The sequence below is a fragment of the Spirochaeta dissipatitropha genome (assembly GCF_054657935.1).
Genome location: NZ_BAAHXT010000008.1, coordinates 115344 through 173014, shown reverse-complemented (window position 1 = coordinate 173014; position 57671 = coordinate 115344). Strand labels below are relative to the sequence as shown.

49 protein-coding genes (2 of these 49 cut by a window edge) are annotated in these 57671 nt (G+C 51.4%); 11 read left to right on the top strand and 38 right to left on the bottom strand.

What is annotated here, in order from left to right; genetic code table 11:
• Window positions 1–90, bottom strand: partial view of a hypothetical protein gene (locus ACYQ2L_RS11420; protein WP_460055641.1) — the 5' portion only. 2559 nt of this gene lie to the left of the window's left edge; the window shows 90 of its 2649 coding nt (coding positions 1–90); its start codon is at window positions 88–90; its stop codon lies off the left edge, out of view.
• Window positions 91–196: 106 nt separating this feature from the next.
• Between ACYQ2L_RS11420 and ACYQ2L_RS11415 the strand changes: the two genes are divergently transcribed.
• Both ACYQ2L_RS11415 and ACYQ2L_RS11410 read left to right on the top strand, forming a co-directional pair.
• Window positions 197–1339 carry a nucleotide-binding protein gene (locus ACYQ2L_RS11415; RefSeq protein ID WP_460055638.1) on the top strand — a complete coding sequence of 381 codons (1143 nt, stop codon included), beginning with the start codon at window positions 197–199 and terminating at the stop codon, window positions 1337–1339.
• A 13-nt stretch (window positions 1340–1352) separates the two neighbouring features.
• Window positions 1353–1928 carry a hypothetical protein gene (locus tag ACYQ2L_RS11410; protein WP_460055636.1) on the top strand — a complete coding sequence of 192 codons (576 nt, stop codon included), beginning with the start codon at window positions 1353–1355 and terminating at the stop codon, window positions 1926–1928.
• A 235-nt stretch (window positions 1929–2163) separates the two neighbouring features.
• Here ACYQ2L_RS11410 and ACYQ2L_RS11405 read toward each other — a convergent pair whose 3' ends face one another.
• From ACYQ2L_RS11405 to ACYQ2L_RS11340, 14 genes are all read right to left on the bottom strand, one after another.
• Window positions 2164–3153 (bottom strand): SDR family oxidoreductase, encoded by a 990-nt coding sequence (locus ACYQ2L_RS11405; protein WP_460055634.1) that lies wholly within the window; start codon window positions 3151–3153, stop codon window positions 2164–2166.
• 78 nt (window positions 3154–3231) lie between these two features.
• Window positions 3232–4602 (bottom strand): radical SAM protein, encoded by a 1371-nt coding sequence (locus ACYQ2L_RS11400; protein WP_460055631.1) that lies wholly within the window; start codon window positions 4600–4602, stop codon window positions 3232–3234.
• Window positions 4592–5695 (bottom strand): NAD-dependent epimerase/dehydratase family protein, encoded by a 1104-nt coding sequence (locus ACYQ2L_RS11395; RefSeq protein WP_460055628.1) that lies wholly within the window; start codon window positions 5693–5695, stop codon window positions 4592–4594. Before ACYQ2L_RS11395 ends, ACYQ2L_RS11400 begins: the two co-directional genes overlap by 11 nt.
• A complete protein-coding gene (locus tag ACYQ2L_RS11390; protein WP_460055625.1) occupies window positions 5692–6987 on the bottom strand; it encodes a beta-ketoacyl-[acyl-carrier-protein] synthase family protein in 1296 nt (431 codons plus the stop codon). The genes ACYQ2L_RS11395 and ACYQ2L_RS11390 overlap by 4 nt, the downstream gene beginning before the upstream one ends.
• Before the next feature lie 39 nt (window positions 6988–7026).
• Window positions 7027–8043 (bottom strand): AIR synthase related protein, encoded by a 1017-nt coding sequence (locus ACYQ2L_RS11385; RefSeq protein WP_460055622.1) that lies wholly within the window; start codon window positions 8041–8043, stop codon window positions 7027–7029.
• A complete protein-coding gene (locus tag ACYQ2L_RS11380) occupies window positions 8040–9095 on the bottom strand; it encodes a diacylglycerol/lipid kinase family protein (RefSeq protein ID WP_460055619.1) in 1056 nt (351 codons plus the stop codon). The genes ACYQ2L_RS11385 and ACYQ2L_RS11380 overlap by 4 nt, the downstream gene beginning before the upstream one ends.
• 18 nt (window positions 9096–9113) lie before the next feature.
• Window positions 9114–10298, bottom strand: coding sequence for an aminotransferase class I/II-fold pyridoxal phosphate-dependent enzyme (locus tag ACYQ2L_RS11375; protein ID WP_460055616.1), 1185 nt, complete (start codon window positions 10296–10298; stop codon window positions 9114–9116).
• Window positions 10298–10546: an acyl carrier protein gene (locus tag ACYQ2L_RS11370; RefSeq protein WP_460055612.1), complete on the bottom strand. Its 249-nt coding sequence runs from the start codon at window positions 10544–10546 to the stop codon at window positions 10298–10300. Before ACYQ2L_RS11370 ends, ACYQ2L_RS11375 begins: the two co-directional genes overlap by 1 nt.
• On the bottom strand, window positions 10543–11751 hold the full coding sequence (locus tag ACYQ2L_RS11365; protein WP_460055609.1) for an NADH:flavin oxidoreductase: 1209 nt from the start codon (window positions 11749–11751) through the stop codon (window positions 10543–10545). The genes ACYQ2L_RS11370 and ACYQ2L_RS11365 overlap by 4 nt, the downstream gene beginning before the upstream one ends.
• Before the next feature lies 1 nt (window position 11752).
• Window positions 11753–12751 carry a UbiA family prenyltransferase gene (locus ACYQ2L_RS11360; RefSeq protein ID WP_460055606.1) on the bottom strand — a complete coding sequence of 333 codons (999 nt, stop codon included), beginning with the start codon at window positions 12749–12751 and terminating at the stop codon, window positions 11753–11755.
• 92 nt (window positions 12752–12843) lie between these two features.
• On the bottom strand, window positions 12844–14049 hold the full coding sequence (locus ACYQ2L_RS11355; protein ID WP_460055603.1) for a hypothetical protein: 1206 nt from the start codon (window positions 14047–14049) through the stop codon (window positions 12844–12846).
• Window positions 14050–14163: 114 nt separating this feature from the next.
• Window positions 14164–15270 carry a succinylglutamate desuccinylase/aspartoacylase family protein gene (locus ACYQ2L_RS11350; RefSeq protein WP_460055600.1) on the bottom strand — a complete coding sequence of 369 codons (1107 nt, stop codon included), beginning with the start codon at window positions 15268–15270 and terminating at the stop codon, window positions 14164–14166.
• Window positions 15270–16163, bottom strand: coding sequence for a 30S ribosomal protein S6--L-glutamate ligase (gene rimK / locus ACYQ2L_RS11345; protein WP_460055597.1), 894 nt, complete (start codon window positions 16161–16163; stop codon window positions 15270–15272). Before rimK ends, ACYQ2L_RS11350 begins: the two co-directional genes overlap by 1 nt.
• A 7-nt stretch (window positions 16164–16170) precedes the next feature.
• Window positions 16171–16629 carry an ATP-dependent zinc protease family protein gene (locus ACYQ2L_RS11340; protein WP_460055594.1) on the bottom strand — a complete coding sequence of 153 codons (459 nt, stop codon included), beginning with the start codon at window positions 16627–16629 and terminating at the stop codon, window positions 16171–16173.
• 166 nt (window positions 16630–16795) lie between these two features.
• Between ACYQ2L_RS11340 and ACYQ2L_RS11335 the strand changes: the two genes are divergently transcribed.
• From ACYQ2L_RS11335 to ACYQ2L_RS11325, 3 genes are read left to right on the top strand one after another with little or no spacing between them, the layout of a single operon-like run.
• Window positions 16796–17257, top strand: a complete 462-nt coding sequence (locus tag ACYQ2L_RS11335; RefSeq protein WP_460055591.1) for a MarR family winged helix-turn-helix transcriptional regulator — start codon at window positions 16796–16798, stop codon at window positions 17255–17257.
• The gene (locus tag ACYQ2L_RS11330; RefSeq protein WP_460055588.1) at window positions 17254–17646 is read left to right on the top strand and encodes an FMN-binding protein; all 393 of its coding nucleotides are present in this window, start codon (window positions 17254–17256) and stop codon (window positions 17644–17646) included. The genes ACYQ2L_RS11335 and ACYQ2L_RS11330 overlap by 4 nt, the downstream gene beginning before the upstream one ends.
• Window positions 17618–18181, top strand: a complete 564-nt coding sequence (locus tag ACYQ2L_RS11325) for a flavodoxin domain-containing protein (RefSeq protein WP_460055585.1) — start codon at window positions 17618–17620, stop codon at window positions 18179–18181. Before ACYQ2L_RS11330 ends, ACYQ2L_RS11325 begins: the two co-directional genes overlap by 29 nt.
• A 183-nt stretch (window positions 18182–18364) precedes the next feature.
• Here ACYQ2L_RS11325 and ACYQ2L_RS11320 read toward each other — a convergent pair whose 3' ends face one another.
• The gene (locus ACYQ2L_RS11320; RefSeq protein ID WP_460055582.1) at window positions 18365–19963 is read right to left on the bottom strand and encodes an ATP-binding cassette domain-containing protein; all 1599 of its coding nucleotides are present in this window, start codon (window positions 19961–19963) and stop codon (window positions 18365–18367) included.
• A 270-nt stretch (window positions 19964–20233) separates the two neighbouring features.
• Between ACYQ2L_RS11320 and fic the strand changes: the two genes are divergently transcribed.
• Together fic and ACYQ2L_RS11310 are read left to right on the top strand one after the other, a co-directional pair.
• The gene (gene fic, locus ACYQ2L_RS11315; RefSeq protein WP_460055579.1) at window positions 20234–20839 is read left to right on the top strand and encodes a protein adenylyltransferase Fic; all 606 of its coding nucleotides are present in this window, start codon (window positions 20234–20236) and stop codon (window positions 20837–20839) included.
• 248 nt (window positions 20840–21087) lie between these two features.
• Window positions 21088–22461, top strand: a complete 1374-nt coding sequence (locus ACYQ2L_RS11310; protein WP_460055576.1) for an MATE family efflux transporter — start codon at window positions 21088–21090, stop codon at window positions 22459–22461.
• Window positions 22462–22467: 6 nt separating this feature from the next.
• Here the strand turns inward: ACYQ2L_RS11310 and ACYQ2L_RS11305 are convergent, their stop codons facing one another.
• A complete protein-coding gene (locus ACYQ2L_RS11305; RefSeq protein WP_460055573.1) occupies window positions 22468–22593 on the bottom strand; it encodes a PIN domain-containing protein in 126 nt (41 codons plus the stop codon).
• Between the two features lie 100 nt (window positions 22594–22693).
• Between ACYQ2L_RS11305 and ACYQ2L_RS11300 the strand changes: the two genes are divergently transcribed.
• On the top strand, window positions 22694–24223 hold the full coding sequence (locus ACYQ2L_RS11300) for a S10 family peptidase (RefSeq protein ID WP_460055569.1): 1530 nt from the start codon (window positions 22694–22696) through the stop codon (window positions 24221–24223).
• Window positions 24224–24642: 419 nt separating this feature from the next.
• On the opposite strand, the gene vapC is transcribed toward ACYQ2L_RS11300, so the two are convergent.
• Window positions 24643–25044 carry a type II toxin-antitoxin system tRNA(fMet)-specific endonuclease VapC gene (vapC, locus tag ACYQ2L_RS11295; RefSeq protein WP_460055566.1) on the bottom strand — a complete coding sequence of 134 codons (402 nt, stop codon included), beginning with the start codon at window positions 25042–25044 and terminating at the stop codon, window positions 24643–24645.
• Entirely contained in the window at window positions 25044–25271 is a 228-nt protein-coding gene (locus ACYQ2L_RS11290; RefSeq protein WP_460055563.1) for an antitoxin, read from the bottom strand. Before ACYQ2L_RS11290 ends, vapC begins: the two co-directional genes overlap by 1 nt.
• Window positions 25272–25479: 208 nt before the next feature.
• Here ACYQ2L_RS11290 and ACYQ2L_RS11285 point away from each other — a divergent pair, with 208 nt between their 5' ends.
• Both ACYQ2L_RS11285 and ACYQ2L_RS11280 read left to right on the top strand, forming a co-directional pair.
• Window positions 25480–26556: an ankyrin repeat domain-containing protein gene (locus tag ACYQ2L_RS11285; protein WP_460055560.1), complete on the top strand. Its 1077-nt coding sequence runs from the start codon at window positions 25480–25482 to the stop codon at window positions 26554–26556.
• 61 nt (window positions 26557–26617) lie between these two features.
• Complete coding sequence (locus tag ACYQ2L_RS11280; RefSeq protein WP_460055557.1) at window positions 26618–27805, top strand: ATP-binding protein; 1188 nt, start codon at window positions 26618–26620, stop codon at window positions 27803–27805.
• A 30-nt stretch (window positions 27806–27835) separates the two neighbouring features.
• On the opposite strand, the gene ACYQ2L_RS11275 is transcribed toward ACYQ2L_RS11280, so the two are convergent.
• The 4 genes from ACYQ2L_RS11275 to ACYQ2L_RS11260 all read right to left on the bottom strand — a co-directional run bounded on the left by ACYQ2L_RS11275 (window position 27836) and on the right by ACYQ2L_RS11260 (window position 34142).
• Window positions 27836–29992 carry a heavy metal translocating P-type ATPase gene (locus tag ACYQ2L_RS11275; protein WP_460055554.1) on the bottom strand — a complete coding sequence of 719 codons (2157 nt, stop codon included), beginning with the start codon at window positions 29990–29992 and terminating at the stop codon, window positions 27836–27838.
• 3 nt (window positions 29993–29995) lie between these two features.
• Window positions 29996–30373: an ArsR/SmtB family transcription factor gene (locus tag ACYQ2L_RS11270; protein WP_460055551.1), complete on the bottom strand. Its 378-nt coding sequence runs from the start codon at window positions 30371–30373 to the stop codon at window positions 29996–29998.
• Window positions 30374–30607: 234 nt separating this feature from the next.
• Complete coding sequence (locus ACYQ2L_RS11265) at window positions 30608–33292, bottom strand: PhzF family phenazine biosynthesis isomerase (RefSeq protein ID WP_460055548.1); 2685 nt, start codon at window positions 33290–33292, stop codon at window positions 30608–30610.
• Window positions 33273–34142, bottom strand: coding sequence for an SDR family NAD(P)-dependent oxidoreductase (locus ACYQ2L_RS11260; protein WP_460055544.1), 870 nt, complete (start codon window positions 34140–34142; stop codon window positions 33273–33275). The genes ACYQ2L_RS11265 and ACYQ2L_RS11260 overlap by 20 nt, the downstream gene beginning before the upstream one ends.
• 61 nt (window positions 34143–34203) lie before the next feature.
• Here ACYQ2L_RS11260 and ACYQ2L_RS11255 point away from each other — a divergent pair, with 61 nt between their 5' ends.
• Window positions 34204–35985: an HD-GYP domain-containing protein gene (locus ACYQ2L_RS11255; RefSeq protein ID WP_460055541.1), complete on the top strand. Its 1782-nt coding sequence runs from the start codon at window positions 34204–34206 to the stop codon at window positions 35983–35985.
• 20 nt (window positions 35986–36005) lie between these two features.
• Here the strand turns inward: ACYQ2L_RS11255 and ACYQ2L_RS11250 are convergent, their stop codons facing one another.
• From ACYQ2L_RS11250 to ACYQ2L_RS11180, 15 genes are all read right to left on the bottom strand, one after another.
• Window positions 36006–36884, bottom strand: coding sequence for a carbohydrate ABC transporter permease (locus ACYQ2L_RS11250; RefSeq protein WP_460055537.1), 879 nt, complete (start codon window positions 36882–36884; stop codon window positions 36006–36008).
• Window positions 36877–37767, bottom strand: a complete 891-nt coding sequence (locus ACYQ2L_RS11245) for a carbohydrate ABC transporter permease (protein WP_460055534.1) — start codon at window positions 37765–37767, stop codon at window positions 36877–36879. The genes ACYQ2L_RS11250 and ACYQ2L_RS11245 overlap by 8 nt, the downstream gene beginning before the upstream one ends.
• Complete coding sequence (locus ACYQ2L_RS11240; protein WP_460055531.1) at window positions 37757–39037, bottom strand: ABC transporter substrate-binding protein; 1281 nt, start codon at window positions 39035–39037, stop codon at window positions 37757–37759. The genes ACYQ2L_RS11245 and ACYQ2L_RS11240 overlap by 11 nt, the downstream gene beginning before the upstream one ends.
• Window positions 39038–39417: 380 nt before the next feature.
• Window positions 39418–42105: an HAD-IC family P-type ATPase gene (locus tag ACYQ2L_RS11235; protein ID WP_460055526.1), complete on the bottom strand. Its 2688-nt coding sequence runs from the start codon at window positions 42103–42105 to the stop codon at window positions 39418–39420.
• A 59-nt stretch (window positions 42106–42164) separates the two neighbouring features.
• Window positions 42165–42656 carry a glutathione peroxidase gene (locus ACYQ2L_RS11230; protein WP_460055523.1) on the bottom strand — a complete coding sequence of 164 codons (492 nt, stop codon included), beginning with the start codon at window positions 42654–42656 and terminating at the stop codon, window positions 42165–42167.
• Window positions 42657–42732: 76 nt separating this feature from the next.
• Window positions 42733–44490 carry an ABC transporter ATP-binding protein gene (locus tag ACYQ2L_RS11225; protein ID WP_460055520.1) on the bottom strand — a complete coding sequence of 586 codons (1758 nt, stop codon included), beginning with the start codon at window positions 44488–44490 and terminating at the stop codon, window positions 42733–42735.
• A gap of 34 nt (window positions 44491–44524) precedes the next feature.
• Window positions 44525–46969 carry a response regulator gene (locus tag ACYQ2L_RS11220; RefSeq protein ID WP_460055517.1) on the bottom strand — a complete coding sequence of 815 codons (2445 nt, stop codon included), beginning with the start codon at window positions 46967–46969 and terminating at the stop codon, window positions 44525–44527.
• A 66-nt stretch (window positions 46970–47035) separates the two neighbouring features.
• Window positions 47036–49606 (bottom strand): ATP-dependent helicase HrpB, encoded by a 2571-nt coding sequence (hrpB, locus tag ACYQ2L_RS11215; protein WP_460055514.1) that lies wholly within the window; start codon window positions 49604–49606, stop codon window positions 47036–47038.
• Window positions 49607–49614: 8 nt separating this feature from the next.
• Entirely contained in the window at window positions 49615–52476 is a 2862-nt protein-coding gene (locus ACYQ2L_RS11210; RefSeq protein WP_460055511.1) for a glycosyltransferase family 2 protein, read from the bottom strand.
• Window positions 52473–54269, bottom strand: coding sequence for a GGDEF domain-containing response regulator (locus tag ACYQ2L_RS11205; RefSeq protein WP_460055508.1), 1797 nt, complete (start codon window positions 54267–54269; stop codon window positions 52473–52475). The genes ACYQ2L_RS11210 and ACYQ2L_RS11205 overlap by 4 nt, the downstream gene beginning before the upstream one ends.
• A complete protein-coding gene (locus tag ACYQ2L_RS11200) occupies window positions 54266–55564 on the bottom strand; it encodes a SpoIIE family protein phosphatase (protein WP_460055505.1) in 1299 nt (432 codons plus the stop codon). Before ACYQ2L_RS11200 ends, ACYQ2L_RS11205 begins: the two co-directional genes overlap by 4 nt.
• On the bottom strand, window positions 55545–55898 hold the full coding sequence (locus tag ACYQ2L_RS11195) for an STAS domain-containing protein (RefSeq protein WP_460055502.1): 354 nt from the start codon (window positions 55896–55898) through the stop codon (window positions 55545–55547). Before ACYQ2L_RS11195 ends, ACYQ2L_RS11200 begins: the two co-directional genes overlap by 20 nt.
• Complete coding sequence (locus ACYQ2L_RS11190; protein WP_460055498.1) at window positions 55888–56655, bottom strand: glycoside hydrolase family 16 protein; 768 nt, start codon at window positions 56653–56655, stop codon at window positions 55888–55890. Before ACYQ2L_RS11190 ends, ACYQ2L_RS11195 begins: the two co-directional genes overlap by 11 nt.
• The gene (locus tag ACYQ2L_RS11185; protein WP_460055495.1) at window positions 56652–57407 is read right to left on the bottom strand and encodes a hypothetical protein; all 756 of its coding nucleotides are present in this window, start codon (window positions 57405–57407) and stop codon (window positions 56652–56654) included. Before ACYQ2L_RS11185 ends, ACYQ2L_RS11190 begins: the two co-directional genes overlap by 4 nt.
• A 14-nt stretch (window positions 57408–57421) precedes the next feature.
• Window positions 57422–57671 carry the final stretch of an ion transporter gene (locus ACYQ2L_RS11180; protein WP_460055492.1) on the bottom strand. It continues 569 nt past the right edge of the window, so 250 of the gene's 819 nt are visible here — the last part of the coding sequence; the start codon falls outside the window, past its right edge — the gene reads right to left on this strand; its stop codon occupies window positions 57422–57424.

The following is a 57671-nucleotide window of genomic DNA, read 5'->3' as shown; positions in this document are numbered from 1 at the left end:
ATCGGCTTTTCCCATGTAGATGACATAGCATTCACGATCAATCACATAGACGCGATTTCTGTTCATGGTCTGTTCGTTCATTTTCCCCACAACATCTCTAACTATAGTTCAACAAATGTCCACTGTCAGCATTATTATTAAAGAATACTGGTATTCGCCTCAAATTTCGGGTAGTATTGAGCATATAGGTGGGGATATGGTAATAACACAACGCAGAAGAAGCAAAATAATTCCAATTGCAGGCGGTAAGGGCGGAGTCGGCAAGACCGAGCTGTGCGCCAATCTGGGAGTCCGCCTCGCTCAACTGGGTCATGATACGATCATCATCGATCTGGATCTAGGCGGCTCAAATCTGCACTCAGCTCTTGGGATCAAGAATCGTCATTCTGGAGTTGGTAACTTTCTGTCCGACCGACGGCTGAATTTTGAAGATCTGATCTGCCCTACTCCTTATACAAACCTGAGTTTTATTCCCGGCGATGTCCTGGTGGCCAACACTCCGAATATCGGTTTTGCGCAGAAAAAAAGTCTGATCAGCAACATCGAAAAACTGGAAGCTGATTACATTCTTCTGGACCTCGGGTCGGGGGCTAATAACAATGTGGTCGATTTTTTCCTGATCTCGAATTCGGGTATAATTGTTACTTCACCGCACGTAGGTGCGGTACTGAACGCCTACAGCTTTCTTAAAAACACAGTATTCCGCTTTTTGATGCGCGCTTTTTCCGGGGAGTCAGAAGTAGAGCGCTTTCTACGCAAATCCATAAAGGAACGCCGCCCCGGCAACCCGGTGTCCGTGGCTTCGGTTATAGAGGACATGAAGAAGTTCGACAAGGAACAAGCCAAAAAAGCCGGCCACTATATCCGGCTGATGCAGCCCTCACTGGTACTGAATCTGGTGCGCAGCAGTGATGACCTGAATATTGCCGAAAGCCTCAGGGACCTGACCGAAAAGAATCTGAGCGTAGACCTGACGGCTCTGGGTTTTATGATTCATGATGACCATCTAGCGGGATCACACCGCGCACATGCCCCGATCACCACCGCTCTTCCTGACAGCCTGCTGGCTTTCGAGGTTGACCGAATTGCCCAGAAGATTGTGCAGTCTCCGGAATTCCCTACCCTTCCCCTGGAAAAAGAGCTGTACAAGGATTCCTTTGAGCTGATGCATCTTGAATCAGCAACCGATCTGGCCCAGCTTCAGGAATCACAAAGCCAGGGAGGTCAAAGCCCTCAAGCCAACGCAGAGGAGTTTATAGAAATCCTTACAGCCCAGAAAAAGCAGATCCGTGAGCTCCAGAACACCGTACGCCGTTTATCGGTGCATCAGCGATACTAAAGGACATTACCATATGTTCCACAGCAATAGCGTTCCCAGACCTCCTCATGTCACCAAACAGGTGCATCAGCAAAAGGCATACTATACCATTGACTGGTCGATTCTCGAGCCGGTATCCAGACATACGATCAACTCCCGGGTGCCTTCACTGCCTGGCATCTGGGAGCTGTATTATCTTGAGAACTCACGCATACCGCGTTTGCTGAAAATGGGCAGGGCTTGGTACGGCGGACTTCGAAATGTGCTGCGCCTGGAGGCAGACGGCAGCGAACTGCAGAACAGGGACATGCAGGAAATACTGGAAAGCGGTGACAGCTACTATCGCTACACGGTGTGTGAAATCGCCGCTGATCTTGAAGAAGTCTACGAAGTACTGGCCAGTCTGCGCGGAATTCCCTGCAACTATATACCTGCAAAACGCTACCGTGAAGTGCGGATCCAGGAGCCGGATGAAATGAGAATCAACCGCAACCGTACACCTTCCCAGGCAAAGAAGCCTCCAATTCCATTCGGCACCCAGGTACCCAACATGTTCGATGCAATGCGTGCAATGCAGGAGATAGAGGACGATAAGCAGAACCCTCAATGATTTTCTCGATACTCATGTCGTGATCTGGCTGTATCAACGTGACCGCAGCCGCTTTTCCGAGCTTGCACTGGAGATTTTTGACTTGTGATCCCTTTGACCGTCTCATTACTGCTAATGCTGAACTTCACTCTGCAATTCTACTTACAAAAAATGAATTAATACAAAAGCACTACCGCCATTCCCGTTGGTAACTGATTCAGTATGCCGCAGGGAATTGCGGTGCTGCCATCCTGGCTTATGTTCCGAGGCTTTGCATATCAGCGATAATCCGGTCCATGGTGGCGTCGAGAACTGGATCGCTTTTCTGCTGTTCGGGATTCTGTTCATACCAGTCAATTATTTCACGGACGCCCTGGTGGAAGGGGATTACGGCCTGGAAGCCGGGGACGAGGCGTTTGAGTTTGCTGTTGTCGAATACCATGGAGTGGGTTTTGTCACCAAGTAGTCCATCACCCCATTCGCGATCATAGCGGGCGATGACTTCCGAGGGGGCACAAACAAGTCGGGCTTCAGTGCCAAGGGCACGGGCCATGAGCTGGGCGATGGCATTCCAGGTGAGGGCTTCGTCGGAGGTAATGTGAACGGCTTCGCCAAGGGCTTTTTCATTGCCGAGCAGACCGATAAGGCCTTTTGCAAAGTCGCGGTGGTGAGTAAGGGTCCAGAGGCTGCTGCCGTCCCCGTGCATGACTATGGGCTTGCCGGCTTTCATGCGTTGTATGTTGGTGTAGCCGCCGTGCAGCGGTATGAGGGTTTTATCGTAGGTGTGCGAGGGGCGAACGATGGTCATAGGAAACCCGCTATTTATGTACTCGGTCTGCAGTAACTGTTCACAGACGGCCTTGTTCCGGGAGTATTCCCAGAAGGGGTTGTGCAGCGGGGTTGATTCCGTTACCGGCCAGGAGAGCGGCGGAGTGTGGTAGGCGGATGCGCTGCTTATAAAAATATACTGACCGCAGATATCGCGAAAGCAATCTATGTCGTTCTGGATGTGAGCGGGTACAAAGGCCATGAACTGCACAACGGCGTCGAAGTAGCGACCCTTGAGCAGGGTTTTCAGTTCCTGCGGATTGAAGAGATCACCTCTGATTTGCTCGACTTCCGGTGGAAGCGGGCGGAGTTGAGTCTTGCCGCGGTTGAGCACGCTCAATTCCATGCCTTGTTCGACTGCCAGTGCGCTGCAGGCGGAGCTGATAATTCCGGATCCGCCGAGAAATAGTATTTTCATGTCTGTCCCCTTTTTATGGTGTTCTGTTCAGTATAGCATCCAAATCGGGATTCTGCGGCTGCAGTGTCTCCTCTGCCTTTATTTCAGATCGTAGAGCTTCCGGTATATGGGAGTCATACCGCCTGGGTCCCATACTCCGGATATTTTGCTGCTGGACTCGGGAGTCAGGGGCAGACGCCCCCGGTTTTCCTCAAGATATAGTTCCCGGATGCCGGGGCTGCACTGCTCGCAGAGCCAGGCCGTTCCGGGCTGACTGAAATCGCTGCGCATGCGGGCATAGATCCGTGCAAAATCCTCCTCGAGAACATTCCCGTAGCTTATGTTCAGGAATTCGCAGGGCTGCACATCACCCTTGGCATTGATATAAAACCGATCAGTTCCGCCGGCTGTACAGCCGAAGACTTCAGAACTTTCCTCGATCAGCTGGGCAGAGATCGGGGGGTAATCACGGTAATCGGGGTGCTGGTTATAACGCGTCACCAGTTCTTTGGCATGCGTGAGATCGTCCTGGCTGAAGCGCTGCGGACCGTCCACCAGCCAGGCGCCGGCAGGCTTGGGGTGAATCAGCTGTAGTATGCTGATTCCCCAGTCGCGGGCCAGGTTCATGACTTTTTCGAAGGTTCCATTGTAGAAGTCGTCTCTGGATAGACATGAGTTGGCGGCGGCAATCAGCCCGGCCTCCCGGCAGAGTCTGATTCCTTCCCGGGTTAGATCCCAGCCTCGGTCCGATCCCATACAGCGTGCGAAACCTTCCCGGTCGGCGGCCCGCAGGGAGAACATGAGGGCGGTCACGGGATAGCTCTTCAGATCGGTCAGCCGACCGACTGTCAAGCCCTCGCCGGTTGTGTTAATCCAGATCTCCGAACGGTCGTCGATAGCTGCACAGAGCCTGGTGAGCCGGTCGAATTTCAGAAAGGGATCCCCTCCCTCTATGTTGAAAAACGCCACCCCGCTGTTCTGCAGATGCCTTGCAATCTCGACCAGCCGCTCTATGTCCATGTCCTGTCCCTTGTCCAGGCGCTGGTAACAATGCGGACAGGCAAACTTACAGGCTGATGTAATGGAAAGCAGCACTGTGGTGCAGGGAAACATATCATCGAACTCAAGGAATTTCTCTGCGGCATGGAAGAAGGCCCGGCTTGGGTATGAGGGCAGGTAGAGCTCGAGACGAGCCCCGGATCCAGAGCTTGCGCTGCCGGCAACACCAGTGCTGCCGCCGCCCATTACAGCAAACTTGTTGTGATCGATTATGCGCAAGAACAGCAGCATGCGCCGGGAAAACGCCGTAAAGCGCCTCGGGCTGAGCCTGCCGCGCAGCATCAGAGGGAGAAAATGAAAAAAAACACCAAGGATCACCCGTATTTTCAGGAGCCGCCGCCGGATGCCGTATAGGCTTCGAAAGCCCTGAATCTTATGGATATCCTGACTTTTATTATTGTCACGAATCATTGTGACTCTCCTTGCCCCGGACAGTATTTCGTACTCCGGCTTGCGGCAGCAGACCCTGCTGTATATACCAGTCGACAGTCCTCTGCACTGCCTGGTCAAGCGGGGTGCCATTCGAGAATCCGAGCAGCTCACGGGCCTTGTCAACACAGAATTCATTGTTGTCGTACATCATATTTACCCGTGCACGGGTCAGCAGTGGAGCGCTTTCTTTCCTTAATACAACATACAGCAGCTCGAGCAGAAAACCCACGGGATACACAAGAAACTTCGGCAGTCGATGAACTGATCCGAGTCCAGCTGTCTCCAGGAATAGATCATACAAATCAGCCATGAGCGGGGTTTCGCTGTTCCCGATAATGATTCTATGCTGTCCGCTTAGCTTATTCTGCTGCTGTTTCTCCCAGGCAAGATAATACGCCCGGGCAAGATCCCCTGCATAGATAACCGGAAAATGATTTCGCCGGCTGCCTGGTACCAAGCGGTTTCCATCTGCCACGGCTTTCATATAGTCATAGAAACCAGAATGAAACTCGCGCTCACCAAAAATCCATACCGGCTCGATTACCACAAGATTCAGTCCATGCTCCCCGGCAAAATTCATGCAGCGGCGGGTGCACTCGGCTTTGGATACCCGGTAATGATTCATTGCTGAAGGCAGAAATCGCTCACAGAAGTAGGAGGTCTTCGGTTTATAGGGTGAGTTTTCACTCTTTGCCTGGCTGAAGTTCTCTTCCCCATAGGAGGACACCGATCCGGTAATAATGACATTTGTGATTCCAAGTTCAAGAGCGGCACGAAGCACATTCAGACTTCCTTCTACATTGATTCGATTCAGGCGGGAGGCAGGTGCCCAGTCGGAGGCAAGCGCAGCGCAGTGAACTACCGAGTCGGCTCCCTGCATGGCCTGCACAAGACCTGGAAAATCCAGAATGTCGGCGCAGCGAATCTGAAGTCCCTGCGCACCACCTTCCGCGAGAAATGCAGCAGACCCCGGATGCCGCTCAAGGGCAATAACATCGATTCCCTGTGTAAGAAAGTGCCCGGCAGCGTGACTTCCTGCCAGGCCGGCTGCTCCGCTAATGCAGACTGTCATCTGTCCTCCAGAGACGAGAATCCGAGACCGGCATTATGCCCACCAAAGCCGTAGCTGAAGGAGAAAGCAGAGCGGATATTCAGTTCTCTGGATTCGGGACTGAGATTCAGATCGGGTAGTGCTTCGCTTATATGATTCCCGTGCACGATGCCTTCATGAATGGAGATTGCTGTCACAGCGGCCTCAAATGCTCCACTGGCTGCAATGGTATGACCGAGCAGTCCCTTGGTCGAGTTTATCAGCGGCTGCTTGTCAGCGGACCCGAACACATCCCGAATGATTTCTGCCTCAAGGCTGTCATTCAGCTCGGTTCCGGTTCCATGGGCATTGATATAATCAGGGGGAGCGTTCCGGGCCTGCAGCAATCGGCGATAGAGTTCGCGGATGCGGTCACCGTTCCGGCCAATCTTGACGATGTTCCAGGCATCTGAATTGGACTGATAATCAGTGATCTCACAGTATATGTCTGCTCCGCGTCGGCGGGCATGCTCGAGCTCTTCAAGCAGCAGCATGCAGGCCCCACCACCGGTAAAGAGAAATCCGCTGCGGTCTGTACAGAAGGGCCGCGGGTTTCCATCCTTCGCTCGGGTCAGGGTGCCGAGCACATCGAACGATCGCATGATTCCACCATCTTCATCCGGGAAATACTCTGCCCCGCCAGCCAGAAAAGTATCTGCATAGCCGTCTCGAATCTTACGGAAGGCCTCACCGATTGCACAGGTACCGGATGCACAGGCGGTATTCAGGCTGGAGCACTCTCCACCGAGCTCAAGCAGAATCGATATCCAGGCTGCAGGTGAGTTTGCCATGACGTTCATGGCTGTCATAAGCGGAAAGCGGGACGCTTTTGAGACCGGTACATCTGATAGGGTCGAATCGATTAGTTCAGGATGATGCGCCCGATAGGCAGTGAATGCAGCCTCGAGATTACTGACTCCGCAGCCCAGCAGCACCCCGCAATCGCCCAGGGTCTTTGCATGCAGATACTGCTCTCCCGCTTCCAGTTCAAGACCGGCATCAAGAACGGCAAGTACGGCAGCCTCGACAGCCAGCCGCGAATAGCCATCCATTATTTTTCCGATTGCAGGAGGGAAGCCGCAGGAATCAAAGCCTGATTCAGGCAGAGGCACCTTGAATCTCGATTGAAAATGATACCTATCTTCATAGTCAGCTGGTATAGGCTTCGGTCTTAACCCCATTGCCAGAATATTGTCCTGGAAATCTTTGCGTCCGCTTCCAAGCGAACTGACCGGACCAATGCCGCTTATTACCACTCTTCTCCTGCTGCCCATTTAGTTCTCCTCGGTTGCTACACCCGGACTGAAAATACTTTATCCATTCAGCCAGTCAGCCAGACGCCGCAGATACACAGCACGGTCGGCATAGTCACGGCCGCGGATTTCAAAAGTACTCATGTCATAGCTGTGTCCCTTGTAATCAAGTTGTTTTGTACCGGGATCTGCCAGCACACCAATCCGGATGAATGGACAATCATGGTGTTCAGCATCGCGGCGGAAGTTTCGATCCTGTTCTGGAGGTACTGCAAAAACCAGCTCGAATTCCCCTGCTTCACCGAAAAACAGCAGTAGCTCAGGTATTTTCTTGATCCGTGCTGCCCAGCGTCCCGGCCGGATTATGGGTATATCTTTCAGCATGAAGCCGGTTCCGGATTGTCTGGCCAGCATATCTACTGCATTATAGCCGCCATCACTGCTGTCAATGGCGGCAGAGGCATAGCGGGCGATGAGTTTGGCGGTTTCGGTGCGCAGCGGAATGTGCAGGTGCCACAGCCCCGCCGCCCGGATGCTTAACGAGGTTCCGCCGAAATGCTGAATATAAGCCTCGAGATTGCCCGCTCCGAAGGGAGAGCTTGTGTAGAGAATATCTCCTGGCTTTCCGCCGTTTCTCAGAACATGCCGCTCCTCTGCTACACCAATAACAGACACACAACAGCGCCATTCATCGGCAATGCCGAAATCGCCGCCGAGGAAATCGGCACCGCATTCACGCAGTACATCCGCAGTACCGCGTACAAAATCAAGACAGTAGTCCCGGCTCCATTTGCTGGATATGGTAAGCGCATGGCTGAGAAATCTGACATGCCCACCCGAAGCGTGAATATCGGAGATTGCACCGGCAGCAGTGTTCCAGCCGAGATTGTATGCAGAATCCTCACGGAAGCAGTCTTCACCCGAGAATTCGTCGATATTGCTGAGCATTCGGCATGGCTTCTCTATCATGAAGGATTCGGCATCAGCAGTGAACACTGCAGCTCTGTCCTTGCGCCTGCGCGATGCCTCGCTGAGTATGCTATGCATGTCCCGAATCAAATTCTCTTCTCTGCTCATTTCCTGTTTCCTGACTCTCTTTGCTGCGGCTCGGTGCTCCTGCTTATAAGTTTCAGCGGCTCTTCCACCGTGCTGATTTTACAAGGCAGAAATCCGCGACAGTCACCATCAAACTCAATTGTCTGCCCGATCGATTCTTCACTGACCGAGACAGAAATTTCCCTGCAAAGCTCCAGTATAAACGATTCCGTGGAATTTTTCCTGCAGCCGGAATAGATCCAGCAGAGCCCTCGAAGTAGATTCCAGTCCCGGCCCCGAGTAATTCTCATGAGGTAGAGCCCCGGTTCTGAAACCTTTATTCCGGCCCCGGGGTAGCCATCATATACCTTGATTCCCGAAGCGATATAGCGGCTGCGACCGGCCGAAATACTGTAGACTTCATGACAGATCTGCTTACTCAAGCGGCCGGCATGATCAATTATATCCAGTTCACAGGAACCCGGCATATAGCGCCTGAGGACACGAATTAGCGAAGCAAAAGTGCCTGCCTTATCCCCGATCCGCCCGCGAATACCAGAGTTTGCGGCTTCCGCCAGTGCTGGGCCGATTCCAACATTGACGCAACAGCCAAAACAGGAACTCCGGTCAAAACTCCTGTCCGCGGCGAATGTTCCAGTAACCGGGCGGCTGTTGTAAATCACCAGTCCCGGCAGCATTGAAAGCAGTGGAGATATCTCAGGAGAGCCTTTTGAGCTTTCTTCCGCCACAGCGGTGTCAACAATAAGCTGCACCGCAGCCCGGATATCCAGCGGTATGCCGTAACTCCGGCAGAAATCAGGGCTGGTACCAGTGTAGATCACGCCCATTACAGCAGCAGAAATGCTCCGGCCTTCCTCATTGTAAAAGCTGCTTAGCACCCGGTTTATGGTCCCGTCACCCCCCACCGCTACAATAATATCATAGCCCTGCCGCTGCGCCTGTTCTGCAAGAACGCTGACATCATCCAGGCTTTTACTGATCGCGTAATCATATAAGAGTCCGGCCTCCCGGGCATAGCGGTGGATCCGTGAAAAGAGACGGGCACTGCTCCCGTGCCGGGATCCAGGATTCATCAGCAGAAAGCAGGACATTCAGAGTTCCGGAATCTGCAATGACGAGAGCACAGCAGCAGCTTGCTGAACCGAGGCATCAGACAGGTTTGCGCCGGCAATCAGACGTACCCGGCCTTTTCCTCTCGGGACAGAAGGATAGATAAATGGAGTTGCCAGTATTCCCTTATCGAAAAGCTGCCGGGTCAGCAGCAATGTTTCTGCATCCCCCCCTGCATCAATCGATGTTATTGGTGCATCACCGTATGCCAGAGGCAAATCTGCTGACTGCAGAGCCTCAATCAGGCAGGATCTATGCTGCCACATGCGCGCTGAAAGTGCAGAAAAATCGGTCTCTATAATATCGAGTACAGCATGCAGTCCACCGATGATTGCCGGCGGCAGGGCTGTAGAATAAATGAGCTGACTGCAGTTGTAACGAAGATAATCGATTAGAGACTTCTTTCCGGCAATCATACCCCCGGAGCAGGCCAGTGCCTTACCCAGAGATGCGGTATAAACTCCCTCATATTCACTGATTCCTGAGTGCTCGAGAATCCCCCTGCCGCTGCTGCCTAAGACGCCAATACCATGTGAATCATCAATAACCGGAACCGCTGAGTATTTCCTGCAGAGTTCTACTATATCCTGGAAGGGAGCGATTGAGCCTTCAGTGGAGAACACCGATTCACTGACCACAAAGACCTGTCGGTGAGCGCGTGCCATTTCAAGATTTCTCTCGAGTGAATCGCGATTATTATGCAGGAAAGGCCTTACCTTTGCTCCGGGCATCCGAAGACCTTCAATAAGCGATGAATGGGCATACTGATCCACCAGAATGGCGTCTTCCTCCCCTGCTATTGCCCTGAACAGGCCATTGTTGGCCTGATAACATGAGGGCAGCAGAATAGCATCCTCAAGTCCGACAAATGCGGCGAGTCTCTTCTCGAGTCTGCGAAATTCAGTGAAGCAGCCGGTTGCAATTGGAGTCCCGCAAAGTGAGGCGCCATATAGATCTATACTATGCTTCATAGCCGAGAGCACCCGGGAGTCTGCAGCCAACCCGAGATAGTTGTTGGCTGCCAGATTGATGAAATCCCGCCCCCCGATTCTGACAGGATCTGTGAGTCCGCCCTCCAGCTGCTGATAAAAGGGATTGAAGCCATCGGTATGTACACCTAATGAATAATCCTGCTCATGCCGGGCATAAAAATCCTGGATTGACACTATTGATCTCCAAGCTCGGGAAAATGCTCCTTCAGCATGGCGACTACGTCCCTGGCGGTCGTTACGCCTTTGAGCAGGGCAGTGTCCAGATTGAAATCATATTCATCCTCAATCGAGTTCAGAATCATGATCGTACTGAAAGAATCAATTCCAAGATCCTCGTTAAAACGCGAATCCAGAGTGACCGGGACGTCCTTGTTGTGACTGTTCTCAGCCACAATTTCCAGAACTTTTTCTTCGAGATTCATACCTGCCTCCGACTGCACCGGCTTACCTCATGTGTATCACATAGAATAGCGCAAAAATTGCAGTTCGTACATTTCGAACGATAATTTGCGGATCTTTCTTTCAGTTTTACTGCAAAATCCGGCTCGCAGATAAAGGGTCGACAGACACCGATCGAATCGCAGGACTCCTCGACCAGGGCTTTTTCCATTTCACGCCCATGTCTGAAGCCGCCTACAGAAATTATTGTCTTTCCGGTGAGCTTTCGGGCCTGCCGTGCATAATCCAGATTCCAGGCTGGTCTGAAGGGCAGAATTTTCTTGCGCAGAACTGGTGCCGCGATAAGCTTCCAGAGCCGGCGCTTGAGCGCACCTTGCAATCGATAACGGGGATTATGATCCAGGATCAGATCGAGCGGAGCATCCCCGCGAAAAATATTCAGCGGCATCTCCATGCTTCCATAACTGATTTCGATGCCATCTACTGGCTGCTGGTCAAGAAAGCGAATCAGTACCTCGAATCCTGTCGCTCCTGCCCCACCGGGAAGATCATCATCTGCACTGATTTTTACCAGCACAGGAAATTCCGGCCCACACAGTTTCCGGGTTTCTGAAATCACCTCTTCAAGAAGGCCTGTTCCGATGCCGCTGTTGTGATCAACCCCGTATTCATCCTTTCGGGTGTTTATACCGGGATGCAGGGACTGGTGCAGCAAGTAACCGTGGGCCGCGTGCAGCTGTACCGCGTCAAAGCCGGCCTTTCTGGCTCTATCAGCCGCCCTCGCAAAATCACCAGCAACCCGATGCAGTTCATCTGTGCTGTATGCACGGGGCCGGCTGCGGAAATAAGGGCTTCGTTTTCCGGAAATTCCCCGAACCAGCCCCCGGGGCAACGAAGCCGCCGAGGTCTGCCTCCCTGCATGAGCCAGCTGCAGGGCAATCCTGCCCCCGGCTGCGTGAACCTCCGAGCAAAGCCTGGTCCAGTATGGAATCGAGCTGTCATCTGCGATTCCGGCCTGTCCGGGCTGCATGGCCCTTCCGTCGGAAGAGACAAATGCGAAACCGCAGATAATCAGCCCTATATCAGCAGCAGCCAAACGGCGATAGAAATCAATATAAACAGAACCAGGATTTCCCTCCGGATCGGCCATACCTTCGAAAGTGGCCGTACGAATGATTCGGTTGGGTAGTTCTAACCGCCCGATATTGAGAGGCTCGAAGAGTTTCATCTCAAGCCCTCGGGTTTTTATGCAGGCTGAACAGAAAACCGACCATAATATAGGTCACAATGAAAACCTGCATGGCGATATGTGGGGTAAAGAGCGCAATAAATGCGGCGAATACACAGGTATATGCACGAAAATTCCCTTCCAGGTGCCGGTAGGCTGAAGCCCCATGAGGATGCCGGGAAAAATTGAGACCGTTCCAGATCTGAAGGAAAATCGTCAGCGAAATCAGGAAAAGAAAAACCGGGTTCAGGGGAACAGCAATTAACCCCACCCCTGTCAGCAGAAAGAATGCAGCTCCCGGGAGAAAGCCCAGTACAGCAGCCAGTTTACGCGCCCGATTCAAGCCGAGCCGAACCACCAGGGTATGTTTACCGGCTTCAGAATCACCCTCATAATCCTTGAAATAGGTGTAATAGGTCATGACTGCATTGTTCAGAACAGCCAGTGCCAGAACGCTGATCCAGGTTCTGGTGAATGCCTGACTCGGTACCGGTCCGCATGCCATAAAGCCGTACAGAGTACCGCAGCTTATAGACAGGCCGAATACCAGATTCCCCCAGATTCCCCATGCCTTGGCGTATTCATACAGCACATTCAGGAGCACGCCAGCCGTCAGTGGCAGCAGAGCCCAGGGATTCAGAAACAACGCAGTAATCAGCATACCGCCGGCAAGAAGCAGACCCGAAAGTAAAAGCGCCCAGCCATGTGAAAGTTCACCGCTCACCATCGGCCGCTGGGGGGCATTCACCCTATCTTCAGCCAGGCCAAGATAATCATTGATAATCTGATTGATTCCCCAGGCAATAAAAAGCAGAAACAGTATTACCAGAAGCCGAGGCAGTCCAGGTGCCTCCATACCATAATCGCCATGACCGGCAAGGTAATGATAATAGGAAACCCCCAGCCATCCGACCAGACCGGTGACAAAGGAGTAGTACAGGCGCATCGATTTTATGTAGGCCCTGAAAAAGCGGAACGTACGCTGTGCTGAATAAATCATAGTACAGGTAGTATAGCTCATGACTGTAAAAAAACCTGATATGGCCAAAAAAAACCGGCCCCGAAGGGCCGGCGTTATGGGAGAAACCCGGTCTATCTTGCCAGGGCCGAATTGGATCCAGTGCTGTACAGATCACTTGCAGATTTTCCGGGGGTAACCCTGAATGTGCTCCGATCGTTCCAGTTATCGCTGACAGGCACATTGTTCAGAATAATCTGGTACATGTAAGAGGTCTTGGAAGAAGGCTTATTTTGCCAATCACTTTCCCGGATTGAATCAAAATCGGATCTCGCCCTTACTAACTTGTTATTGCCAGTGGCATTGAAGACATAGGTATAGCCTGTATTGGCATGCAGGTTAACCTCCAGCTCGAAATGAGTTGCCAGAGAGGAGCCGGTAAAACGAAGAATCATACTGGTACCGTCCCGACGTGCTTCTACCACTCTGATCCTGTCAAAAAGCTGAAGTTTTTTCTGACCATAAATGGTCATAATTTCATCACCCTCTGCATCTACAGCAATCACCTTGTACGAAATACTTCTGTTATCAGTCTGCCAGTAAACATTGTCATCATCAGCATAAGTCTCAGCGAGGTTAACATTCAGGCTGTACTCATTTCCACTGCGGCTTAAAAGACTGTTACTTTCTCTGATTATTTCCCAGGTAGCAGGCTCTCCATGGGAAAGGCCAAATCCCGCAAAAGCGGCTCGACCCTCACGTTTGAATCCAATTTTGAATCCGGATACCTTGTCCGCATCATCATGGTCTGAATTGAGTGTCCACTTCAGACTGTTTCCGGCAAAACCATTACTCGGCAAATTAGTTGTTGTCTCAAATATCAGGTCGGACATAAGCGGAGCAAGAACAGTAACGGTAATTGCCTTTGAGTCAACTTCGCTTCCGTTATCTGCTACTACGCGTCCGAAAAGTTTGTAGGTACCTTCTTCGGTAAAGCTGACTCCCTGTTGACGGTTAATTACTTCTTCGATTGTTCCATCAAAGCGCTGGGAAAATCGATGTGTTGACTCACCTTCTACCCATACCTGGATAACCCCACCGGTGTCGGAAGCTGAGCTGCCATCTTCTCTGGCAATTTTCGCATTGACAGCAAAGTTTTTGAGTTCCACACCAATGCCTATTTCAAGGCTTTCACCCGCAGAAACCCAGGTGTTCCCATTCAGTACACGGAATACATCTATCTGCGGAACCGACGACGGAAATAATCCGCAGCTGGCAACCATCAGAAATACTGCCGATATGAAGGCTGCAGCCGACAAACCCTTGAATACATTTTTCATATTACCTCCAGTAACATTCATTTACTGGAAGCATAGGCCTCATACCTTAAACCGAGCTTAAATCGTGAAAAAATCTTCTGTAGACAGGGCACAGAATCTGGCAGTTTCCTCTTCTTAAATAATCTCATCCTCATCAAAAAGAGGATCGATTTCAAGCTGCTGATTGAGGGCTTCGACAGTGGCTTCGGCCCCCCGCATTTTCTCAAGCTGGGCAATATGAAAGAGCGCATTGCCCTCGTTAACCACCGGCAGAACTGCCCGACCGATTATTATTCCCTCATAGGGCGCTGCTACATCCGCCTCGACTTCCCCGAAGGGATCTGAAACCGTAGCCAGAACATCCCCCTCGCTGACGACATCACCATCGCTGCGATAGGTTCGCAGCAGGCCTCCCTGCGGTGCGCGTACCCAGCTGCTGGAGGTACAGAGGAGAGGCTCCCGCCGGGCGCGAGCAACACCCTTGGCCCCGAGCATGCCTCGGTCCTGAAGCACCCTGAGAATTCCGGATACTCCAGCGCGAACAGCCATCTCGTCGAAGCGCAGGCCCTCGCCGGCTTCGTACAACAGGATTTCGATTCCACGCTCCCGTGCAACCTGACGAAGAGACCCCTCACGCACCGGAGAACGCAGAATTACCGGCGCACCGAAGACACTGGCCAGCCTGAGAGCTTCGGGGTTCCCGGGAGACACCCTGATCTGAGGAAAATTACTACGATGTACAGCTGCAGAATGCAGATCGATTCCAAGCTCACAGCGCTCAACGATTTCACTGAGAAACAGATGCGCGAGACGAGCCGCCAGTGAACCCCCGGCTGAACCGGGAAATGTCCGGTTCAAGTCGCGGCGGTCCGGTAGATATCTGGATTGGTTCATGAATCCGAAGGCATTCACAATTGGTACTGCCAGCAGGGTTCCAGCAAGCTTCCCCGTGGTCGGCTGCTTCAGCAGTCTGCGGATTATTTCTACCCCAATCACCTCATCGCCATGTATTCCGGCACTGACAAATACCACAGGCCCCGGTTTTCGGCCATGAATAACATGCACCGACATGGTAACCGGCGTATGGTCCGAGAGCATGCTGACAGGAAGATTCACGGTTTGGCGGGTTCCGGGTGCAACCTCAACACCACCGATAACAAATGATTCACGTTCCGGATGCCTCCGGGTTGCGGCAGCCCTCAGCCCGGTCCGGCGAGTCTCGGGCTCGCCACTCTCCGACATCAACCTTTTCCTCTGGCTTTGGTCTTCCCGGGCACCGCATTCTTTTCTATGTACTGTATTATGAGTCCAGCAATATCCTTCCCGGTAGCCTTTTCAACGCCTTCAAGACCGGGTGAGGAGTTGACCTCCATTACTACCGGACCATGATTCGAACGCAGCATATCTACACCACAGACATTCAGTCCCATGGTCTTGGCAGCCCGCACAGCAGTCAGTCTTTCTTCAGGCCCGATTTTCACCTGTTCTGCGGTACCTCCGCGGTGAAGGTTCGAACGGAATTCGCCCTCAGCTCCGCTGCGTTTCATGGCAGCAACTACCTTATCGCCGACTACAAACGCCCGGATGTCGGAGCCGCCGGCTTCCTTTATAAACTCCTGCACCAGAATATTTATATTAGCCCCTCGAAATGCCTCGATTACTGATTTTGCCGAGCGGTCCGAGTCAGCAAGCACCACTCCGATCCCCTGTGTGCCTTCAAGGAGTTTGATGACCAAGGGCGCACCACCGGCAATCTTGACAACCTCTTCGGTATGCTTCGGATCATAGGCGAAGGTGGTCACCGGCAGTCCAATTCCATCACGGGCCATAAGCTGCATGGAACGCAGCTTGTCGCGGGAACGGCTGATTGCCACACTCTCGTTGACAGGGTATACCCCCATCATTTCAAACTGACGCAGAACAGCAGTTCCATAAAATGTAACCGATGCACCGATACGGGGAATGACCGCATCATAGAGCGGCAGTTTCTGCCCGTTATAATATATTTCCGGCCTGCGGGAGGCTATATTAATATAGCACTGGGTAGTATTGATTATGTCAAATTCATGACCACGTGCCAGCGCAGCCTCTTTCAGCCGAACATGTGAATACAGATTCGCGTTCCTTGCAAGCATTGCAATTTTAATGATGCACTCCTTGTCTCGCCGATGTTCGCGGCTCGGTTAACCACGAATGACTGCAATCCACCAGCAGTCTGTGTCCCGAGATCGCCGTCCGGCCAATAATCATAGGGTATTTCATATCTCCCCGGTCTGCCAGAGAAATCTCGATAATGTAATTACGGTCTGCAAGATGCAGATGTGTCTTTATAATAAAGCGTTTTTCCGGAATTCCACTGGTATTCTTGACTGCACGCCGATCTGCCAGAGGAGCCTCGCAGAAATCCGGTGCATCGTGTCCCAGTGAAGGTGGTCGAAACCGAACCCACTGTCGACCGTCTTTTTCAAAAGGCTCCACATCCAGAGCATGCAGGGCTGTCGTCCTGGCCCCGGTATCAATTTTCGCCTGGAATAAATCAAGTCCAAGGTCGGGAAGCGACACAATCTCGCGCCAACCGATCACCAGGGGCGGTTTTTTCATAGAAGTATCTCCGATAATCCAGGTTCATTTCCAGTTATAATGCTATGTAAACTAGCGGACAAGGTCAAGCAGAGAACTGCTTAAATAGCAAGAATCAGCATAGTACAGAAGGACCTGTAATAGTGAGGGCTTGCAACAACGAAAATAAAGTAACATATTACCCTTTATGCAGAATCATGAAGCTCATGTGCCACGCAACGAACTATTTGCCCGGCTCTTCGCCACTGCCAACCACCTCCAGACAATTGGAGACCGACATCTCGATGGAGTAACCACAAAGCAATGGTTTCTGATTGCCTGCGTAGGCCGCTTCGAACCGGAGCAACCGAGTCTGAGTGATCTGGTTCCGGTCGTCGGGAGTTCCCGGCAAAACATAAAGCAGCTTGCACTCAAACTTGAGCAGCGCGGCTTCCTGAGCATCAATAAGGATCCCCGGGATAACAGAATTATTCGATTATCGCAGACCGATTATTGCCGGACGTACTGGTCCGAACGTAGGTCCATGGACATGGAATTTCTGGATCGTCTGTTCAGCGGAATCAATCCTGAATCGATTCACCGGAGCCTGGAAACACTCAGAGCCCTGGATCAAAACATACAAAAACTACGAGGAGAAAACGGGAAATGAAACAATCACAGAAAAGAACAACACCAGCCATAGCGGTTACACTGTTGATTGCGGCAATTGCAATCACCCTCACCGGCTGCGGTACGATTGAAGTCGAACTGAACGGAATTGATTTATCAAGTGCACAGAACGGTCACTGGGAAGGCATACACGAAGCATTTCCTGTCAGCGCGGAGGTTCTGGTGCAGATTATGAGTCACTCAATCACCAATATCGAGATTATCCGGCACGATAATGGACGCGGCAGTGCAGCAGAATCAATTGTAGAACGAGTAATTGCAGAACAGGACACCAGGGTAGATGCTATAAGCGGGGCTACCTCCAGCAGCAATGTCATTCTGAAAGCAATAGAACGGGCAGTTGAAAAGGCAGTCAGCCATACAGAGTAAAACAGCAGTAGTCTACAAATCTCACTACGGAACAACCCGGCAGTATGCGGAATGGATTGCGGAAGCCTTGAATGCAGACCTCTATGATCTGAAGCATGAGAAACAGCTGAAAACAGCGCAGCTGCAGGCCTATGAATGTCTTGTCTTCGGCGGTTGGCTCTATGGCCGGGGGATGCTCTGCAAGGACTTCCTGGAAAAACACTATCCAGCCCTGAAATCAAAAAAACTGATTGTTTTCAGCGTCGGCGCAGCATTCAACAACGATGAGACACTGAAGGCCGTTACCGAAGCCAATCTTGACGCGGAAATGCAGCAGCATATACGGTTGTTTCATCTACGTGGCGGTCTGAACTATTCGTCTATGCGGCCGCTGCACCGACTTATGATGTTCCTGCTCAAAATGAAGCTCGAGGGGATTCCCGCTGCCGAGCGCTCAGCCGATGCCCGTGGCATAATCGCAACCTATGGAAAGGACATCAATTTTCTGAAGCGCGACAGTATTCAGCCCTTGATTGATTATGCAATCAAGGGCTGATTCCCGACTGTCAGTTTGTTCAGCAATTCAAGGAATGCGCCTGTACATGAAGGCTTGTGTTGTAAAAAATCAAAAATCTCTATGTCCCGTGTGAGTATCTACACCAACATGGCAGATCTGCCATGTTGGTGTAGGCGCTTCCAAGTCGATTAGAGATTTTTGACATGCCCGCACTTCATAGTGCTACTTTATTTTGGCGCACATCTTGAACTGCTGGAGTTTGTTCGTACCTTCTGTACTGCCGGAAATATACCAACTCAGGCTGCATAGACTTTCCCTGAATGCCCGGTCATGGGAAACGAGCAATAATGCTCCCGGCCAGTTCTGAAGGGCATCTTCCAAGGCCATGCGCGACGGAAGATCCAGATGATTTGTAGGCTCATCAAGAATAATCAGTTCACATTCACGCTGCAGTCCCCAGGATAGATACAGCTTTCGGAGCTCCCCTGAACTCAGGTACCGGATGCTACCGATACCTGCAGGCTCACCATTCAAGCGGGAATAGTACGCGAGCAGATCTCCCCTGGATTTGTCGTCCATTGCAGTCATAGCTGAATCGAGCATTGCCACACTCTCAAGCGGTAATTCCTGGGGAAGAAACAAGGTGTTGACGGTCGAGGCTGCTCCCTTTGCCGCGGTCGATCCGGTGGTTTGGCCTGCCCCGGCCACGCCAGCTGTCTCACCAGCTGCGAATGGAAACAAACAGCGAATCAGGCTGGTTTTCCCGCAGCCATTTTCACCATTCAAGGCAATTCTGTCTCCGGGACGGATCGCGAGATCGGGAAACTCCAGATGCTTCAGGTCCGAGAGCTGGAGCCTGCCCGCCTCCTGCTGCAGCAGAAAGCGTTTGCCGCTCTCATGTGCCGAGAGGGTAACACCAAGCTTGCGGGCAACCGGTCGGGAGCGTTGCTGCAGGTCAGCTACGGCTGCATCTGCCCTGTTTGCAATGCGCTTGCTCAGCTTACCGCCGAGCACATCCTTACCGCTTATCCGTAGTCCATCGATACGGGATTTGGCATCGTGATCCTTTGGCGCAAGCCCATGTTTCGAGAAATCCTTCTGATGCTGATCTGCTTTTTCCTTCTGCAGCTGGGCCTGCCGCTGGAGACGCTTTACTTCCTGACGCTGCTGCTCATAGCCACGCCGTGCCGTCTCATCTTCACGTTGCTTCTGCTCGAGTCCCTGGCTCAAACTGCCCGGTCGCAGCACTGCCTTCCCATGCTCAAGAAACAAAGTCGCGCTGCAGAGATTATCAAGAAAATCCCGATCATGGCTGACAATCAAAGCGATTCCTTTATACTCCCGCAGGCCATCAAGCAGAATCCCGAGTCCACGCTCATCCAGATGATTGGTCGGTTCATCAAGCAGCAGCACGTCTGGCTCGGCATACAGCGCTGCTGCAATCTGGGCCCGTTTCCGCTCACCAAAGCTCAGACTCTCCCAGCGCCATGGCCAGTCGTGATCAAGATGCAGCAGACTGAAGAGCTTGCCGGCAGCATTTTCACCGCTGTACATATCTGTGAAAAAATCATCCAGAGAATCTGGTTTACACTCAAGGGTCTGACGACAGTAGAGCCGTGAATCAGGGGCGGTAATACTTCCGCCTGCAGGAACGAGCTGACCGCTGATCAGCCGTAGCAGGCTGGTCTTGCCGGCTCCATTACTGCCGACCAGGGCAGTAAAACCCGGAGAAAGCGAGAAATCAAGCCCGGAGAAAACCGGATCGGAAGTGGAATCATACTGGAATAGAAGGTTCGAGACCTGAAGCTGAAACATGCTCATATAAGCTCCTTTCGGTTGCTGGTATGAGCGGCAGAATTGTGTGCAGAGAGAACGCGCCGCTGAAATCTGTCTGTTCTTCCCCGCTTACTGCCTCATGTTCAGATGATCTCCTTTGAAATTCCATAGTAGTAAATACCTGGTTCTCTGTCAATTCAGCCTGATGAAGCTTTTGCGTATGAGGACATTCCCGTAATTTGGTAATTTTCCTGCAATAGTTGTATAATTCGGAATGTCAATCACCCAGTAATAGGCTGGGATTGAGGAGATTTAATGATTTTGAAGAACAAACTCAACATAACAAGTCAGGTAGAACTGGCCAAAGCAGAAGAAAAAATCAGCAAACAAAAAGCCAGGCAACTTTTTGACTCCGGTGATATCAATACAGTAGAAGTCGGAACTTTTGCCGGACTGGCGTTTATTCATGCTTATTTATTCGGGGACGTTTATGACTTTGCCGGTAAAATACGTGAGGAGAATATCGCCAAGGGTAATTTTCGTTTTGCACCGCTCATGTACCTGGAGCAGTCACTCAAGCACATCGACATCATGCCCCAGGGCAATTTCGATGAAATCATCGAGAAATATGTTGAGATGAACATTGCCCACCCATTTCGAGAAGGCAACGGCCGTACAACCCGCATCTGGCTGGATCAGATTCTGAAAAACGAAATTCAACAAGTGATTGACTGGAATGCTGTGGATAAAGAGGAATACCTGTCTGCCATGGAGCGAAGCCCGATAAAGGATATAGAAATCAAAATACTCCTGAAAGCCGCTCTGACTGATCAAATAAATAACCGGGCGCTGTTTTTAAGGGGCGTTGATGTGAGCTATTTTTATGAAGGATACAGCGAATTCAAAACCGAGGAGCTGTAGGGGGGCTGCGATCTAAACGAGCTTCCTTCAATCGAATACGTCATCGAGTTGATTCCTGTTCGAGCGAGTCGAGCACCTGCTCACGGCTCTGCTGAGCCAACGCATGCTGCATGTCGTCACGAGACAAGTGAATACTGTGTTGTTGCTGCTGCTCTGTGTTCATATACCCTCTGAATCAATATGACATATATCGAACTGCTCAACAATTTCTCTTTGTTTTTCATCTAATATTAGGTATTCTGTCATATATGCAAACCCAATCCCGTTTCGATGTGCTCCATGGGCCGGTTTTACCAGCGCTGGTCAAAATGGCCTTGCCTGCGAGCATAGGATTTTTCTTCAACACTATGTACAACGTGGTGGACACCTACTGGGCAGGAACCCTGTCAACCGAAGCCCTCGCCGGTCTGTCCCTGAGTTTCCCCATGTTCGGCGTCCTGCTGGCGGTGGCCATAGGTACAAGTTCAGGAAGCAATGCCCTAATTGCTAATTATTTAGGTGCCGGAAAAGAAGCCGAGAGCAGGAAGATTCTTGCCCAGTCCCTGTCATTCGGGTTCATCCTTACCATTATCCTCGCAATTCCGGTATTCTTTGCGCTCCGGCCTATCCTCAGCATTCTCGGTGGGGGAACCGAAGCCCAGGATGCTGCCCTGGCGTATACCCGGATAATTATTGCAGGTGGAATTTTCTTTGTTCTCAATCAGGTATGGAATTCCGGTCTCCAGGCCAGGGGGGACACCAGGACCTTCCGGAATATTTTGGTTGTCAGCTTCTTTGTGAATGTTGGCCTGGATCCATTGTTCATGTTCGGTTGGCATCCCTGGGGATTTACAATAATTCCTGCAATGGGAGTACGGGGAATTGCCCTTGCCACTATTCTTGTTCAGGCGGGGGGTATTTTTTATATTGCCAGAAGAGGAAGGGCCCTTGAAATTCTGAAGGATATCCGTCCCGGAGATTTCATTCCCCGGAGAGAAGCTTTCAGAGAAATCCTTGGCCAGGCACTACCGGGAATGCTCAGTTTTTTAACAATGGCGGCAGGAACCTTTGTTATAACCGGCTACGTTGGCCGATTCGGCACCGCAGCAGTAGCGGGTTACGGTTCGGCAATTCGGATCGAGCAAATTGCCCTCATACCAACTATCGGGCTTAACATTGCGCTGGCTACCATGGTTGGTCAAAGCAATGGAGCCGGAAAAATCGAAAGAATCCGCCAATCCTACAGGGTAACCCTGCTATCGGGGCTGGGAATTTTCCTGGTCCTGTACCCATTCATTTTCCTGTTTGGCCATCGGCTTATAGGGATATTTAATGACAATCCCGATGTTATGACCGTGGGAACAGCGTATCTCCGTATTCAGAGTGTTACCTTTTATAGTTACGTCATTCTGTTCCAGGCAAATTCAATTCTTCAGGGTCTGAAACGCCCCGGAGCTATTTTCTGGATCGGATTGTATCGCCAGTTGGGAGCGCCCCTGGGTGTATTTACCCTCCTGGCATTTGCCCTTGGAATGGGGGTCAATGGTGTATGGTGGGGTATTGCATTGGTTAACTGGAGTGCCGCAATTTTTACCTGGTGGTGGAGCTGGCGCTTGATTCATCAGCGGGAGCAGATGCTCTAAGCAGTTCTAACTACTCAAACCTGTATGCCATGGATTTACGAGCTGGATACCTGAGGCTTCGAAATCATCTGTATTTCTGGTTGCAAGAATGAAATCGCGATGGGATGCCTGTGCGGCCAGCAAGCTATCCATGAGCGGGAGTTTCACGCCTTTGCATTCGAGACTTGCAGGCACACCGAATGCCCCCTACTATGGAGACACTAATCAATCAAACTACAGGTAGGTAATCAGCATGGAATCGAAAACAAATCGCGGTGCATCAAGCAGCCACAGCATGAAAACTGACAGCGGGACTATACAATACACGGCAACAGCAGACTGGATTATTCTCCGGAAAAACGAAAAGCCCACGGCTGAAATGTTCTACATAAGCTATGTTGCCGAGTCCGAAACTCCCCGCCCACTGACCTTCGTGTTCAACGGCGGCCCGGGCGCATCCTCGGTCTACCTGCATCTCGGAGCACTAGGACCGCAGCGCGGGCAATTCACAGAAACCGGACAGGCACCGCCTCCGCCCTACCAGCTTTGTGACAACGAATCTACCTGGCTCGAGTTCACCGATCTGGTGTTTATTGACCCAATCGGCACCGGTTTCAGCCGTATGATCGATGGCTCCGACAGCAAAAAACAGGACAAGAACAGCGAAAACAGCAGCGCGGCTTCCCGCACTGCTGACTCGAATGACTCAGCCGGGTCTGCCGGGTCTGCCGATCCTGCCGGCGCAGGGAACCAGGAATCATCTGAATACTGGCAGCTCAAACGTGACCTCGAATCACTCTGCGAAGGAATCCGCAGCTACCTGTCCGCAAATCACCGCTGGGAATCAGCCGTGTATCTTGCCGGCGAAAGCTACGGGGGATTCAGAACAGCCAAACTGAGTAAACTCCTGCAGAAAGACTACGGAGTCGGACTTGCCGGGGCCATAATTATCTCCCCGGCTTTGGAATTCACCCTGCTGGACGGATCCGATTACGATGCCCTCATGTGGCTCGATACCTTCCCGACCATGGCTGCCGCCGCATGGGTACACGGCCGGGCACGCAAGGTACAAAAAGATGAGCCGATGCGTGACTACATGCAACGCGCTGCCAGATTCGCCGTACAGGACCTGCTGCCAGTGCTGGCCGCTGGAGATATGTTCGGAGCCGAACAGCGCAAGCGCGTCCTCAATCAGGCAGCCGACTACATCGGACTGCCCAGGGAAACTCTCATAAAGAAAGGCGGACGCATCGCGATCGACTATTTCGTAAAAAACCTCCTGCGCGATCAGGACCAATACCTTGGGCTCTACGACGCCGCCCTCAGCAGCAGCGACCCCTACCCCGACCGCGACAGTCTCGACGCCCCCGACCCCACCCTGCACCAGGTCAGCCGCGTCTTCGCCGCCGGGATCAACACCCAGCTACGGAAACACATCGGCCTGCAGACCGAGCGCGACTACAATCTGCTCAGCCAGCTCGTAAACACAAGCTGGAAAATCGACACCCGCAAACACGCCCTTGAATCCCAGGTCGGCGCCACCGATGACCTCCGTTACGGCATGAGCCTCAACCCCGACATGAAGGTCGTTATCTGCCACGGCATATTCGACCTCGTCACCCCCTGGTTCGCCGCCGAACGCATTACCCACCTCATGAAACTGACCGATGAACAGCGCAGCAAGCTCAGCCTCAAATACTACGACGGCGGCCACATGTTCTACACCTGGGACAACAGCCGACGGGCATTCCGCGACGACGTCCGCCAACTCTACCTGAAGTAATATTCAGGGCGCGCCCCCCGGATTATCCATGTCCAGGTCATACTATTCCTGGATACCGGGGGTCCGGCTCTGCAGGGCTCCGGTCCCGGGCTTGAGTAGTTAGAAGATGGCACCATGAGTCTATAAAATAATGTTTCTCTATCATTATTTACAAAAACATACATCATTATCGTAATTTGTGCTTATATTTCTGGCTGTAAACTATGATAGAGAAACTACATAGCAGTAAGGCTTGGTGCCATCTTCTAACTACTCAATACAGCCCGTGACAGCCGCCTCCGGCGGCTCCCTTCCGATCCGTCGCGCAAAGCAAGGCCAACCGTCAGCGGTTCAGCAATTGCGTCCTGGCGTAGCCTGGTTGGTGGTAAAATTCCTTATGCAAGTTCGGTGACAAAGCAGTTGTCTGCTCGAACTCGTTGTTATGATTCTGCCCAATTTTCAATTTTTATCCCGGGGATTCTTTCAAATTCCTTTACATTGTTTGTAACTAATATTAAATCTCGACTAACAGCCATGCTTCCTATAAAAGTGTCAATGACTCCAATTGGTTGCCCATGAATTTCTAAATATGCTCTTATTTTTCCATAATTTTCACAATCATGGTTATCATATTTAATTACATTAAATGGAAGTAGAAACTCGACTAAGGTGTTTTTATTTTTTTTAGGGTCGCTACTTTTTTCACACCCATACAGTAATTCGGAAAGAGTAAAAATTGAGATATTTAAATTGGCTGGATTGACATCTTTAATTCTATCTCTTGCGTATTGATTGGATTTATTTTTAACATAGATAATTATATTTGTATCCAACAAATACATTAGAAAATTTCTCTTTTATCAGCAACTTCTATCCCACGATCTGACATGAAATCTTCAGTAAAATTATTTACTGAACGATCAAATACATCCCAGAGTTTATTTTTTTCTACTATTACTAGAATATCATCAATTTTATTCATATAAATTTCTTCTTCATTAAAACGATATTCTTTGGGTAGACGAATCGCTTGGCTACGACCTGACATAAATGTTTTTGTTTTTACCATAACAGTTTCCTTGATACTACCAAGGTACTACCATTGCAAAAATAGTGCAAGAGAAATTCTTGCGCGAAGCGTCAACATAACATGGCAGATTTGCCATGTTGGTGTAGGCACTTCCAAGTCGATTAAAGATTATTGTATGAGGAAATTGCACGATTACCTGCAATTTCCTCTATACTTACAGTGTTTCGCGTATACCAGGAGGCATATTTTGCAATTTTTTCGTACACTACTAATTTCTCTGTTTCTTATCGGAGCAATATCAGTGCATGCTCAATCCGAGTTCGATGCCATAGACCGTGCTGCATCCGGAAGTGCAGACCAGATGCAGGAACTCATAGAGAATGGAATCGATATTAATCTGAGTAATGAACACGGCTACAGCCTTCTTATGATTTCTGCGCTCCATGATAACTATCCGGTATTTGAATACTTGCTGAAGCAGGGAGCGGATGCCAACTGGACCAGCAGTAAGGGCATGTCAGTAAATCTGGCAGTGGCATATTTTTCTACCGGAAATTTTGATGCGGCATGCAGGCTGCTGAACGAATCAGGTCACAACATAAACAAAGCTGGTGCCTTCAATATGTCCCTGCTACATTACCTGGTTTTCTCCTGTGATTACGAAAAGATTAAAACTCTCATGGAATACAAGCCGGATCTCAGACTGCAAGATACCGCCAACTTCTTCCGCCCCATTGATATGCTGCAGCTAAGTATCTATGAATACAGCGATATCAGCGAGATTCATGATGAACAGATAGCAGAAGTCCAGAAGATTCGGGAACTACTCATTCAACACGGTTCTCCGGATATTTCCTTTGCTCCATTAACTATCGCGAATTTCGGAAACTTCCTCTTTGTTCACTTCAGAGCAATTATATCAGTCATTCCAGGAATAGATTTAGGAAGACTGAACCAGGGGAAGTACTTCACCATATACAACAATGGTATGCAGGATATAGCGCGAATCGACATCCAGAGCGTGGAAGAGATGTATACCGACCAGGGTCTTGATGTCGAGGTCAAGGTATATCACGCTGATTTTGAAGCAGTAATCGAGGAATGCATACAATCAGAATCGGGCTATTTCCTGATAGCAAACACTGCCAACAGTCCCTTGAGCGGACAGAACTGGGTAAATATTAACTCAGTAGAGTACGACGATCATTTTCTTGATGCGCTTACTACCAACAGGTGGCTGGAACCGATTGACTATCGCTTCTCTGATATTGCACAGCTGATCACCATACGATTAAATTCTCATGACCAAAGCTCAGCACAGTAGTTTCCAGTAAAAATGCAGACCTCACTTGCGAATATGTTACATATTCGCTATTATTACTTGCATGAATGCATACCTGCATCGAAAACTTGACATGAACAACTTGCTGGCGGATCGCTCCTGTTTTCTACTCGGCCCTCGACAGTCGGGAAAATCTAGCTATATCCGCCATCAGCTCATAGAAACACCAGCTCTCACGGTTGATTTTCTCGAACAGGATACCTTCTACCTCTATCAGCGCGAACCATCACGATTGCGGCATATAAGTGAAGCAAAAAAACTGCACGATACGCTGATTATTATCGATGAAGTTCAGCGGCATCCCGACATCCTTCAGGATGTACATTGGCTTATTGAAAATCGACAAATACGCTTTCTGCTCACCGGTTCCAGCGCACGGCAGCTAAAACGTAAAGGAACCAATCTCCTGGGAGGCCGAGCCAGAATGCGGAACCTCCATCCATTAAGTTGGTCTGAAATTACTGATTTTTCTCTTGAAAAGGCACTGTACCGCGGCTTACTACCGCCACACTGGTTCAGCAATCTGGTGGACGAAGACCTGGCAGCCTATGTCGGGCGCTACCTCTCCGAGGAAATTGCTTCAGAGGGTATGGCTCGTTCTCTGCCCGAATTCAGTCGTTTTCTTGAAGTCGCAGCGGCAATGAACACTCAGACAATCAACATGAATGCCACTGCCAGCGATACCGGTGTCAGCAGACAAACCATCAGCTCCTGGTTTCAGATTCTATATGACACCCATATCGCATACCGACTGGAGCCCTGGCGCCAACAGGTGACGCGTAAACTTACCACCATGTCAAAGTTCTATATGTTTGATCTCGGTGTTTCCCGATTTCTCAAACGACTTGGGACAATAGAGCCGGGAAGCAAGGATTTTGGCGATGCCTTTGAGCATTTCATTTTTCTGGAACTGCAGACCTGGATTGACTACTGCAGTCCGAAATCACGCTTATCGTACTGGAGAACTCAACGCGGTGAATATGAAGTCGATTTTATCCTAGAACTGGACAAGAACAAGCAGATTGCTATCGAAGTGAAGGCTGCTACACACATTACAGGCAAGCACCTGAGTGGACTGCGGGCAATTCAACAGGAGGGCATTGCTGACCGCCACATTCTGGTCTCCCGCGAGCCAGAGCCACGGAAGCCAGGAGATGATAACATTCTTATTCTACCCTGGGAGAATTTTCTGCACAGACTCTGGAACACTCAGTTATGGACAGAGGACTAAAGCAGTATAAACAAGACCGTCTACCCGTTCTTAAAAGCGCCTCGAGTAGCGCAGAGTCCGGGTAGCGTTGAGGACCGCCAGCAGGGCGACTCCTACATCGGCTATGACCGCTTCCCACATGCTGGCGACGCCGAAGGCTCCGAGAGCCAGAAACCCCGCTTTCACCAGCAGTGCCAGGGAAATATTCTGCATTACGACCATGCGTGTGTGCTGTGCGACACGAATTGCAGAAGCAATTCCGTCCAGCTTATCATCCATAAGAACCACGTCTGCGGCCTCGATTGCTGCATCGGAGCCGAGTGCCCCCATTGCAATACCGACATCGGCACGCATGAGAACCGGGGCGTCGTTGATTCCATCCCCTACGAATGCCAGGCGCTCGCCTTTGGGCAGTTGAGTGCTCAGCTCTTCCAGCTTCGCAACTTTTTCTTCGGGTAAAAGCTCGGCATACCAGGAATCGACTCCGGCAGCCTCAGCCACCTGACGGGCAACATTTGAGTTGTCACCAGTGAGCATAAGCACCTGCTTTATCCCGAGTGTATGGAGATCGGCAATGGCTTCAGCAGCCTCTGCTTTCAACTCGTCTGTTATGACTATATAACCTGCATATACCCGGTCAATAACGACATACACAACTGTACCGGGTATTTCACAGTCTGAGTGCTCAATGTTTTCACGGTGCAGCAGGCGATCACTGCCCAGCATTATCTCCTGATTGCCGACCCGGGCAATAACACCATAGCCCTTCTCCTCTCTCACCTCCATGTCATCCACTGCTTCCAGGCTTTGTCCATAGGCTCCACGTATTGACCGTGCGATCGGGTGACTTGAGTGGGCCTCGGCAGTGGCCGCAAGCCTCAATAGCTCCCCGGCATCAAAGCCGTTCCGCGGGACGGTCTGGCTTACCTGGAAAACACCCTTGGTAAGGGTGCCGGTCTTGTCTAATACAATTGTGGTGACATCCTTCAGGGTGTCGATGTAGTTCGCTCCCTTTATGAGAATACCTCTCCGGGAAGCCCCGCCGATTCCTCCGAAATAGCCCAGGGGCACAGAAATCACCAGTGCGCAGGGGCAGGAGATGACAAGCACCACCAGAGCCCGATAGACCCAATCACCCAGAACGGCTCCGGGCAGAAGAAGTGGCGGCAAAAAGGCAATAGCAGCAGCGATAGCTACCATAATCGGAGTATAGACTGCAGCGAAGCGGGAAATGAACTTTTCGGTAGGGGCTTTTCTCGCTGCGGCATCTTCCACGAGTTCAAGAATGCGGGCAACCGATGATTCAGCATAGGGCTTGGTCACCCGAATCCGAATCGTAGCAGAATCATTCACAAATCCGGAAAGCACGCTGTCTCCTGTGGATACCGAACGCGGAACAGATTCACCGGTAAGTGCCGAGGTATTCACCAGGGACTCACCTTGAATGATCTCTCCATCGAGAGGAACTCTTTCTCCGGGCCGCACCTCCAGCACCGCACCAATTTCTATCGATTCAGGGGACAGCTCAATCAAGCCATTGCTGCTGACCAGACGCGCCGAGTCCGGGCGTAGATCCATCAAGGCAGAGATTGATCTGCGAGATCTGCCCACCGCTATATCCTGCACGTATTCACCGACAGAATAGAAGAGCATGACCGCGACTGCCTCTGCCAGTTCATGAATCAGTATCGCTCCAAGGGTTGCTACCGTCATGAGAAACATTTCGTCAAAGACCCGGCCGCGTCGGATATTTCTCGCTGCACTCAGCAAAACCGGTGCTCCAACCAGAAGATATGCAGTCAGGAAAACCAGGTACTCTGCACTGTGAAATGCGGTAGCGTGGAGGTGTTGTCGGTACACGAGACCAATACCTGCCAGTATCATGGCCAGAACAATACGAGCAACATGCCAGATCCTGCGCTGCCTGTTCGCGGTATCAGCGCCATCTGAAAGACCGGCCTTGTTCTGCCGGTCGATCTGTTGGGCCTGTTCAGTATCAAGAATCCTTACACCCGGTTCAACAGCTGATAGCTCTGCACGTGCTTCCTCCAGTCTGTCCGCGGGAATAAGAATTGCTTCTGTTGCAAAACTCACGCTTGAGCCCTCGAATCCATTGAGTTTTTGCAAGGCTACTTCAAGATTATTGGCGCACTGTGCGCAGTCCAGACCTTGTATCCGGTATTTCTTCATTTCAGTTTGATTCGGCATGGTCTACCTTCCGTCGATATAATGCTCGCGGGCGACCTGGATTAAGGAAAGCACATGATCATCATCCAGTGTATAGAACATCTGCTTACCATCGCGCCGTGCTCGAACCAGTCTCATAGTCCTGAGCAGCCGTAGATGGTGAGATATTGCAGGAAGGCTCATATCCAGCAGATACGAGAGATCGCAGACACATAGCTCCTGCTGCGAAAGCAGGTAGAGAATCTTCGTACGTGTCTCATCTGCAAGAGCCCGGAAAAGCTCGGAAAGCCCGGAGACCTCCAGCAGTGCACCCCGCAGATCCGCTTCATGCTCCGTGCAGCTCAAACTGTATTCGGTACAGATGTCGCTGTTTCTTTTATCATGAGAAATAGATTCCGGCATGCTCTGGCCTCCTTACAATATAACAATTAAGCAACTGTTTAAGTGTACGGGATACATGTACCTTCGTCAACCTCAGATGTCACCCAACGAAAGCGGAACTCACGCTGAAATCACTAAAAACCCTATCCTCCCTGACTCATCTCTTCTTATTCATGGAACACCTCTTCGGTCTCAGCCCCAGAAAATTTCGAAGAAAACAGATTGACAGTACCAGCTGTGAAAACCAGTTCAATTTCATAAGCTGCCGGAAATATCCGGGGTCTGTGAGCCAGCAAGTTTGCGATAAAAATCCTGAAGGGTAAAAAAGGCCAGTTTTCGGGTCTTTTTATCCTCGGCCAGCAATCCCTTGCGGTTGTAACCCTTCTGATAACGATTTGTGCGCCGGGGACAGCGAAAATCATGGAGTATCCAGGGGGAAATGCCCTGCACATATGGGGTGCTGCCCAGAATCGAGAGCTGTGTTTCATATATATGCTGCTGCCGGTCTTCGGTGAAGAAGTCATCACGTGAACCACGGTGTCCAGCCAGAGCTCCGCCGCCGAACTCACAGACGAATACAGGTTTATCGGGCTGACTGTTCAGGAAGAAGGCAGGAAGCTTGCGGTAGTCCGGATCATACCAGCCGTAGTATTCATTCACCCCGATTATATCCAGATATTCAGTCAGCCTGTCCTCAATCCGGTTATCTACATGATTCCCCAGACAGGCCGCGGAAACCAACCGTGTCGGGTCAAGTTCCCGGGCAAGCTCTGCGAGGGTCTTCATAAAATGCAGCCGTTCATCGCTGTCAGGATTCTCGTTCCCCACTGACCAGATTACGATGCTGGCACGGTTTCTGTCGCGGAGAATCATCTCCTTCAGCTGATTTGATGCATTTTCCAGGCTGACAGAATTTCCGAAATCTATGTTCCAGTACACCGGAATCTCTGACCAGAGCATAAGTCCCAGCTCATCGGCGATTCTGGCTGCGTGTCGGGAATGAGGGTAATGAGCCAGCCGCATGTAGTTACAACCAAGCTCTCTGGCCGTCATCATGTCCTGGCGGATTTCCTCCGGACTGAGGTACTTTCCTCCCCGGAGGCTGTCCTCATGACAGGATACTCCTCTGAAAAAGACGGGTTTTCCATTCAACAGAACCTCTCTGCCGCGGACTTCTATCCGACGAAATCCTATATGCTCCTCGATCCGGTCATCCGGGGTAGAGAAGACAACCCGGTACAGCCGGGGATTTTCCGGGGTCCATAGTTCCGGATCTGCATCGAAAACAGCCTGGACCTTACCTGCCTCTGCATGGAAACTGCGGGAGATACCAAGCTCGGGAATTTCAACCTGCACCGCTTGATTCAAAACTTCCCCATCCAACTCCACAAGCAGCTGCAACTGGTCGTTGGAGCCAGGTGCCAGGGACAGCGCTGCAGATCGCAGGAAGGTTCGGGGAACCCGGACAAGCTGGACATCACGGTACAGTCCTCCATAGTTGAACCAGTCGGTGTTCGACATTGGCACCTGATCATCCGCTCTGCTGTTGTCTACCACGACCAATATTCTGTTGTCTTGCTGTACATACTCCGTAATCTCAACAGAAAAGGGAGTAGACCCGCCTTCATGAAAACCAAGATACTGCTTGTTCAGAAAGACAAAGCCCTTGTACTGAATGCCATCAAAATGCAGAAAAATGCGCTCATCCTGAACGACATGGCAACTGAATTTCCTGGTATACACCCCCACACCTTCATACCAAAAGTACTCCGGTTTTTGGGTATTCCAGCAGGAAGGAACCTGAACCTCTTCCCAGGCCTCAAAATCATAATCAGGGGGAATTGCAAAACCGTCATGCTCATGAACTTCAGCATACCACCTGGCACGAATACTGGTCGCATACTGATCAATTGTAAAATTCCATATTCCGTTCAGACTCTCGGTTTTTCTGCCTTCAGTCTGGATTAATGTACGGTTATCGAGAACCCTGGACTTCAGTTCTTCGAATACTTTTCGGCTGTGTATTGCATCTGAGTGGTTTTTTGGGGCATCCGACAACAGTCGTCCCTCAGCGACCGGAAAGACCTTGCCCCCGACATGAACGGCGATACGGCCCTGATCATCCTTGGCACGCAGATGCAAAATCGATTTTCTGTCTATTTCATAGCCCTGTTCGGAACGGATATCCAGGGGTCCCTTTCCGAAAAATGTGTGCTTGTAGAGATAGGCCGCCAGACAGCCGTTGGCGCTTCCGGTTGCAGGATCTTCAGGAATTCCGAAAAGATCAGCGAACATACGGCAGTTCACAGAGTTTCCGGCTTCGTAGGTCTCGGGGCAGAACAGCAGAATCGGCAGCATTCCGCCCGAGCCGAAATACGCCTTCATTTCGGCAGCATTGCCCGACGCCTGTTTCATCCGATCCAGGCTCCGGACTGGAATAATGAGAAACTCAAGCCCGGTGGAGACGACCTGCACGGGGTAGTCAGGCAGAATATCCTCAGGTTCCAGTCCGCACAGCGAGGCAGCAGCAGCCGGATCATGAACGGCACCGAAGACGGGTTCAATCTGGCGCATCCACTGCAGCTTCGAGGAATCATCGAAATCAACCGGAATTATACCAGCGGCAAGATCAAGCTCGATTCTGGTCGGCTGTCCCACTGCCAGCTCCTGTCGGATAAGCCAGGCAGTTCCCAGGGTCGGGTGACCAGCGAAGGGCACCTCGTTTTCGGGGGTAAAAATCCTGACCTTCCAGCGGGAGATTTCGCCGCTCTGCGCAGGCCGGGATGCCTGCGGGAAGATAAAGCTGGTTTCTGAAAAGTGAAACTCCTGAGCAATACGCTGCATTTCTGCAGTACTGATTGGAGCATCTGCCAGCACTACGGCCAGCTGATTTCCACTGTACTTTTCTCTGCCGAATACATCAACGATCCAGTATTTCATGTATCATCTCCTCACTTATTTTCCAGAGCCGCTGGGCTGTGTCAGTATTCAGGGCTTGCGATCCCGGCTTCACCTGTTTCATACGATACCAGTATGTCCCGCTTTCGGCCCCTGTCTGCGGAGCTGTCGCAAGGAATAAAGCGGTAGCCGCCGCCTCTTCAGGCGACTGAAAGAAAGGCTTCAGCATGCGCATGATTCCAGCACCGAAGCCGGTCTCCCGATTTACCCCCATCTGTGAGGCAACTGCGCCCGGGTGCACCGCATACACCTCAGCACCAGTGTCCTCAAGACGCTGGGCTAATTCAAGGGTAAAGAGAAGATTTGCCAGTTTTGACTGGGCATATGACTGCCACAGCCGGTATTTATTTTCGAGATTAATATCCTCAAAATGAATTCTACCGATTTTATGTGCGCCGGAGGAGATGTTTATAATTCTCGCGATGCTGCCTTTTTTCAGCTTGCTCTTTTTCAGGCTGTCCAGTAGCAGATTCGTCAGCAGGAAATGTCCGAGATGATTCACGGCAAACTGCAACTCATAGCCATCGCGACTTTCCTGACGCCGGGGAGTAATAAGACCGGCATTGTTCACCAGAATATCCAGAGATCCATGCCCCTCACAAAAGTCCATGGAAAATCGCCGTATATCCTCAAGCGAGGAAAGGTCACAGATCATAAGACTGATTGCTGCGTCCGGCTGCTGCGCAAGTATATCCTGCCGGGCAGCCTCACCGCGCTCTGCATTCCTGCACATCATGACAACATGCAGGCCCTCCGCAGCCAGTCCGGCAGTAATGGCCTTGCCAAGGCCCGAATTTGCCCCGGTGACCAGGGCATTTCTTTTCTGATTCATGTAAACAGTATAGCAACATTCCTGTACAACTGGCCATCGATCAATTAGAATATGAAAGTACATGAAAAGCTTTATTCATCGAATGAACAGAATCATTCAGGGTGGAATTCTCCTTGTACTGGTCCTCGGACTTTTCGGGGGAGCATATCTGTTCCTTGGTCTTGAAGGCATACGCGCCGGTGATAATCAACGCATTCTCCTGAATACGGTAAACAGTGCTATAAGCTATATAAATCAGTTGAGAGCAGATTTTACAGACAAGGGAGATTTGGTCGATTGCCCTATTATTGAAGCCGAGCTTGCTGCAAGGTTTGAAAACCTGGGAAATGTCATGCAGGAGCAGAAACGCCACATAGGACATCTTCAGCAGCCGAGACCACCTGAACTCCCCTACAGTCCGGATGATCTTCAGCAGGCTATCAGTGAACTGGGCAATATTGCCCGTGCTGGAGCGAATGTATACCAGGAAGTCCGCAACAAGGTGTATTATTACTCGATTGCTCTGACTGTTACCGGCTTTATCCTGATCCTTGTCATCATGACACTGGCGCTATATTTCAGGAAATTCGTTCTTGATTCATTCCGCTACATTATTTCTGGCAGTGATCATCTCCATGGCATAATTATGCACGATGAATCAGCAGCAAAGATGCGCCTGCCGGGCTGGCAGGAGGAGGCACGGTTCAAGGGCATAATCGATTCCCTTGAAAAGGTAATCTTCCAGGAACGGGAGCTGAGTGAGAATATTCCAAGTATTACGCTGGAGGATTTTCTGCCAGCGCTCAAGCAGCTTATTGAACCTATCGTAAGTTTTGAACGCATTGCACTGGCTTTTCTCGACCGCAGTGGAGATGTAATTGCCGAAAGTGCCATCAGCTCACAGAAACCCATACTGCTCGAAGCAGGCTTTGTGGAAGGAATAGACGGCACTAGCCTCGGAAAGCTGGTCAGCAGCAGAAGAGGAAGGATTATTACTGACCTTGAGAGCCATTACCGCGAGGTCAATCAATCCCGGGCTACCGAATTACTGCTGGAAGAAGGCATGCGCTCAAGTCTTACAGTCCCGCTCATATTCAATGATACTTGTATCGGCTTCCTGTTTCTGTCCAGTACCAGCCCCAGGCGCTTCAATGCTGAGCACCTCGCGGCAGTGTATCATCTCGTCCAGATCTACAAGCAGTCATTGTATTATCAGCATCTGCTGCAGCAACTTCTTGCAGAAACCTCCGAAGCCTTTGTCCGGCTCATGGAGAAGAAGGACAACGAGACATCACTGCATATCCTGCGAATGACTCGTTATTCGCACCTGATCGCCAGGGAATACCTGCAGCAGAATCCCGGTGAACAGCCGGCCCGCTTTGTCCGTGAGATTATGTGGTTCGCTCCCCTGCATGACATCGGCAAGGTCGGTATTCCGGACAGCATTCTCCTGAAACCCGGGCCCCTGACAAAGGACGAATTTGCGGTCATGCGCAGTCACGTCGATATGGGGGTTTCGGTAATCAAGGGGATAAGCGCTGGAATTAGCAGAGTCCTGGATATGAACCTCATGAAGACCGCAATCGAGCTGGTCGAGACCCATCACGAGAAATTTGACGGCAGCGGCTACCCGCAGGGACTGGCAGGAGAGAACATTCCTTTATCCGGCCGGATCATTGCCGCTGCAGACGTATTCGATGCTCTGACCAGCCGCCGGCCATACAAGGAAGCATGGCCGGTCGAGCGCGCGCTCAAGGTTATCCGCGAGGAAACCGGCCGGCACTTCTGCCCGAAGGTGATCAAGGCCATGGAAGCTGTTCTGCCGGATATTCTCGGTGTGTATGAGAAATATAAGGAAGTGTAGTTTCCTCGGCTGCAATCAGTCTAGTTCGCAAGTGAGCCAGCAGTCAAACCACGTATGAAATATTTACCGGATACGACATAGATAAAAAGCGTGGGTAATCCAGCGATTATTGCTCCTGCCATATCAACATTATATTCCTTTACGCCGGTACTGGTATTTACCAGATTATTCAACGCGACTGTTATCGGCTGGCTGGCACTGCCCGAGAATGAAACACCAAAGAGAAAGTCATTCCATATCTGTGTTGTTTGCCAGATAACTGCTACGACAAAGATCGGACCGGAGATCGGCAGGAGTATCTGCAGAAAAATCCGGAGAAAGCCTGCTCCATCGAGCTTGGCCGAGTTCATCAACTCATCGGGTACAGTGACATAGTAATTACGGAAAAACAGTGTCGTGAAGGGAATGCCATATACTACGTGAACAAAGACCAGTCCCTGAACGCTCTGTGCCAGTCCCATCGCCCCGAGGGTCCGTGACATCGGCAGCAAAATTACCTGAAAGGGTATAAAACAGCCAAAGAGAAGCATAATAAAGAGGCCATCGCTACCCTTGAACCGCCACTTTGCAAATACATACCCATTCACCGATCCAATCATTGTTGATAGAAATACGGCAGGGACTACCATAGATACCGAGTTCAGAAAATAACGATGCAATATGTTCCAGGCTTTTTCCCATGCTGCAAAGGTCAACTCGGACGGCAGTGAAACAAGTGTCCCGCTGCGAATGTCAGCGAGTGTTTTCACGGATGTGTTGAGCATAATCAGAAAGGGAATAATGAACATGAACGCAACAGTAATCAATGCAGTATATATCAACACGCGGTAGATTATCTGCTCAGGATGAGGTGATCGCTTTATAGCGAAGGCTTTGCTCTGCACTGCATAATTAGACATCGCGGGTACTCCTCAATGAAGAAACGAGATACGGAACCACTACAATCATAACCATAACCAGCATTACGACCGAGCTGGCGGCTCCCATCGCCAGGCGGTCGTAGCGGAATGAAAAATCGTACATAAAGGTGGAAGGCATGTCGGTTGCGTTTCCCGGGCCGCCCTGGGTGAGCACCATTACCAGGTCAAAGGTTTTAATGGATAAGTGAACCAGAATTACCAGTGAACTGAGAATTACCGGCCGCAGGGCCGGTATAAGTATTGACCAGTATATGACCGGGAGAGATGCCCCATCGACCTGGGCTGCCTGCAGAATTGATGTATCGTGACTGCGCAGACCGGCCAGAAAAAGGCATACGATATAGCCTGAGGACTGCCATACGGCTGCCAGAACAATCATGTAGATTGCAAGGTTCGAGTCCACGAGCCAGCGGAACGTAAAATCACTGAACCCGAGCGAGCGGACCAGCCGCTCGATGCCCAGGGATGGATTCAGGATCCATTTCCAGATTGTTCCGGTTACAATAAACGACAATGCCATTGGGTACAGGTACACCGTCTGCAGCAGCCGCGAAGCACGCACTTTCTGGTCGAGTAGAATTGCCAGAACCAGGCCGATGACAATACATGATGCAGTAAACAATGTGGTAAAGATTACCAGATTCCGCATCGCCACAATCCAGCGCGGCTGCTCAAGAAACAGACTGATGTACTGCCTTATCCCGACAATATCATATCTCGGGAGCATCCTTGAATCCGTCAAGGACAGCCATATGGTCCAGAGTATGAAGCCGTAGAAAAATACCATTACTATCGCAAATGTCGGCACCAGCGTAATCCTGGGAGCCAGGCCGTCCTTACTGTAGTTCCGTTTAAAGCGCACCGCGAACCGCCCTTGCCATCGCCTGTGCAGCATCAGCTGAACTCATATTTGAGTTAACAAATGCGGTAACGGTATCCAGCATTGCTCCTCGTACTGCACGTGAGACGGCCATTTCATGCGCCATACTCGGAACCAGGTCACCACTTTCTGCCGAAGCCGCAAAATCTCTCATGGAATCCCTGGCAGGTCCATCAAAGGGATCGGGAGACATATCGGTGCGGACAGGAATTGAACCCTTGTTGATGTTGAAGATTTCCTGGAACTCAGGTTCAAGAATCTGCTGGGCCATTGCTCTTTGTGCTGATAATGCGGACGGATCGCGAACATTAAACATAATGAAGCTGTCCACATTGAACAGAAACTGATGTTGGGTTTGCGGCACAGGTACTGCAATATAATCAACTCCAGGCTCTTGACCGGCAGCTGCAAATTCACCCTTTGCCCAGTCTCCCATGATCTGCATGGCGGCATCGCCTTCAATAATCATTGAGGTAGCAAGATTCCAGTCCCGGCCTGGCGCGCCAGGATCTGTATAGCTATGAACCATACGGAGGGTGTCAAATATCTCGATCATTTTGGGACTGTTAATAGCCTCAAGATCCGCTTTGACCATTGTATCAATGTAGAAATCGGTACCGCCGACGCCTGCCACAATCGCCTCGAAAACGGTTGCTTCCTGCCAATCCTGACCGCCCCATGCCACAGGAATAAAACCGGCCTGCTGTATCTGCCGGGCAGCACGCTCAAACTCAGCCCATGTCCCTGGAATTTCGACTCCTGCTGCGTCCATTACCTCGGGGTTTACCCACATCCAGTTAGTCCGGTGCACATTTACCGGTACAGCGACATAATGCCCTTCGAATTTCATGATATCAGCCAGCACTTCCGGTATGAAGGCATCCCACTGATCAGCATCCGCAATCGTATTCAGGTTGGCTAAGAATCCTTCGACCGCCCAATCCTGAATCTGCGGTCCTTTTACCTGGGCTGCTGTTGGAGGATTACCAGCAACCGCACGTGAGCGCAGAGCTGTCATAGCCGCATCACCACCGCCGCCTGCAACTGCGAAATCAACCCAGGAGTGGCCCTGCTGCTGCAGCATTGACTTGAGCTCCGCAACTGCGGCCGCTTCTCCACCAGATGTCCACCAGTGCAGAACCTCTACAGTCCCCGAGAGATGCGCATAATCCCCTACATCTGGCGCATCTTCAGTACATGCCGTCAGCAAAATGCTCAGCAACACTAAAAGCAGAATACTCATTTTTTTCATCTTTTTCCTCCCTGGAAAATTTCCATACTCCGAAAACCTTAAGTTCATCGTAAGCGGGAGGATTTAGAGGCGTCTACAGGAACTTTGCTGTGTTTCGCAGCATTCTCTTGATGCACTTTGATTATATGATTGAATACAGGATTATCTTTGCATCATGTTAATGCGGATCTGCCTGTTCAGCGAATCAGCAATTCAAGATGTGCGCCAGCACATAGCTCAAGACAATGTGTTTGCATGTCAAAAATCTCTAATCGAATTGGAAGCACATACACCAACATGGCAGATCTGCCATGTTGGTGTAGACACTCACACGAGACATAGAGATTTTTGATTTTTTACAGCACAACCTTCCATGTACAGGCGCACATCTTGAATTGCTGTCAGCGAATCAATCTGCGCGTAATTGCCTTCTCTATTTCTACTATGCAGAAAACTGCGGCTCCGGCAGCGGCGAGCATAAGCCAGGCAGCAGCCGGAAGCAATGCTGTTCCGAACAGGGTCTGCATGAAGGGCAGATAGGTAAAGCCGAGCTGCAGGCCAAGCAGCACAGCGATAAGCAGAAACGACAGGCGGTTGTTGAAGATGTTCCTGGTCAGGCTGGGGCCATGCAGGCGGCGCACACTGAAAAGATAGAAGGTGTGGGCGATGACCAGCATATTCACGGCCAGGGTACGGGCTGTTGCAAGCTCACCGCCGAATAGTTCCATATGATACACCAGGGTAAATGCACCAAGACTCATGCCTCCGCTCAACACTGACATGAACACCACGCGCCAGAGAAACTCGGGGCCAAGTATCGGCTCGTCATGCGCCCGCGGCGCTTTCTTCATCACCGCTTGCTCCATCGGTTCCACGGTTAGGGCCAGAGCGAGGGTAACAGCGGAGACCATGTTTACCCAGAGGATCTGCACGGGGCTGATCGGCAGGGTCATTCCCAGAAGCAGGGCTGCAATAATGACCATGGCTTCGGCACCATTGGCCGGCAGCAGAAAGAGTATCGTCTTCTTTATGTTATCGTAAATAGTCCGCCCTTCCTCGACGGCATGGATTATGGAAGCAAAGTTGTCATCTGTAAGCACCATTTCAGCGGCTTCCTTGGTGACCTCGGTACCTTTTATTCCCATTGCTATGCCGATATCGGCCCGTTTGAGGGCCGGGGCATCGTTCACCCCGTCACCGGTCATACCGCAGAGCAGGTTCTGTTTCTGCAGGGCTTCCACCAGTTTCAGCTTGTGTTCCGGGCTGGTTCGGACGAAGACGCTGTGCTTCATGACGGCCTCAAGAATCTCATCATCGCTCATGGCTGAAAGCTCTGATCCGCTGACCGCACCAGCCTCGACGTCTATTCCGAGCTGCCCGGCTATGGCCGTTGCCGTTACCGAATGGTCACCGGTAATCATGATCACTCTGATTCCAGCTTCCTTTGCCTCCTCGATAGCTGCGATTACTTCATCTCGCGGGGGATCGATAATGCCGGTCAATCCAATCAGTACAAAGTCCTCACCGAGACTGTCATGATCGATGCTATCCTCATTGTCTGCCTTTCGGTAGGCGCAGGCAATAACCCGGTGTCCGCGGCCGGCGGTCTCGTCCATCCGGTTCTTCCATTCATCACGGTCGATTTCCCGCGGGCCGTCCGGCCCCAGTTCTTCCCGGCAGCGTTCGATAACCCGCTCAGGGGCCCCTTTCAGAAAAATCAGTCTTTCATCCTTAATCTGATTCAGGGTGGCCATGTATTTATGTTCTGACTCGAAGGGTATACTGTCGATTCGTTCGGGGTCAAAATCAAGCAGCCCCCCTTTACCTGCCAGGGCAACGAGCGCACCCTCGGTTGGACTGCCCTCAAGTTTCCAGCCCCCGGAAGACTCGCTGTCTTCTGATATACTGGCATTGTTACAGGCCTTTGCGCACTGAAGCAGGCGCTGCAGTACGGGATGATCTTCAGGATCCAGTTCTTCTTTATTCTCAGTTTTAATTGTGCCCTCGGGTGAATATCCAGTGCCTTCAACCAGGTAGAGGGCATCCGGGACCAGAACCTCTTTGACTGTCATTTCATTGCGGGTCAGGGTGCCGGTCTTGTCCGAACAGATTACGCTGACCGCACCGAGGGTTTCGACGGATGGGAGTCTGCGGATTATGGCGTGCCGTTTAGCCATGCGCTGTACACCGACCGCCAGGGTAATAGTAAGGATTGCCGGCAGCCCCTCCGGAATGGAGGCTACTACAATCGAAATGGCCGCCAGAAACATTTCGTCCAGTTCATAGCCGCGTACGAGCAGCCCGAAGGCAAAAAACCCCCCTGCAATCAACAGAATTACCAGCGAAAGCAGCTTCCCGAAATGATCGATCTTCTGCAGCAGCGGTGTTGTTTTCTCCTCGACATCGGAGATCATGGTATTGATGCGTCCAATTTCTGCCTGCTCTCCGGTGGCAATGACCACGCCCTTTGCCTCGCCGTAGGTTACGGTTGTACCGGAAAAACCCATATTCAGGCGGTCGCCAAGAACTGCATCCTCGGCCACTATATCGGTTTCCTTGCTGACCTCTTCTGATTCCCCGGTCAAAGGCGATTCTTCGACCCGTAGATTCTTGATCTCGGTAAAACGCATATCAGCCGGTATCTTGTCCCCGGATTTTACAAGCACGATGTCCCCGGGCACCAGATCAGCAGAGTCGATTGTCTGGCGCTTCCCGCCACGGATTACCAGGGCCTCAAGCGACAGCATATTCTTGATGCCTTCAAGGGCTTTCTCCGCTTTGCCCTCCTGCACAAAACTGACCAGTACGTTGACCAGAACCACTGCCAGGATAACCGCTGTCTCGATCCACTCTCCCATGAAGCCAGCAATGAGAGCTGCCCCCAGCAGAAGATAGATAAGGACGTTGTGGAACTGCAGCAGGAAGCGCATGAGCGGCCCCCTGCCCTTCCTCTCCGGCAATCGATTAGGTCCGTATTCCTCCAGTCTCGACTGTACTGTTTCCTGATTCAGACCCTGTCCGGCATCTACATCGAGATGCTTCAGGACCTCATCCTGTTCCATACTGTGCCATGTTTGATTCATTTCCATATATGAAAGATAGTACAGCTTGTTCTTCAGGTCAAAGGTATGCCACGGTATCGCACAGCTCAACCAAGCAGCTGCACTATGTCTGCTTCCATCGACAGGGGACTCACGTTCGGTTCATAGCGTCTGAAAGGATGTCCCTCGCGGTCAACAAGGAACTTGGTAAAATTCCACTTGATTTTATCGCCGAACAAAAATGACAATCTCCCCGCAGGCAATGACTTTTTGAGGTTTTCGAAAACCGGATGCACATCCGGTCCGTTAACATGAATCTTCTGCGTCAGTGGAAACGTGACCCCGAAATTCAGCTTGCATGCTGCAGCCATGGTGTCATTGCCTTCCGGCTCCTGATTGAGAAATTGATTGCAGGGAAAGCCGAGAACCACAAGACCCTTGTCAGCATATTTTTTATGCAGTTGTTCAAGCTCCTCGAACTGAGGTGCCAGCCCGCACTTGGTGGCGGTATTCACAATCAACAGCACCTTCGCCTTGAATTCAGACAGATTATGCTCGCTACCACGACTGTCACAATAAGACAGATCATATATGCTCATTTTTAATTCTCCTTACCTACAAGCGATAAAGATACAGATAAACCAGAGCAGGGGAAACAATTACCGGAACAGGAAATCAGGTTCCGGAGGTAAATCCCTGCACAGCAGCCAGTTCACGAAACAGACCGGATTCAGCCAGAAGAGCTTCGGGGCTACCGTCCTGGACTATACGCCCCTTGTCAAAGACAAGAATCCTGTCAGCCTCCATAATAGTCGAAAGCCGGTGAGCAACAATAAAGCTGGTACGGCCATGCGCAATAGTTGCCAGGGCCTGCTGAACGCGCTGTTCTGAATGTGAATCCAGCGCACTGGTAGCTTCATCGAAAATCAGTATCCTCGGATTCCGGTAAAAGGCCCGTGCCAGGACCAGACGCTGACGCTGCCCACCTGAAAGATTCGCGGCATGCTCGCCGAGATGGCTATGAATACCATCCGGTAGTTCCTGAACGAATTCCAGCGCATTAGCTGCCTTCAGGGCTTCTATAATCCGCACTTCATCGTCACGCTCCTCCGGTCCACGGGGGTCACCATAGCTGATGTTGGCAGCAATAGTGCCACTGAACAGAATCGGGGTCTGACCGACCACCGAGAGATAGCGTCTCATGGAACGCAGATCATGATCCCGGTAGGTCTGCTCATCGAGAAACACGTCTCCGTGCTCGGCCTGCAGGAACCCGATAATCAGGTTGATGAATGTTGTCTTCCCGCTGCCGGAAGGCCCGACGATACCAACCGACTGCCCAAAGGGAATACTCAATTCAGGAATCGTCAGGGCCGCTTCTGCCGAGCCCGGATACTGATACGCCAGATCAGCAATCCGGAAACTGCCCTCAACCCGCTCGAATTCAGGCTTCCCCCGATTGTTTTCCAGATCTGGCGCATCAAGGACCTCCGAAATAGAGAGAAATGATTCCCTTCCGCGGTACAGAACCGGCAGTATCGTGAGCAGGCTTGCCAGTGCATTGGATATCATGGCAAAAAAACTCTGATACAGTACAATGTCCCCCAGTGGAATCTTACCGATTATTGCCATCCAGGCGGAAAACACCAGGGCCAGCAGCGAAAAGAGCTGCAGAATCACCCATGTCCAGGCCCCGAAAACGGCATTGGTAATATCCAGCTCAAGGCCGGAACTGGTAATGCGCTGAAAGAAGGTCTCGATCTCATTGATCTCGGTCTCCTCCACGGCATGTGCCCTGGCAACCGGAAGCATCTCGATAGACTCGATAACCTTGGCCGAGAGTTTTTCCATATCCTTCCGGTATTCACGGTTATCCTTCTGCAGTTTTCCGGAGAACACGGTCCTGACCACATACATGAGCGGTATCGCACCGAGAAAAAACAGACTTACCAGGGGCTGCCGGACCGTAGTCACCCCGAAGACATAGACAAAGGAAATCAGTGCCGGCAGCAGACTCATTACAATCTGCTTCAGCGCAAGCTCGATCGCCTCAACATCACGCAGAAACTTGGCACTCAAACCACCACTCTGATTCTCCTGGTAATACAGTATACTGAGTTCCTGAAGCTTGCGGATGAGAGAGGTCCGCAGCTCCTTCTCAATATGACGGGAAGCCTGGGAAAAATACCGCACATGCAGGGCCTGAAACGGTACATTCAGAACCAGGAGCACCGCAATAATCAGGGTAGGAGTAATCTGCGAGAACAGGTCCTTGCCGTCCACCACCGAGTTGATCAGCCCTGACACATACAAGGGCAGCAGCCATACCGGGGAATGTTTCACAAGAAAAAAGAGGAACGACAAAAAGAGCTTTCCGGATCTGGCAATTATTATACGCCGTACCAGGACAGACTGTTGACTACTGGAATTCAAGACACACCTCCGGGTAGACAGCAGGGTGACAGATTCAGGTCTCCGGATCAAGGTGCCGCGTCAACACTGCAGCAAGCTTCTGGCGGTCGATCGGCTTGCTCAAAAAATCATCCATGCCAGAGGATAAGCACCTTTTCTGTTCTTCCTTGAGAGCGCCTGCTGTCAAGGCAATGATCGGAACATGCCGGCCTGTAGACTGTTCAAAACCCCGGATACTACTGGTGGCTTCAAGCCCGTCAAGTTCAGGCATTTGTATATCCATAAATACCAGATCCGGCATACAATCCTCATATAGCTGTATCGCCTCTACCCCGGTAGTCGCCTCGATAATTTCAAGATCGTGTCGTATATTCCCGAGAAATGCCTTCAGCATAAGCATATTCATACTGATATCCTCGGCGATCAGAATTTTGCAGCGACGGGGTTCAGAGTCGGAACGAGCAGGCTCCATAGCCGCTGATCCGATAGGTTCTTCAGGCTCCTGCCTTAGTGGACCATCCACAAGGGCTTCCTGAATCCGGCGCATACAGGCAAACAATTCGGCTGAACTGACAGGTTTCATAAGACAGAACTGGATTCCAATTGATTGAGATTGCTTCTGAACATCCAAAGCTTCAGAGGATGAATACAGCATGACTACTGGCTGCTTTCGCTGTGAATTCTGCACCTGCTCACGGATCATCTGCACCGTTTCAAGACCATTGAGATACGGCATATTATAATCGCAGATAATGACATCAAAATCCGGTGAAGCATCGAGCAGCTTCAAGGCCTCCAGTCCGTTATGACAACTTTCGCTGGCAACATTCCATTTCTTGAGCTGTTGCTCCATAATCAAGCGATTGGCAGCATTGTCATCAATTATAAGACAGCGGTTGATTTCTTTCACATCGACAGGGTCAAACTTTATTCCATGTTCAGCAGGAGCTGTAAATTCGAAATAGAATCGACTCCCTTCGCCCGGCGTGCTTTCAAGAAAAATTTTGCTGCCCATTTTTTCAGCGATAAGATCTGAAATTATCAGACCTAAACCGGTTCCTCCAAATCTGCGTGTGGTCGACCCATCAGCCTGTGAGAATGCCTTGAAAAGACGTTGCTTCTCTTCGTCTGCTATGCCTATGCCGGTATCCCGAACAGAAATCAGGAATCTCCCCTGCCCCTCACCCTCAGGCTCATAGCTAAGCTTTAATTCAACCTCACCTTCCTCGGTAAACTTCACGGCATTACTCAGGAGATTTGCCAGAATCTGCTTCAGGCGGACCGGGTCTACCACTGCATATAAGGGCATGTCGGGATCTATGTTGAGCAGTACCTCCAACTGTTTTTCGTCGGCAGGAAACCGTATAATATCCACGCTATGTTCCAGCAATTCCCACATATCTGTCTTAACCGTATCGAGGTTCAGCATGCCAGCCTCAATCTTGGAGAAATCAAGAATGTCATTGATTATTCCCAGCAGCGTGTGTCCTGAAACATTTGCATTGTTCACATACTGCTGCTGTACCGGTGACAGCGGTGTATCCTTCAGTAATTCGGTGAAGCCTATTACCCCATTCAGTGGCGTTCGGATTTCATGACTCATATTTGCAAGAAACTGTGATTTCGCGTGACTTGCAGCCTCTGCCTGCTCCTTGGCCGCCCTCAGTTCATCCTCAGCTTTTTTTCGCCCGGTAATATCCTGATGCGTGCCCATCATCATGTACGGCTTACCGTCCGGAGTCCATTCAGCAACCTGTCCACGGTCGAGAACCCAGACCCATGTTCCGTTCTTGTGCAGCATTCTCGACTCGTACTCATAATAATCCAGTTCACCCCTGAAATGCCTCTCGAGCAGTGCCTCGCTGCCCTTCAGGTCATCTGGATGCGCAAACTTCATCCAGGTCTGAATGGAAACCGGAGAAATTTCTTCAAGAGTATAGCCAATAATTTCAGCCCAGCGCTCGTTGAACACGGTTTCTCCGGTCTGAACATTCCATTCCCAGGTACCGACATTGGTGCCACGGATAATGCCAGTCAACATTGTGCGCTCAAGCTGAAGTGCCTCTAATGCAGATCTCTTTTCTGTGACATCACGGGCCGCCGCATAGATCAGCCCCCCCTTCGGATGTGAATGCCATTCAAGAAACCTGTAACTGCCGTCTGCACAACGATAGCGATTGGTGAAACCAATAACATCCTCTCCGTCATCCAGAGAGGCCATAGCTTCATAGGTAGCCTGCAGATCATCGGGGTGCACAAAGTCAAGAAATTTACGCCCATCCAGTTCACCCGAACTGTAGCCCAGAATCTTTGACCATGAGGCATTCGTCCTGACGAACCGGCCTTCCAGATCAGCAATACAGAGTAAATCCAGATTCAGGGAAAAGAATCCCTCCAGTTCCTCGTTCCGGGCACGCAAATCATCTTCGGACCTACAATTGGATCCTCTGTGAGCAATCGAACTATCATCTGCTTTCTGACCATCAGGCACAGAATTCATATAGGTATCCCCTTACTAATATATAAGAGATTCTCAATCAAAAATCAAAAAAGACTTACAACCAGACTATTTCCTGCGTTTCGCTCGATCCGTTGCTTCAGCCTGAGAGGGATCCTCCGGCCAGTAATGCTTTGGATACCGCCCGCGCAGTTCCTTCCTGACCTCGGCATAGGTACGTTCCCAAAAACCGGCCAGATCGCGGGTAATCTGCATCGGCCTCCGCGCTGGGGACAACAGCTCGATCTCCACCACAGTCCCCTGCTCCAGACCAGCACACAGTCCACGGGCAATCCTGGGACTCTCCATCATGCCGAATAATTGCTGTATCCGCGCTGCCAGCACACAGCTCCCTGCAGCATAGCGCAGCTTCTGCATTGACCCGCTCGGGAGCCTCAGGGACTCAGGAGCAAGATCATCCAGCCGCCGTTGAATATCATAGGGCAGCAGGCTCATCAATACCGCATACATATCAATATTCTGCAGGCTCTCCGGCTTCACCCTGGTTGGCAGAAAGGCGGGCAGCCAGTCCCCAGCCGATACTGCCAGGGCAGCATCCGAGACATCGGGAATCAGTTGCACGGCATCCTGCCCGGTCATCAGCCCCCGTAAAAACAAAAGCCGATTCTGCAAACGCCGCGCTCTCTCCGACCAGCCGAATGCACCCACGCCATCTGCAGAAATCAAGCGCAGCAGCTCCCCGGATGCATCGTTCAGTTCAGCCAGCGCCACGGGCCGTTCCTCAAGTACAATCGCCCCGACTGAACGGACGCGCCGAGCTTTCAGCCTGCCCGAATCAAGCTGCAGACGCAGGGAGATTTCCTCATGCTGTCGACACCAGGCCGCTGCCTCTGCCTCCGACATTGCCAGAGCAAGCCGGATAACAGAATCCTTCCGTCCCCGCTGTACCTCAGCCGCGACCAGCCAGCCACCCTCAAAAACCGACGCCGCAGCGTCGTCAAGCCGGCACTCCCGGCCACCGCTCAACAGCCACAGACCGCGACCTGTAATATAGCGTCCCACACGGTCCGGATAGGCCTCTGCAAGCACAGTCGCCAGACCCGCAACCGCCACAGCTTCTGTACTTCCCGCTTCCTGAAGATTCACATGGCGCTTCAGCTCGCGGAGAATCCGCTTCGCTTCACGCCGGATCCGGGACGCCGCTATGCGGCGTAATCCTCGCGTGCCTGACTCAGGCGAGCGCGCTTCGCTCTCCCGCAGAAGTTCAAGCCGCCCCCAAATATCGGCCCCATAGCGGCCGGACAGTTCCGGGTCAAGCGGATCGCCTTCCTGCAGCATGGCCGCCATCAGAACAGCATCCTCCAGCAGCTCTCTGCTGCCCCGAGATGCCCGCAGGACCATGGCAGCGCTGCGCACATCCAGAGGAAGAGCCTGCATCGCCTTCCCGAAATCCGTAATCACCCCTCGCTCATCCAGGGCACCAAGCGCCATCAGCAGATCAAAGGCTGCAGCAGCCCGGGCCTCATCCGGCGGATCAATCCAGCGGTATTCCTGCCAGCGGACATCGCCCCAGGCGGCCAGCGCAAGAAGCAGGGAAGACAGATCTCCACTGCGGATCTCCGGCACATCAAAATCCTGCAGCTGTTCGGTTTCCGACCACATTCTGATCACTCTGCCGGGTCCCTGTCTTCCAGCCCTTCCTGCCCGCTGTACCGCAGATGCCCGGCTGATACGGCTTGTTACCAGCCGGTTCATTCCACGGGATGCCTCATATACGGCATGCCGCCTCAGTCCGCAGTCAATAACACAGCGTATACCGTCAATTGTCAGACTGGTCTCAGCTACGTTCGTAGCCACAATTATTCTGGGCCCACGAGCCGGGCGCAGAGCAGATTGCTGTTCTGCAGCTGACTGACGGCCATAGAGCGGCAGGATTTCAGGAACACCGGGAGACAGAGCTTCCTGAAGCAGTGATACACAGCGACGGATCTCACCTTCACCCGGCAAAAACACCAGAATCCCTGCCTGAGGGTCTGCAGCATGAGCTTCCAGAGCTAGTCGAGCAGCGGAACGGGAAACATCCCGCTCAGGAACGGCAGGTTCATAACGGTACGAGAGTGAAAACAGAGATGCCTCTGTACTAATAACTTCAGCATCCTCATGGACAAACCATGAATCCTCCAGGGTGGCCGACATTACCAGCAGCTTCAGCTGGGGGGCAAAAATTTCCTGGGCCTGACGGGCCAGCACCAGAGAGAGATCGACCTGCCAGGAACGTTCATGGAACTCATCCAGAATCAGCAGATCAATCCCGGTGGCTTCCGGATCCGAGAGCAGGCGGCGAATGAATATCCCTTCAGTCATTACCAGAATGCGGGCATCTGCAGGCACATCCTGCTCCTCGCGGGTCATCCAACCTACTGAATATGCAGTCGAGGCAAGCTCCCGCAAACGCAGTGCAACGGCACGAACCGCAGCCCGCCGGGGCTGAAGCAGGATTATCTGTCCCTGAAAGGATGAACCCTTGCTGGAGCCGTAGAACAACTCCGCCAGGTACAAAGGAACCAGAGTCGATTTACCGCTGCCAGGAGGGGCCTGCAGCACGCTGAAAGGCCTGGAAGACAGCGCATGCTCTATCTGTTTCCGTATCTCACGCACGGGATATTCCGGTAATGTCATACTGTACCTCAAGCAGAAAAACCCTTACGCTCCATCTTCTGCCAGCCGGGATTCCTGAACAGATACGCAATGTAGGACCAGGCACGCTGAACAGCAATAATCTGGCGGTAGCCGAAATTCTCGATTATGGTAAACAGCAACAGCAGTGCGAGCTCCCGTTTCCTGAAGCTGATCACTGCTCCATCGGCCATCAACAGTGCAGAAGTGGAAATCACGATACCGTAGCAGATAGAAACAGCGAAGAGTGCAAGCAGGATAACCGGATTGAAAAACCCAAAGATCAAACTGACGATTACCGCTGCATAGCCAAGCGTCTCGAGAAAGGGACCGAGCATTTCAAATATAAAGAAATAGGGAACAGCCAGCATTCCGACGTTCCGATAACGGGGGTTCATAAACAGCCTTCGATGAAAGAGAAGAATTTCGATCAGGCCGCGGTTCCAGCGGTCGCGCTGCTTCAGCAGGCTTTTCCTGTCTTCGGGAACCTCGGTCCAGCAATTAGCCTTGTGCTGATACTCGACGCGGTGAGGGACTTTCCTTTTGAACAGATGCCTTCTGAGCCGGACTACCAGTTCCATATCCTCACCCACCGTATCCTTGCGGTATCTGCCGGTGCCGGTCAGGTAGCCGCCGATTTCCAGCACCCTGTCTCTTCTGAATGCACCGAAAGCACCGGATATTATGAGCAGACTACCGGTCTCGGCCCAGCCCATGCGCCCGGCGATAAAGGCCCGCAGATACTCAATTGTCTGAAACAAAGCCAGCGGCTTCCCGGAGATCCCGAATTTTTCTATGTAGCCATTGCGGACACGAGAACCATTGATAGGCAGGACATTCCCACCAATCGCGGCTGTCTCACGATCGCTGTCGAGGATTGCAGCCATTAATCCGAGCAGGGCATCCTGCTCAAGCATGGAATCAGCATCAATTCCACAGAAATACTCCCCTGAACAGATCCCGATACCTGCGTTCAATGAATCTGCCTTACCTCCGTTAGCCTTATCTACCAACACCAGATTCGGCACATCCTTGCTGCGGTACACAGCCCAGATCGGAGCTGTAGTAATCAATGGGTTACGCGGAACATCCGTCATTGTCATATTGAAGGCATCCTTGACCCGCTGCAGGGTGGCATCAGATGAGCCATCATTCACAACAACCACATCAAATGCCGGATACCTCAGCGACAGCAGTGAGCGGACACTGTCCACAATATTCTTCTCTTCGTTGTATGCCGGAGCAATAACCGAAACCGAAGGAAGGACACCGGGAGTAAATAACAGCTCCAGTTCATCCAGACTCCCACGGCGCCGGTATACATGAAGGGCAGAAAGAACCAGGAGAAGACTGTAGCTCAGGTTTACTGAAAGTGAGTAAAACACGAACATCGCCTGATAAAACAGACTGAAATCAGCAAGTCCCCGCCCGGAGACCGGAAGAAGAAAGTACAGAACTGGTCCAAGCGAAATCACGGCTGCCGCCAGCAGCACAAGCAGCAGACGGTCACCTATCTGCAGCGGTATTTTCGGTTTTTCATAGACTGCCGCATCACCATCCATCCCAAGCTGCTTCTGTACAGCATCAGGCAGGTACGCCCTGCAATCCTGATCAAAACCAGGAAATTCCGATCTCAGGCTGCTAATCGTAGCCTGCCAGGCAGCTATATCAGCATCCCTGTGCTTGGATATAAGAAACTGGATTAATGCCATGTTACGGTTCTGGTCAAGCAGATCATGCAGCAGCTGACTAATAACGGGATCAGCCGGCAGAGCCTGCCTGTCGAATGTTTTCTGAAGAAGATACACAAGAAGGGGCTCGATCAGGCGGGCAAGTGCCCGTTGCAGATCGGGCTGATCCTTATCCATGATTTTTTTATACACATCCATGACCAACGGGAGCTTGCTGGAAGTAAGGCGGCCTTGCAGAACCTGCAGAGGAGCCTCGGATACCGCAGGATCCCCAAGCAGCGGCAACCACTCATGGCTATGTTCGAAGCTGATCTTCTCCGCTCGTGAAGAAGCTATCGCAGACCGGATCTCGATTGAGGCATGACGGCGGAACACATCACGATCGAACAAATACCGGAAATGCTGGTACACAAGCCCCGATACCGACTTCAGAAGGGCGGAGTCATCGAAGTGAACAAGATGCAGCAGGAATTCTTCAGCCATGGCTTCGGGCAGCGCAGGCAGACCAGCAACTGTCATCCGGGCAGCCCATGTATCAAGCGGCTTGCCATGCTGCTGTACCCAGGCTGCAAGCAGCTGGGCATGAGGCTGGAGCATGGCAATTATCCGTCTTCTGTAGACTTCCGGTGCTGACATAAATCCTTTATGAATAGCTGAGACTATCGCGGGGCCATACTGACCAAGAACCTGAGGATCAGAGAGAACCAGCAGCTGCGCAGCGATTCTGATGCGCAGACCAGCCTGCTTTTCACTGCGGATTCCCTGTAGCAAAAGCTTGACACGAATCGGCTCGGGCAGAACCCGGGAACAGAGAATCGCATACCGTCTGTGATATGCCGAAGGGCTGGAGAACATTCTGCGCAGATACGCCAGGACGCGCTTCTGCTTCAGAACACGCGCTACTGATGAATGAAACCCGGGCGAAAGCTGGACCCTCTGGCTGATCCTCAGAAACGACAAGAGCAGAACCCTGCGGGGCAGTCGGCGAAGCAGCCTGGCACGTGCATCTTCATCCATCGAGACAGATCGCAGCAGCCCCTGTTCAGCTTTCTGATACACAGCCTGCCTGCGTCTTCTAAAAAAGCGGCGGAAACACAAAGATAAAATCAACAGCAGATTCAAGGCAAAAAAAGCAGCAACAAGCTGCAGTGCCCGGGAGACATCAAGCTGCAACCAGCTCACGACAAACCTCCAGAACTTCTGCCACCACCTTCATCATTCCGACCTGTCAGATGCCTGACGAGACCAAGCAGCTCATTCAGAACAATCGGTTTCCTGAGAAAATGAAAGATTCCCAATCCGTGAGCTCTCTGTATTGCCTGGTCATTTTTCTGGTAGCTGTAGACAATCCAGGGTATCTCTCTGAGGGCACTGTCCGCAAGGGCCTGCTCACGAACTCTCAGAGCATCACTGCCATGCAGGAATAGTTCGGATATTACTACTGCAGGTCGGAACTCAACCAGCATTGACAGAGCATCAACTGCACTCAGGGTCGTCCGGCAGACACAACCCTGAGTATTCAGGAAGCTGCTGATCAGTCTTGAGGTCAGGGAATCGGTTTCCAGCAAAAGAACCCTGAAAGCAGCCAGATCATTCCCCTGCTCAACGGGATTATCGCTGCAAACAGCATTCCCACCCTGCCGCCGAACATACTTGAGTCTGATTTCCGCAGCAGTTTCAAGCTGCCTGATGTCACCCACATTCTCGACCGTTGCCACCGCGACGCTGCAGGACATCCTGCGTGGAAATCCGGTTTCATCCCGAACAGCCTGCTTTATCCGTATCGCTGCCTGCTCTGCCTCCTTCTGACTCAAGGACCCCGTCAGGAGTGCACAGAGAGGACCGGCAAGCCGGAAAAGCATTGAATTTTTCGGCTTGTTCAGCTGCAGGACCTCGGCAAAGCGGGACATGGTGAAGTCCCCCTCTTCGGATCCCAGTTCACGATTCAGGAGATCAAGTCCATCAAGATAAACATAGATCAAAGCTGCGTTTTCTGCGTGGTCCTCACAGAACATCGGCATATACTCAGTATAAAACCTTCGGTTGTACAATGAAGTTGCAGGATCACGGATCCGTTCATCCTGCATCACAACCATACTCTCCTGCAGCTCGAAGGTATTTGCCTGCAGGCTGTGAATTTCAGACATAAGCTCTTCAACTTTCTGACCGGATTCAAGCGATGGCTCGGATAAATTCCGGGGCAGTCTGGCAATTCTGCTATGCAGGGCTGATGTAATACCGGCAAAAGAACCAGAAATCAGCATACCAGCCCGCGGAAGAAGGAGATGTATCCGCTGTTTCCAGAAGGCATGCTCCGGCTGCACCAATGACTCGATCCACTGGGGGTCACAGAATTGGCTTTGATATGCGTACAAGGCCCCGAGCTGACTGCGGTTCGGATCAGAAACCACAAAATGAACTTTGTCATTTTCATCCTTCCAGGATCGGGGTCCTGAAGAACTGAAGGCCGCTCCGGTAAAGATCACTCCGCTTCCATTCTCGGCGAACATACAATTTCCGCTACGCTCTCCTTCCACCAGCGGCAGCATGGTAAGCTTTCGTCCATCACCCAAATCAACACCCGGCTTGTAGGAGGATAACGAGACCGTTCGCTCCGGGTGCACCTGAAGCAGCAGCACTGCCTTCCAGTGAGCGTAAATGAAGTCCGGTTCCCTGCCGTTTATCCGCAGATCACAGGAACCGTCCAGCAAACACCCGGAGACAGTGGCATCGCTGCCCGTAAGAACAATACTCCAGGGCACACCATTCATCTCTTCTCGCTCGCGACACAGTTCCTCAAGAACGGGCTTAATGCAACGCCAGGATACAGCACTGCCAGGATCAATAACGTAAAACGAGGAATCTGTCAGCAGGCAGTAGCTGTTGTGCTGCACAAATGCACCTTCAGTACGACAACCAAGCCAATATACCGAGTTTTTCCACACAGGTATCGGTGGATCAGGAAAATGGGTCATATCTCAATATCCTTTCTCATGATAATTCTGCTTATCGGGCCGCTGGAACTCATAATACTGAAAGAGTCTAGCAATTCCCGTATTAAGGGTGTACCATAACCCCGCAGGGAATAATTCAGAGCGAGATCGGACAGCGACTGTTTCTGCACATCAACCCAGTCATAAGCCTCTGCTTTGTAGTCTACACAAATCCATATCGAGCATGCATCAAATCGTTGTTTTACGAAAATATCACTACCATCTGGAATACCAGCATGGTCAAAAATATTCGACAGAACCTCAACAGCAGCTATAGTGATGCCGTCGCAAAATTCCTGGACCCCGGATTCAAGGCGGGAATCCAGATGAACGGTCAGCGAATGCTGCAGCTCCAGTCGGAATGGAAGCAGCTCTTCACGGCTATGAAGGACCTGCTCATGAACATATTCCTTATGTGCCGGGGAAGGCGGACCGATCTTCAGCACCGCAATCGTAATATCATCGGAGGGACTGCCGCCGGAATGAAGGACTGCAGTGCGGAGAAGATCCTTTCCTGCGCGAACAGGATCTCTCAGGGGATTCTGATCCAGAACATGCTCAATCCCCTGCTGTCCGAACGCAGTACCATGTTCGTCGGTCACCTCGCTCAAACCGTCGGAGTAAAACAGCAGCAGGTCTCCGGCCTGTAGAGGCAGCGAATACTCCAGATAATCCTGACGGGAATCCAGGAACCCCAGGGGCATATTAGCCCCCTTGATATTCCAGATCCTTCCGCTATCAGATTCAATCAGACAGAAAGCTGTGTGGCCGCAATCGCTGTAGTCCAGCCTCATGCTGTCCATATTGGTTCTTGCGAAGATCAAGGTAGCAAACTGATGCATTTCCAGCAGCTCGGATCGCAGGGAATCATCCAGCGCCGAAAGAATTTCAGGAACTGAGGGAGGTGAATCAGCCCCCCGTGCCGGCGAATCGCGGTACAATTCAAAAAGGCTACGATACAACCGTGTGCGAATGCTTGCACCAAGAAGCGCCGCCGGGACACCTTTCCCCATAACATCACCAAGAATCAGATCCAGACTGCCTTTGGCAGGTGAGTATGCATCGTAGAAGTCCCCGCCCACCTCGCGGCTGGGCACGCTGCCGCCGAACAGAACCGAACCCATGAACTCGAGCTGATTGAATCCCCCCAGAAGCGAGTGCTGGATCAGGGCACCAAGCAGAATCTCTTTTTCGGAAGGCTCTTCGGTATGCCTTTGGCCATTTTCAGCTATATCGCAGCTGTCATATGGCTCGAGATCAACGGGTGTCCAGTGCATCAATGGCCTGCTCCCTTGAGTTGAAGACTTTAGTCAGCTGATTCAAGCGAACCATCCTGAAAAGGGTTGCAACGGCTGAATGCGGAGCACTAATATAGAACAGGATGTTTCTGGCATGGCAGAGCCGAAGGGCATCCAGAATCCGGCTTAGCCCAGAGCTGTCAATAAATTCGGTGGACGCCAGATCAAGAACAACCGGGGCTCCAGGATTCTGCTCCATTGCATCGTTCAGAGCGGACAATAAAGCGCGCGCAAAGCCCGAGGCTATGGAGGAATCTATCTGACGCTCCTCAGGTTCAAGAACAATACATGTGCGAATAATTTCAGTCTTCATTAGTACAACTATAAGGTGTCAAATTTACTCTTTCAATGCTGATCAAAAAATCATCCGGATTCCTGAGAAAGTTCTCCCTGTCCGGGTCGGCTCCCCGGAATAACCACAGGTTCAGATGCAGATGCATCTGCCCAGGCTCAGGAACCTGTGAGCCCTCAACGCTGAAGCGGTATACAGACACCGCATTGGCAGGACTGAACGCATAAAAATCTATCCTCTCTGGCAGGTATAAAAAACTGATTACCCACTCCCCACCTGGCAGCTCAGGGTTGAAGCCTATCGTCCGACCAGGCTGCTCTGCCGGCTGCAGGGAAAAGTGGAGCCATGGCGCATCGGAAGCCGTGTTGCCGAAGCGGCCGAATTCAATGTCTATTTCGCGATGATCTGCAGCAGTATCCTGATCATAGGTGAAAAAACCAAAAATCAAGGGGTCGGGAATCCCCGTATCCGGCAGCCTGACCACAGCCGTATATTCTCCGTACCCGACTGGTTCCGCTGTGCGGATTTCAGCTGATGTCCAGCGGCGCTGTCCCCTCGGCAGAATCCTCAATTGAAGCTGGTCGTCCTGAACCTTTACATTGTCGGCCGAGAATATATTCGGACCGGGACCAACCTCTCTGCGCTGATCTCTAACCTTCCAGTCCTTACCAGAAAAACTCAGATCCATTGCATAATCCTCTGAAGCTGGGGTTGAAACAGCCGGCAGCATCAGCACAGCCAGCAGCGCGACCATCAATCGCCAGACAGGCATCTTCATTCCCCGGATCCCAGAGCTACCGACGCCGTAATAAATAACTCATGATGACTGGTCCGTCCACCCGCAACATAGGGAAAATCCTGTTTAAACTGATAACCTGCCCTCCAGTTCGGGGTAAATAGCCACGAAAGCCCAGCTGACATGCTCGCATCATAATCAAGGAAATCACTGAGATTCGTGCCCACAGACGCACCATTGTGCAGATCAAGCCGCGGCAGCAGCCTGTACCGGTTCCAGAAAGCAAGACTCACCGTCGTATTGTCTGGATCCTGCGCATAGTAGACCCTGGAATTCAGTAGATTTCTGGCAAACCCGAAGTATGCGCCACCAAACGAAAGCGTGACAGACCAGGCATCGGAAGCTGCCCGTCCGCGGACACTGCCCGTCAGATAATAGCTGGCCTGTTCGAAAAACAGATCCATATACGCATGATGGGAAAGAATGTCAGCGGAATCAAGACTGAGCCCGTAACGAGCCTCGGAGTAGAAAGGACCACCCCAGACCCATACAGCCCCGCCTTCGGCCATCCATCTGGACCAGTCCCCCCGGTCGCTTCGTGTCAGGGCTAATCCTGCAGTAAGCGGTCCCGCCGGAGCATAGACGAAGCCGCGCACATCGTTATAAAAGCCCTCCGGAGCAGGCGTATAACGATTTTCAATGCCGAAATTGATTGATCTGCTGTATACAGGCAGCACAGAAACACACAAAACCAGAAAAGCCAGCACAAGAGTCTTTGAAACAGAAACTTTCATACTAATCAAGCTAATCAAATTCCATTCTGATTGCCACTCGCTTCGACCGTCTCTTTCTGTATGTCGGAACCATCCCCGCGGATAATCTCTGCCGAGACTATTCCTGTGGGCACCGCGATAATCGCATAGCCCATAATCATGACAATACTTGCAATCGCCTGACCCAGCGGGGTCTGTGGAGAAATATCACCATAACCCACCGTAGTTATAGTAACCACCGTCCAGTAGAGGCTGACAAAGATATTGCTGAAGCCGTTTTCCGGG

Bases quoted from the DNA above. Each gene is read 5' to 3' on its own strand.
- ACYQ2L_RS11415 (WP_460055638.1), top strand. From the start codon at position 197: ATGGTAATAACACAACGCAGAAGAAGCAAAATAATTCCAATTGCAGGC.
- ACYQ2L_RS11410 (WP_460055636.1), top strand. From the start codon at position 1,353: ATGTTCCACAGCAATAGCGTTCCCAGACCTCCTCATGTCACCAAACAG.
- ACYQ2L_RS11405 (WP_460055634.1), bottom strand. From the start codon at position 3,153: ATGAAAATACTATTTCTCGGCGGATCCGGAATTATCAGCTCCGCCTGC.
- ACYQ2L_RS11400 (WP_460055631.1), bottom strand. From the start codon at position 4,602: ATGATTCGTGACAATAATAAAAGTCAGGATATCCATAAGATTCAGGGC.
- ACYQ2L_RS11395 (WP_460055628.1), bottom strand. From the start codon at position 5,695: ATGACAGTCTGCATTAGCGGAGCAGCCGGCCTGGCAGGAAGTCACGCT.
- ACYQ2L_RS11390 (WP_460055625.1), bottom strand. From the start codon at position 6,987: ATGGGCAGCAGGAGAAGAGTGGTAATAAGCGGCATTGGTCCGGTCAGT.
- ACYQ2L_RS11385 (WP_460055622.1), bottom strand. From the start codon at position 8,043: ATGAGCAGAGAAGAGAATTTGATTCGGGACATGCATAGCATACTCAGC.
- ACYQ2L_RS11380 (WP_460055619.1), bottom strand. From the start codon at position 9,095: ATGAATCCTGGATCCCGGCACGGGAGCAGTGCCCGTCTCTTTTCACGG.
- ACYQ2L_RS11370 (WP_460055612.1), bottom strand. From the start codon at position 10,546: ATGAATCTCGAAGAAAAAGTTCTGGAAATTGTGGCTGAGAACAGTCAC.
- ACYQ2L_RS11365 (WP_460055609.1), bottom strand. From the start codon at position 11,751: ATGAAACTCTTCGAGCCTCTCAATATCGGGCGGTTAGAACTACCCAAC.
- ACYQ2L_RS11360 (WP_460055606.1), bottom strand. From the start codon at position 12,751: ATGATTTATTCAGCACAGCGTACGTTCCGCTTTTTCAGGGCCTACATA.
- ACYQ2L_RS11355 (WP_460055603.1), bottom strand. From the start codon at position 14,049: ATGAAAAATGTATTCAAGGGTTTGTCGGCTGCAGCCTTCATATCGGCA.
- ACYQ2L_RS11350 (WP_460055600.1), bottom strand. From the start codon at position 15,270: ATGTCGGAGAGTGGCGAGCCCGAGACTCGCCGGACCGGGCTGAGGGCT.
- rimK (WP_460055597.1), bottom strand. From the start codon at position 16,163: ATGCTTGCAAGGAACGCGAATCTGTATTCACATGTTCGGCTGAAAGAG.
- ACYQ2L_RS11340 (WP_460055594.1), bottom strand. From the start codon at position 16,629: ATGAAAAAACCGCCCCTGGTGATCGGTTGGCGCGAGATTGTGTCGCTT.
- ACYQ2L_RS11335 (WP_460055591.1), top strand. From the start codon at position 16,796: ATGCAGAATCATGAAGCTCATGTGCCACGCAACGAACTATTTGCCCGG.
- ACYQ2L_RS11330 (WP_460055588.1), top strand. From the start codon at position 17,254: ATGAAACAATCACAGAAAAGAACAACACCAGCCATAGCGGTTACACTG.
- ACYQ2L_RS11320 (WP_460055582.1), bottom strand. From the start codon at position 19,963: ATGAGCATGTTTCAGCTTCAGGTCTCGAACCTTCTATTCCAGTATGAT.
- fic (WP_460055579.1), top strand. From the start codon at position 20,234: ATGATTTTGAAGAACAAACTCAACATAACAAGTCAGGTAGAACTGGCC.
- ACYQ2L_RS11310 (WP_460055576.1), top strand. From the start codon at position 21,088: ATGCAAACCCAATCCCGTTTCGATGTGCTCCATGGGCCGGTTTTACCA.
- ACYQ2L_RS11305 (WP_460055573.1), bottom strand. From the start codon at position 22,593: ATGGATAGCTTGCTGGCCGCACAGGCATCCCATCGCGATTTCATTCTT.
- ACYQ2L_RS11300 (WP_460055569.1), top strand. From the start codon at position 22,694: ATGGAATCGAAAACAAATCGCGGTGCATCAAGCAGCCACAGCATGAAA.
- vapC (WP_460055566.1), bottom strand. From the start codon at position 25,044: ATGTATTTGTTGGATACAAATATAATTATCTATGTTAAAAATAAATCC.
- ACYQ2L_RS11290 (WP_460055563.1), bottom strand. From the start codon at position 25,271: ATGGTAAAAACAAAAACATTTATGTCAGGTCGTAGCCAAGCGATTCGT.
- ACYQ2L_RS11280 (WP_460055557.1), top strand. From the start codon at position 26,618: ATGAATGCATACCTGCATCGAAAACTTGACATGAACAACTTGCTGGCG.
- ACYQ2L_RS11275 (WP_460055554.1), bottom strand. From the start codon at position 29,992: ATGCCGAATCAAACTGAAATGAAGAAATACCGGATACAAGGTCTGGAC.
- ACYQ2L_RS11270 (WP_460055551.1), bottom strand. From the start codon at position 30,373: ATGCCGGAATCTATTTCTCATGATAAAAGAAACAGCGACATCTGTACC.
- ACYQ2L_RS11265 (WP_460055548.1), bottom strand. From the start codon at position 33,292: ATGAAATACTGGATCGTTGATGTATTCGGCAGAGAAAAGTACAGTGGA.
- ACYQ2L_RS11260 (WP_460055544.1), bottom strand. From the start codon at position 34,142: ATGAATCAGAAAAGAAATGCCCTGGTCACCGGGGCAAATTCGGGCCTT.
- ACYQ2L_RS11255 (WP_460055541.1), top strand. From the start codon at position 34,204: ATGAAAAGCTTTATTCATCGAATGAACAGAATCATTCAGGGTGGAATT.
- ACYQ2L_RS11250 (WP_460055537.1), bottom strand. From the start codon at position 36,884: ATGTCTAATTATGCAGTGCAGAGCAAAGCCTTCGCTATAAAGCGATCA.
- ACYQ2L_RS11240 (WP_460055531.1), bottom strand. From the start codon at position 39,037: ATGAAAAAAATGAGTATTCTGCTTTTAGTGTTGCTGAGCATTTTGCTG.
- ACYQ2L_RS11235 (WP_460055526.1), bottom strand. From the start codon at position 42,105: ATGGAAATGAATCAAACATGGCACAGTATGGAACAGGATGAGGTCCTG.
- ACYQ2L_RS11230 (WP_460055523.1), bottom strand. From the start codon at position 42,656: ATGAGCATATATGATCTGTCTTATTGTGACAGTCGTGGTAGCGAGCAT.
- ACYQ2L_RS11220 (WP_460055517.1), bottom strand. From the start codon at position 46,969: ATGAATTCTGTGCCTGATGGTCAGAAAGCAGATGATAGTTCGATTGCT.
- hrpB (WP_460055514.1), bottom strand. From the start codon at position 49,606: ATGACATTACCGGAATATCCCGTGCGTGAGATACGGAAACAGATAGAG.
- ACYQ2L_RS11205 (WP_460055508.1), bottom strand. From the start codon at position 54,269: ATGACCCATTTTCCTGATCCACCGATACCTGTGTGGAAAAACTCGGTA.
- ACYQ2L_RS11200 (WP_460055505.1), bottom strand. From the start codon at position 55,564: ATGCACTGGACACCCGTTGATCTCGAGCCATATGACAGCTGCGATATA.
- ACYQ2L_RS11195 (WP_460055502.1), bottom strand. From the start codon at position 55,898: ATGAAGACTGAAATTATTCGCACATGTATTGTTCTTGAACCTGAGGAG.
- ACYQ2L_RS11190 (WP_460055498.1), bottom strand. From the start codon at position 56,655: ATGAAGATGCCTGTCTGGCGATTGATGGTCGCGCTGCTGGCTGTGCTG.
- ACYQ2L_RS11185 (WP_460055495.1), bottom strand. From the start codon at position 57,407: ATGAAAGTTTCTGTTTCAAAGACTCTTGTGCTGGCTTTTCTGGTTTTG.